This window comes from Bariatricus sp. SGI.019, assembly GCF_050315235.1.
Lineage (GTDB): Bacteria > Bacillota > Clostridia > Lachnospirales > Lachnospiraceae > JAFBIX01.
Window position 1 is genome coordinate 173,015 of the sequence record NZ_JBNPOQ010000002.1, and the last position, 40,700, is coordinate 213,714.

Consider the following 40,700-nt stretch of genomic DNA (forward strand, 5'->3'; position numbering starts at 1 on the left):
TGCCATGCGATTCTTCTGCTCAGTAATCCGTTCTTTTTGTTCTGCCATGCGGGTCTTCTGTTCTTCAGATACCGTCTCCAGCTTCTCACGCAGTTCCAAAGCTGCCGAATCCAGCTGTTTCTTGGCTTCTTCCTGGAATTCCATAGTTTCCATGACATTTTCGTATATATTTTCTCCAACCTTGTCGGAGAATTCTCTCAATTCTGCCGCAATCTTCTCCATTGCTTCCAGGCGTCTGTTCAGCTTCAACACTGCCGAAACAGTTACAACAATATCAACAACCAGAGTCATCCCAAGCAACACACTCAGAGCAATTCCAACCTTCACAGGAATCCACGCCAACACTTTGTGGATGAACGGATGAATCACCTTTACAATGATCACGCACGCAACACCCCAGGCAAGGGAGAACAACAGGCATACATATCCCCCGATATTCAATGGCTGATTCGTATAATCCCACCATTTATGGTGAAATAATTTATCCATCAGATAGCCGGTCAGTCCCTCAATCACTGTTACTACAATTATTGAGGTTATATAAAGGAGGAATAAGTTATTTTCAAATGGTGTCAGGAACTGAACGACCACTCCGACTCCGATTCCATAAACCGGACAGATCGGACCATTTAAAAATCCCCGGTTTACAAATTTTCTCTGTTGCGTAGCTGCGTAAGCAACTTCTGTACACCATCCGAAAAAGCCATATGTAAAGAAATAAAGTATAAAAAAATATGTCTGCATACGTCAACTCCCTTCAAATTCTTATCTAGAAAGTATACTTCACATTACAGTTTCCGTCAAATAGTAAATCTTTTAGTTTCCAAACACAAACAATCGGAAAGAATATCTGCACCCCAGATATCTTTCCGATGTTCAACATGCTTTATTATCTTCTATATCATAAGATATTACTCTGACAATCTGTTCTGAAAACGCAGATATGGAATCTCTATAGGATCTATAGGATCTACCGGATTCTCAATCTGCCCTTTTTCCTTCCGCTTACGCCGTCTCAGCAATTCACCGCCTTTATTGTAGAACCAGAATGAATAAGTCAGGATCTTATCTGCCTTTCCCATCTTATCCTTTGTCGTCTTTCCATACAGAGTTCCGCCAGCTTCTATCGGAACTTTTCTGCGTATCAGGGAAATCAACTCCGTCTCACAAGTTACATATTCCGGTAATTCTGTATAGGCAAGTCCCACACATTCCAGCTTATGTGAATCACTGCCTCCAATCCCCGGCTTTTTATACTTTTTAGCCAGCTTCATTGCACCCTCATTGGACTCTGCTGGTTCACAAGCATTAAAAGCCTCGATAAAATCAAACCGTTTTATGATCTCCGGTGATTTGTAGAAGCGCTTCGTATTCGTAAAGCTAAGATACTTTCCGCCACATGGATGAGCCGGTCCCAGGATTCCACCATGACGATGAACAAAATCAATCAGCATACTTACCGGCATACCTCGCAGTTCCAAAAGGCGCATCTTCACCCCTTCAGGCATAATACAGATAATGTGACCCGCATCACAGGTATCATATTCGATTCCTTTTAATACTACAAAATCCTCGTGAACCTTTCCTTTCATATCATACTTCCAGTGACGGTATCCTTTGTAAGTATCATGGTCGGTAATCAACATACCGTCAAAGCCTTGTTCTTTTAGCTTGGTGATATATTCATCCAATCCCACTTTACTGTCTATAGAACCCTCTTTTACATGACAATGCATATCGATCTTCATAACAAGGCCTCCTTCATTCATATTCTAAAACTATTATATCACATTTGCTTTAAAATACAATAAAACCGGATGGCTATGGATTAAATTACCTTTTTTTCATTTAATACATTTCTTACAATCAATGCACATACCAGCCATGCAATGATATAAACAACTCCTGATATCTGCATTGAAGAAAAACTATACGTCACCATCATTAATATCTGCAATACACATCCAAGTATTGCAATTATCATATTCTTCTTTTTACCCATAATAAAGCACCTCTCCTTCTATAGTCACTACTATATCAGGAGAGGTGTGTCATAATCGGGACTTATAATTCTTCCGTGTTAAATATTTCTATATCATCATCTTCTTCATCTTCTGTATCATTTTCTTTTGGTACTTTTTTCACTTCTTCTGGATCTTCAAAAACATCCTCTTCATCCTCTTCATCATCCAGCATCATTCTTGCCTTCTCAACTTCCGACTCTCTGGAGACTTCTTCTTTCACTTTTCTGGAGTACACTTTTTCTTTTTTTCCAACCTTCCTGGACTGCATCATGAACTGCACCCACATTCCAATCAATGCGATTAAAATACTGATTCCATAGCCAATCCACACATTCTGATTCAAACCTGCCAACGAGGCAATCGCCAGACCTGCTGATACTCCGCCCTCTAGTCCAGTTACAATAATAACAAGCGGTGTTGTCCAAAAAACAGACAAAACTGCCAATACCAAAGCAACAACAAAATAAATAATCAACAAAAATACAGGCTTAACACCCACAAGCGAAGCACAGACACCAAACACATAAAAGAGAATCAGGAAAAAAATCCCCAAACGACGCAGCCATGCAAACAACACCGCAACAATAACCGCACTCACTCCGATCACCGCCAAGAGTGCTGTATCATTAAGTCCGATCATCAGCGCCACGACGCCTCCAATCACCGCTCCCACAACTAAACCAACAATTGCCGTAAGGACTCTTACTATCTTCAATCCAAAGAAACAGATTGCCAAACCTATTACAATAGTCACAATCAAAGCAATCATTAACATCTGTCTGGTCCATGCCAGAAATACATTGCCGTTTTCTCCTAACATTCCCAGCAAGTCACTTCCCATCAGGTTCATCATTTCTTCCATGCCAATATCTCCTTTGTCCCCTATTACTTATTTTTACCGCTACCATTATAACATTATTTACCACTTTTATTCAATTGGGGACGTAGTATTTTGCAAAAATACTACGTCCCCAATTGAATTTTGCCCTGTACCTTTTTGTTCAAAAAAAGAAGTCCCTTCGAAATTCGAGGGACTTTCCAACATCACACTAAACTTGCTAGAATTCAACTGCGCCTGTCTCTGTTCCGTTAATTACATAGTAAACAGCATTTTCTTCAGGCTTAATATATAATTCCATTGTCTTAATATCGCCAACTTTTTTGCCGGATTTTGTCCATGATTTTTTTACGCTGGCAATGATTTCTTTTTCTTCTACCTGTTTTCCATAACACTGAACATAAGTACTTACTTTGATTTCTTTTTTCGCTGTTGTTTTTTTAGTTGTTGTTTTCTTGGCTGTTGTTGCTGCCTTTTTTGCAGGTGCTTTCTTCTCAGGTGTCTTTTTCTCTGTTGCTTTCTTTTCTGCGGGGGTCTTAGCCGGTTCAGCTTTTGCTTCCGGAGCTACCTTTGTCGCTGTGTTTGTTGCTGCAGTTTCTTTTACAGTTTCATTAGTTGCTGGTGTTACTTTCTTTGTGGCCATGATAATTCCTCCTCAATCTTCCTAAGCCTCATCACCTAGTTCAAGTTATTATAGCACACTTTTTCAAAAAAGCAATTTTCGCTCCTCACTATGCTATCCCCTTTTTCTTAGGCAAATATTTCCAAAATAACCCCTGCGATCACCGAAATAATATACAGAACTCCTACTATTTTTAGATTTTCTTTTTTCTCTCTGTTAATTTTAAACAATACGACCAGTCCAATTCCCGCCCCGGTACACAAACCTGCAATAACAGATGCAAAAGAGATTGCTCCGTTTAAATATAGCTGTGTCAGAATCACAGAAGCCGCACAATTAGGGATCAGTCCAATAACTGCAGCTATGAATGGCTGAAAGATTGTATCTCCAAGCAAAAATGTAGATAATTGTTCAATTCCGAAAATCTCTATGCAAAGATTCAGTACTCCAGTAAATACCAACAAATACACAAATATTTTGATTGTATGATGCCATGCCGGTTTTAAAATCGCAGACTCTTCTTCATGACATCCACATTCATCGCAGAGATTTCCACTTTCTTTTGGTATGGATATCTTCTTTTGAAAGAAAATGTCTATCACATATCCTGCAACAATAGCGATCACCACTTTTGCCACAAGCAATATCCCAACTTCTTGTACAGCATCAGGATTCCCCAGCATAATTAAGATTGCCTCATCTGAAGTTGCAATAAATACAGACAGAAGTGTCCCCACGGAAATAATTCCTCCTGCGTAAAGATTCGCTGCCATAACGGAGAATCCACACTGAGGGATGCATCCTGCGACCGCTCCAAAGATCGGACCTGCCTTTCCTACTTTTGCCAGAACCTTTTCTGTAAATTCACCAGAATAATGCTCCAGTGCTTCTATCAATATAAAGGCTACAAATAAATATGGCAGCATTTTCAAGCAATCCAGACCGGTATCCAGTATCACGTCCTTTATCATTTCCATATATATTGTCCTTTCTGTTTTTGACCTAATAGGACTATTTTAGATGTTGTTTTGTGAATTTACAAGGAGAAAATGAAAAAATGAGAAAATCTATCCTTTTTTGAAAAAAATCTTGTATACTAACATTAAGTTAAACTTTCGTAGGAGGGATTATTTTGAGTACATTTGAACGAATTTCATCTGGGCTTTCCGGCCTGGATTCCATCCTTGATAATATTCGTCTGGGCGACAATGTCGTATGATATCTTTGACTGTCTGTCGGACTTGCAGGCTGCATGGGCCACCGACCTGATGATGGGAAATTTTTTCCAGGTAACCTGTCCTTATCTGTTTGAACAAAATACTGTCGCTTATTTTCCAATTCTTCGCGGGCTCCACTCTTTCGATGCAATTGCCCGTATTCAGGAGACGACTCAGCTTCTTCTGGACGTCTATAGCGATGCCAACAGCTTGTATATCAATCCGCTCAAAGTATGGAATCGTTATTCACCAAATATGTTCCTTCCACACCAATACATTACAAAGGATGGTTCTTTTCTACCTCTGCGCGGAGGATATGAAGTCAGCCGATTTTACACCCTGGTGGACAACATGACTCGCATCTATGAAAATCAGAACCTGGACAGTTGGGAACGTTTCGTATCTGACGCCAGCCGCATTTACCATAAAGACCGTACTTTTTCCGCAGAGACAGAAGATACCTTCTGCCAGAATATGATGTCACGTGATCCAAAGATTCTGGAATTGTTGAAGACATATTTTGAACCAGAGGATTATTTTCATATCTATAATCGTATGATCGGAACCGGAAGTATTGGTGGAAAAGCCTGTGGCATGCTTCTCGCGAGAAAAATCGTTGCCAAAGATGCGCCAGAAGTATTTCAACACATGGAACCACATGACTCCTATTATCTTGGTTCAGATGTCTTCTATACTTATATTGTACATAATAAGTTCTGGCGTCTTCATATCAGTCAAAAGACAAAAGAAGGATACTTCCGTCTGGCCCCTCAGATCGAAGAAGCATTCAAAAACGGAGTCTTTCCAGAAGCAACAAGGCAACAGTTTATTCGTATGTTAGAATATTTTGGGCAGCGCCCGATCATTGTCCGCTCCAGCAGTCTTCAGGAAGACGGTTTTGGAAATGCATTTGCCGGAAAATATGAATCTGTCTTCTGCATTAACACCGGTGATATCACCGAGCGTCTGACGGAACTGGAAAATGCTGTCCGCACCGTATATGCCAGTACCATGAATCTGTCTGCACTGGAATACCGGAAACAGCGCGGGCTTGGTTATAAGGATGAACAGATGGCTCTTTTGATTCAGCGTGTATCCGGTTCCATGTACGAAGATTTTCTGATGCCCAATGCTGCCGGCGTCGGATATTCCTACAGTTCCTATCGCTGGAGCGATTCTCTGGATGCTTCCTGCGGAATGCTGCGACTTGTCATGGGGCTCGGAACCCGTGCGGTCGACCGTACCGAAGGAGATTATCCACGAATTGTCAATCTGGCTCAGCCAGAAAGTTCTACCCTGACCGACAGTTGGGCAAAGCATCAATACTCCCAGCGTTATGTAGATCTGATTGACTACCGGAATAAGGCACTTGCCACCCGTTCGGTCAAAGAGGTTACTCCTTATATGGATCCATGGTATAAACGAATGGTTCTGGAACATGATTTTGATGCAGAACGAACCTTCCGGGAACGAGGACAGCATCGTGAGATCCTCTTCGCAAGTTGTGAAGGTCTTGTTCGGAATAAAGCATTTACCGAATGTATGAAGTCTCTTCTTCGCACATTGCAAAACGCATATAATTATCCGGTGGATATTGAATTTACGATCAACAGCAATGCTTCCGGTGAATTCGTCTTCAACCTGCTTCAATGCCGTCCGCTTCAGATCGGTACATCACGGGACGCAGTCACCGTTCCAGATTTTCCAAAGGAACAGACCGTCTTCTCTGTGACCAATTCCTCCATGGGAGGATCCCAGTCTGAACGGATTGACTACATTGTATGGGTAGACTCCAAGGGCTACTATCAATGTCCATATAAGCAAAAACCGGACATTGCTCGTATTATCGGTGACATCAATCATTATTTCCGAAAAAGCAACGAGAAACTTATGCTCTTCGTTCCGGGAAGAATCGGCACATCCTCACCAGAACTTGGCGTTCCGGTAACATTCGCGGAGATTCATCATTTCCATGCCATCTGCGAGATGTCTGACAGTGAAGTCGGTTACATGCCAGAACTTTCTTACGGGAGCCACATGTTCCAAGATCTGGTAGAAGCAGAGATTTTTTATACAGCCATCTTTGACAATAACAGAACAATCTATTTCAATAAGGACTTCTTCAAAGATGAACCAAATGTATTGACCAATATTCTTCCCGACTGCGGAGAATATACAGATATCATCCAGGTCTACAACCTGCATGGAAAAGGAATACGTCTATACTCTGATGTAAGAAACGAAAAGACAGTGCTGGGATAAAGCACTGTCTTACGTTTTTATTAAAAACTTTTTCTCTTTTAAGGTATTCTCTATCATATCTAGAGTATCTTCGCTGTCTGCAGTAACCTTATGATAATGATAGTTAGATGTTATATTCTTCAACGGACTGGACTTGCCACTTCGGATATCTTCCATAAATTCTCCCACTTTTCTTCTCGAATTAATATGAAGTTCCGCCTCGATATGACCATATACCCGGTGATTGACCATAACATTTTCTACACAGCCCCCCAGATCAACGATGGCGCACAATTCTTCTTCCAACTGATCATCGGTATGCTGTACTTTAAATACTCTGCTGACCGTCTTCGGAGTATTCAAGATATATCCCCGGTTTGTGGAGATGATATCGTAACCCGCCGCACGAATCAATGCAATGTCCTGCACAATGACCTGGCGGCTTACTTCATATGTGGAAGCCAGCCTGCTTCCTGACACCGGCACTGCACTTTCTTGTATCTGCCGGATAATCTCTGTTCTTCTTTCAGAACCAGTCATAAATGCTTCTCACCTCCCTAATCATATACGAACTCTTTTGCTGGTTTTCCTTGCAGCACTCATTGTCTGCACAGCTATTATACCACATGAAGATTCTTTAGGGAAATATCTAATATTGGTGCAGAATGAGTCAAAGCTCCGCTGGAAATATAATCCACGCCCAAGGATGTCAGACGTCCGATATTCTCTCTGGTAACATTTCCTGAACACTCTGTCTTGGCGCGTCCATCTATAATACGGATTGCCTCTTGCATCTCTTCTGTAGACATATTATCAAGCATGATGATATCTGCGCCTGCTTCAACCGCTTCTCTCACCATATCCAGATTCTCCACTTCTACCTCAATCTTTCTCACAAAAGGAGCATATTCCTTTGCCATCTGAACCGCTTTCGTCACACTGCCGGCTGCACCAATATGATTATCCTTCAGCAATACTCCATCCGACAGATTATACCGATGATTATATCCTCCGCCTACGCGAACTGCATATTTTTCAAAAATCCTCATATTCGGCGTTGTCTTACGAGTATCCAACAGTTTCGTATGACTGCCTTCTAACAGTGATGCGACCGAATGCGTATAGGTCGCAATTCCGCTCATACGCTGAAGATAATTCAAGGCAACCCGCTCACCAGATAACAGGACACGGATATCACCAAGAACCTTTCCCATCAGCTGTCCATTTTTCACTTCGTCTCCATCTTTACAATACAACTGAACCTCTGTATCTGCATCCAGCAACTGGAACACTCTGGCAAATACCTCAAGCCCGGCAATAATTCCATCCTGTTTGCAGATCAGATCCACTTCGCCTTTCACCGCTTCCTTCATCACAGAATTCGTGGTTACATCCTCACTGGAAATATCCTCTTTCAGCGCTTCCAGAATCAGATGATCCGCCTGTAAAGTCATTGTAATCTTATTCATAATCTAATGTCTCCTTCTCTTCACACTATGAGCGTCCAATCTTTTGTGCTGCCCGTTTAGCAAATACCATACTCTCCAGCAGCGAATTACTTGCCAGACGATTCGCCCCATGCACACCATTGCAGCTCGTCTCACCAACAGCATACAGATGATCCATAGAAGTCCGACTGTCAGAATCCACCCAGATTCCACCCATAAAATAATGCTGCGCCGGCACTACCGGAATACATTCCTTCGTCACATCGTACCCTTCTTCGAGACAATGCTGGTATATATTCGGAAAGTGCTTCATAATCTCCTCTTTCGGGATATGCTCCATAGAAAGCCATACATATTCGGAACCGTCTTTCTCCATCTGTTCATGAATAGCCTTTGTCACCACATCCCGCGGCAACAGCTCATCAACAAAACGCTCTTTCTTCTTATTATATAACACAGCACCCTCTCCTCGCACAGATTCCGATATTAAGAATCGTCGTCCCGGCTTTTCAGAATAAAGTGTCGTCGGGTGAATCTGCACATAGTCCAGATGTTCCAGGCGAACGCCGTGTTTTTTCGAAATATCAAGTGCATCACCTGTCAAATGTGGGAAATTCGTAGAATGCTTATATTTTCCGCCAATACCACCACTTGCCAAAATCGTATTCTCTGCATATACAGTCAGCTTACCATGTTCATTTTCTGCCAGAATACCGATACATCTTCCATCTTCTTCAATAATATCCGTCATAGCTGTATATTCATAAATAGTCACATTGTCAAGTTTCTTGACCTGTGCCAACAGCTTACTTGTAATCTCCTTTCCCGTAATATCCTCGTGAAATAAAATTCGTGGTTTTGAATGAGCACCTTCTCGTGTATACTCAAACTCTCCATCCTTTTTTTCAAATTCCACTCCATATCCAACCAACTCGTTGATAATGTCTCTGGAACTTCGAATCATAATATCTACAGATTCTCTGCGGTTCTCATAATGCCCCGCCTTCATTGTATCTTCAAAATAGCTGTCATAGTCAGATTCATCTCTCAAAACGCAGATTCCTCCCTGAGCCAGAAAAGAATCACTGCTCTCCAGATCCGATTTTGTAATCATAAGAATCTTCTTGTCCGAGGGCAGATTAAGTGCACTGAACAGACCAGCCACTCCTGTACCAACAATAACAACATCGGTATGTATCTTCATCTTTCAATCCTTCCCGGTGCCAAATGCCCCATTTATTCGCAGATACTTTTTGTTCTGCATCATCTTTACTTTGCAAGCTCCAGCATTCTCTCCAATGGTTTCACAGAAGCTTCGCGAAGCTCTTCCGTAATCTGGACTTCATTCTCTCCTGTCTCCAGAACATACAATATCTTTTCCAAAGAATTCTTCTTCATATTTGGACAGGTCGGAACTGACTTCGGAAAATAAAACTTCTTTTCCGGATTGTTCTGACAAAGCTTATAAGAAACTCCTTCTTCCGTACAGATAATAAATTCTTTTTCTTCGCTTTCAGTCGCGTATCTAATAATCCCGGAAGTGCTTCCAATATAATCAGAAATCTCCAGAATCTCTGTCCTGCATTCTGGATGAGATAATACTTTTGCCTCTGGATGTTCCTTTTTTACTTCCAGAACTTCCTCTGCCTGCATTCTTTCATGCGTCGGACAGAATCCTTCGTTATATACAAAATTCTTCTCCGGCACAAGCCCTGCAATATAATGAGCCAGATTACGGTCCGGAATAAAGAAAATATTTTTATTAGGAAGTGCTTTTACAATCTTCACTGCATTTGCTGAAGTTACACATACATCAGAATATTTCTTCAATTCTGCTGTAGAATTGATATAACACACAACCGCCAGATCTTCATATGTATGACGCATCTTCTGAATCATCTCAGGATCTGCCATATGCGCCATCGGACAATCTGCACTCAGATCCGGCATAAGTACCGTCTTCTGGGGATTCAATGCCTTGGCGCTCTCTCCCATAAATTCAACACCGCAGAATACAATGGTCTGTTCATTAAGCCCAACGGCCACCTTACTCAGATAATAGGAGTCTCCTATATAATCTGCAACTTCCTGTACTTCCGGCTTCACATAATAATGTGCCAGAATCACTGCGTTCTTCTCTTTTTTCAACTTTTCAATTTTATCTACGATAGTCATAACTTTTTCTCTCCTTTTTCAGACTCAGACCATTATACCACTGTAATTTACATGTGACAAGACAGTTGTGTTTACAAATATTAATTTTTAATATTTTCAATCACAGATATGCGAAGGTAATAAAAAAGAATGGGAAAAGATATCATAACCTTTTCCCATTCTTTTAATCTACAGATTTTAGTGATTCTGCCATGCTGATGCGTTTTAATTTGCCATTCATGACAAGATCTACGAACCAGGCAAATGCAAAAGTCAACAGTATACTATACACATAACTGATCGGTGCAATCCGGACATCAAATGCCACCTGATCTACCTTTACCTGCGACATCACAAACATGTGGAAATATTTGCCAAGAACGAGTCCTGCCATCGTTCCTATAAATGTCAGTATCATGTTTTCACGGAATACATAACTTGCAGTTTCATTCCTGTAAAAGCCCAGCACCTTAATCGTTGCGATTTCTTTTATACGTTCCGTGATATTGATATTGGTAAGGTTATACAATACAATAAATGCCAGTCCGGCCGCACATACAATAATTACCACTACTACCAGGTTCATACTGTTCATCATGCTGGCGAAGCGAGTCTTGGTATCTTCAGATACCGTTACATTCGTTACTTCATCCAGCTTCATCAGATCTGCAGAAAGCTGATGCACATCTGCTTTTTCTGAGGCGTTGATATAGACAGCATTCAGAGATGCATCCTCTCCCATATATTTCTCATAAGTCTGCGTCGTCATGTATACATAATTTCTAATGTGATTTTCAAAGATACCACTGACCTTAAGTTCCATGGTCTCATGGTTCTCATCCTGTAGTGTAATGGTATCTCCTACTTCTATCTCATAGTTCTCTGCAATCGCCTCGGAAAGAATACACTCTCCTTCTCCCGGATAAGCTATTTCCTTACCACCCGGATCTTTCAGATGTACAAATGGCGAAATATCTTCCTTCTCATCCACTGCAACCAGATTGATACCCTTCAATTGGTCTCCATGAACAAGATCCATACTCTTTTCCATCACATAGACAGACTCCGATACCTCTTTACCAAGTGACTTCTGAATCTCAGCCTTTGTACTTTCCTCTGCTTCATCTGCCAATGTTACACTCATATCATAGACCTGAATGTTATCATACTGGTCACTGGCAATATTGGTCACTGAATCCCTGACACCAAATCCGGTGACAAGTAGTGCTGTACATCCGCTGATACCGATTACCATCATCAGGAACCGTTTCTTATAGCGAAATACATTACGATAGGACACTTTATATAAGAATTTCAGGCGTTTCCAGATAAATGGCACTCGCTCAAGAAGCACTCGCTTTCCGGCCTTTGGCGCTTTTGGTCTCATCAACTCCGCTGCCACCTCACCAAGTTCCTTGCGGCAAGTCAGGAACGTAGTTCCGGCAGAACATGCTACGGACACAATCAATGAGATCAGACCAAGCTGCCAATCAAACACATATGACAGTTTTCCTACATCGTACATCATTCCATAGGCATACCAGATGACATTCGGGAACACCCAGGTTCCGCCAAAGAATCCAATCAAACAACCCAACACTGCTGCAGTGCTTGAATAGAACAGATACTTGCCCATAATCGATGACTTACTATAACCCAGTGCTTTTAACACACCGATCTGCGTTCTCTGTTCTTCAATCATCCGGCTCATCGTAGTAATACATACCAGTGCCGCTACAGCGAAGAAGAATACCGGGAATACATTGGCAATTCCATTGATGATTGCCGAATCACTCTCGAAACATGCATATCCAACATTCGTATTTCGATCCAACAGATAGCTTTCCGGTGATGCAAGATCTTCAATCTCTTCTCTTGCATCCGCAATCTTCTTCTCTGCATCTGCAATCTCATCTACAAATTCCTGATAGCCTTCCCCATACTCTGCCAGACCATCGTTATATTCCTGCCATCCATCCTGAAGCTCCGCTTCATTCTTTGCGATCTCAGCCTTTCCGCTCTCAATCTCAGCCTCTCCTGCAAAGAATGCATTCCAGCTTTCTGCTATCTGTTTCTTTCCTGACTCAAGCTGGGCTTTGCCGGAATCCAATTCCTTCTGGGCAGCCTCCAGTTGGGCTCTTACTGCTGCGAGCTGGGCATCTGCATCATCTAAGTTCTGTCTCTGGGCATCGATTGTTTCCTGCGCTGTCTGAATCTGTGCCAGATGATTCGTAATCTCTTCCTGTTTTTGAGCAATCGCAGCGGAAGCAACTACAAGTTTCCCATTCATGATGGCTATTCTTTGTGCAGCAGGCAGGATGCTTGTGTCAATTCCCTCTCCGGCATTTCCTTCCGACAATCCTGAAAGTAATTTATCCACTGCCTCTTCCAATGGCGCAAGAATCGCTTCTTTTTGTTCTTCCGGCAAGGAATCCAATGCGGCTGCATCTTGCTGCAGCTTTGAGACTTGATCTTGTGCCTCATTTAACTGATTTTGTCCAGCTTCTAATGCTGCTTTATTCTCATTCAACTGCGACTGACTGCTTTCCAGCTGTTGTCTTCCTTCTGCTGCCTGTGCTTCTTTTTCCACTAATAGCGCCCAGTTACTTTCCAGTTCTGCCGCACTACTATTTAATACAGCTTCATTCTGAGCAAGTTCTGATTCCGCATTCTGAAGCTTTGAACGGCTGGCATCCAGCTCCTTTTGACCATCTGCCAGTTCTTTTTTTGCATCGGCGATCTTACGGTCCGCATCTTCCAGCTTCGCTTTCGCCTCCTCAAGTTCTGCTCTTGCATCGGCAAGCTCTGCTTCTCCCTCAGCTCTTCCATCAGCCAGTTCCTGTTCCGCATCATTCAACTTCTCTTCTGCATCTGCCAGAATTCTTGCATAGTGATGTTCTGCTGCCTCTTTCGCCAGATCTTCCCATTCCTCTTCCTTATCATCCATATAGGCATCATATTCATCGCTGTATATCTCATAATCCTGATCAAACTTCACCAGAATCTCTGTATAATAATCTGTATCAAAGCTCTCCCATGGAAGATACATGAAGCCACTGATGCGTCCATTTCCAAGAGAAGTATTGCCTCTCTCAAACTGTATGTAATTGGAGGATTGCGCCAGTCCTACAATGGTATATTCTGTTTTTGTAAAGCATTCCAGATCATCTTCATCGTTCGTATCCGAAAGCACCAGCGTCTTCCCGATATCTTTCTCGGTAAAACAAGAAGAATCCACAAGACACTCTCCGGCATTCTTCGGCATACGGCCTTCCATAAGTTCAATTCCATTCATATCTTCCGGGAGATTATAGGCCTTTAACACCATTTCATTCTCTCCGGCAATATTGCACAGAACATCCATATTGAAGACACCTTCTGCGTACCTTACATCCTTCTGCTTAGCAAGGAATTCCACATCCTCTTGTTCAAAGCCAAGGGTAGACAATATCCGATAATCATAGAATTGCTTCTCCGTCAGATACTGGTTGACAGTCTTTACCATAGCCGGCTGTGTCACTTTCAGGCCTGAAAAAAGGCCAACTCCCAAAGCAACAATTGCAAGAATCGCAAGAAATCGGCCTATACTTTGTTTAATTTCCCGTGTAGTAGATTTCCACATATTCGACTTCATTATTCACCTGTCCAAAAATGCATAAATTGCAAATATTTTTCGATAATATAGAATTATTTTAACATCTTTTGACACAAGATTCTATTAAATATCTGTGAAAAATAAATGAATCACTTGGGCGGGGTATTCACTATGTCAGATCTTTCTCATGATAGATCTCGTATAGTCTTTCGTACAGTCCCGAAAGCTTTCCATAAATATTCTTAAACACTTCCTCATAGAGCCTCTCGTAGATCTTGTGCTGCTCAAGATTCGGTTCAAAGACATCCTTTTTATGCACCATGGATTCCACGGCTTCCTCATAACTTGAGAACACACCAAGCCCTACAAATGCTGCCATCGCACATCCGATTCCGGTCACTTCATAGCTCTGGGTCCTGATTGCAGGAATTCCGAACATATCGGCGGTAATCTGGCAGATCTCCCGGCTCTGCGAGCCTCCTCCGCCAAGATACAATTCCTGAAATTTATGGCCAGATCTTCGCTCCATCAGCTTCATTCCATCCATCAATGCAAAGTTAATACCTTCTATGATTGCCCGGTATATATGAATCCTCGTATGCTGGTCTGAGAATCCAATCACTGCCCCTCTTGCGTTCGGCATGGTAATATTCGGTGTGAAATACGGCTGGAACAAAAGCCCCTCACATCCTGCCGGAATCTCTCCTAGTCGCTGATTCAGGAGTTCTTCTGCCGACAGGCCAAGCTTCTTCGCCTGCTCAACTTCCTTTTCTGCAAACTCTTTCTTAAACCAGGAGATGAGCCAGTATCCCCGGAATATCTCGATCTCCGGAGTAAATCGCCCCTGGATGATCGAATCATATGGCGGGATAAAGCGTTCTGGCTCCAGATATTTATCAATGGTAAATGTTATCGTTGCGGTTGTTCCCAGACCAATGGCTGCTTTCTCCCTGCTGACACATCCAAGTCCCAGGATCTCACAGGCTTTATCCGAACCTGTTGCGATCAATTTCATTCCTTCTGGAAGGCCTGTCTCCTCCGAAGCCTGAGCGGTAATCGTACCAAGTACTTCTCCAGATTCTTTGATCTCACACAGCTTCTCTTCTTCTACATCGAATACCGGACGGGTCAGTGCTCCTTTTCTCTGCCAGTTTCTGGACTGACTGTCGAACGGAATATGCCCTACCTGGCTTGCTGCCGCATCCACCATCTGACCAGTCAATCTGAAAATAAGATATCCACTTAGCAGCAAGTATTTGTATGTCTTTTCCCACACTTTTGGCTCATTCTGCCTGATCCAGTTACAATGAGACTTCTGATACTGCACATTGGCAGTCTCCTCCATCCCCACTGCTTTAAAGAGCATACGAGTGACCTGAGAAAACTTCGGTTTTCCCTCGGCTTTTCGCTTATCCAGCCACAGAATCGCCGGGCGAAGCGGTTTTCCATCCCGATCAACACATACAACAGTATCACGGATCGTAGTGATAGCTGCCGCCTCAATCTTTTCAAATATCTCTGGATACCTCTTTTTTAAATCCTGCGATGCCTGACAGATATTCTGATAATAAAAATCGGCATCCTTTTCTGCCCAGTCCGGGTTCGGAGATTCATACGGTTCCTGGTGCTTCACCTGGCTTTTTGCCAGGATTTCGCCTCTCTGATTGATCAAAAGTGCTCTTGAACTCTGCGTTCCTACATCATACGCAAGCACGATTCTATCTTCCATTGCAGTCCCCCCTTTCACTGCTACTGGATATCTTCCCGTAAGAATCGTTTTTCCTCTTCTTTCAGATCCAGACCAAGCGTACCGCCTGGATTCATCATATTATCTGGATCAAAATATTCTTTTAACACTTTAAATACGCCATACTCTTTTCTTCCCAGCTGACCTTCCAGCCATGGTGCAAACATCTTTCCAATCCCATGGTGATGGCTCATGGACGCACCAGACTTCTGGATCGCATCCAGAATTGTGGCATGATATGCCTTGAATTCCTCAGCATCCGACATTCTTGTGATAAAGATAAAGTACAGATTCGCTCCCTGTGGATAACAGTGGGACATATGTGTAGTAACAATGGTATTCGGAAGTGCATGACATACCTTTCTCACTTCCTGATGCACTTTCGCCATATTCGACCAATTCACCGTACACTCTAACGTATCCGTCATAATTCCAAAGTCCAACAAGGTATCTCTCAGATATGGGTCGTTGAATCTTCCCTTTTCCCAACTCTTGGTCACGAAAGATGTCAGGCTCATTCCGCCGTATTTGTGGGCAATCCGCTTAATATTCTTCGCTACATTTTTAGAAAATCCTTTCTCTCCGTCAGTAAATCCCAGGAACAGGCATCTCTGCATATCCACATATCCACGCATATCCAGAAGATTCCAAAGAGGGGTCTCATCTACATTATAAAGGCGAAGCATCAGATTGGTCTCTTCCGGGTCAGACAGGCGGAATACGGATGCATTGCCGGCCTCGCACTGCATCATTTCCCGTGCTGCCGCCCGGGCAACCTTCCAGTTCTTAAAGATAAAGGAGAAGCGCTTTCTGTTCTCCGGCATATAGCGGAATACCTTTAATGTTACCTCCGTCAACACTCCAAATGCTCCTTCACTTCCCATCATAATCTGATTCAGATTCGGACCGGTGGCCTCTCTTGGATAATGACTGGTCTGGATTGTTCCGATTGGCGTTGCATACTTCTGTGATAATACGATATCGGTGATACATCCATAATAAGTACTGTTCTGTCCGGCACCTCTGGTCACTACCCAGCCGCCCACACTGCTGTATTCAAAGGACTGTGGGAAATGTCCACAGGTATACGCTCTTTTGGCTCCGTATAGCTGCGGTGCATTGTTCAAAGCTTCTTCCAGCTGTGGCCCTGAGATTCCACTCTGTACGGTAATCGTCTGGTCCACTTCGTTGAAACTAAGTACTTTATTGAATCTCTTTCGCATATCCAGAGAGACACCGCCCTTCGTCGGCTCCACACCTCTGGTCACACTGCTGCCGCCGCCATATACATACAATGGAATCTTCTGTTCCGTACAATATGCTACGATTTTCTCCACTTCTTCTGTTGTTCCAGGATACAGAACTGCATCCGGCAGGCTGTCAATCTGACGCTGACGCAGTCTTGCAGCATCATACCCGGTCTTTCCATAGGCAACTGCAAGTCTTGGATAATCTTTTGTTGTTACATTGTCTTTTCCCAGAATCTCCACAAATGCATCCAGATGCTTCTGCTCCAGATTGCATGGTGCATCCAGCTTGACTGGGTCCATCCCGATATCACCTGCATAAGACTTAAAATCATCGTCCGTCATCTTGAACTTTTCCTTCATCATTTTATACAAAGATTCTTTCGGATACTTTACAAACTCTGGGTCTCCCCATCGGAAAATAGACCGATAGCTGTCCTTTGGAGCAGCCTCCTTTACCCATTTTGGTTCAAATCCTTTATACGGTTTCGCACTCATTTTCATTCTCCTCTCTACTCAGTCGATTACTCGTCACAATAATATCTACACCTAATCCAAGAACATTTTCCAGCAACACATCCCCCCGTCTGACATGCCGGTCCACCAGGATATGATTGATCTCCTTCATAACATCAAAGATTCTCTCTTTTGGAATCTCGCCGGACACCCGAACCGGCAATACCGGTACTTCCGGATAGATGGTCCGGACTGTGCTGCAGATGGTTCTCATCGGATGTGTCAGCTCTGCAATGGCAAATGCTTCTCCTCTCTTACATTTATTGCCTGTAACATGGAGTGTTCCTTCTACTTCTTCAATCTGCAGCGTACATCCATTGGGGCAGGTAATACACGTCATCTCTCTCATCTCTTCCCGCCTCCTTTTGCTTCCTTTCGAACGGATATCTTCACCTTAGAAGATTCTGTCAGGCGGAATCTCTGGAAATCCAGTTCCAGATGCTCCATCTCTGGCGGTTTCAGATTCGTATACTTCTTCTCGAATACATTCTTCCCATCTATCTCAATACATAACGTACCATATGGTATCGTCTCTCTGCTTCGAAAATACATCACAACATGTTCCAGTCCCTGCTCCAGATTCAGGCTCTGTGGTACCAGATACTGTAAGGATACATCTGTTTCCAGCTGTACCTTCTTCCTGCCTGGTTTCCAGTTCTTCTGATAGCCTGCCGCCGCCTTCCCGGCAAGTTCACCACTTTCAGATACATAATCCACCAGGTCATTGACATGGAGTGCATTTCCACAGGAGAACACTCCTTCTACATTGGTCATAAACAGATTATCACAGGCAGGCCCTTTGGTATGTCCATCCAGTAAGACCCCCAGATTCTCCGCAATCTCATTTTCCGGAATCAGGCCGACCGACAGAATCAAAGCATCACACTCTACCAGCCTCTGTGTCCCCGGAATCGGCTGCATCTTCTCATCTACCTTTGATATCTCTACAGCCGTCAGTCTGTCCTCTCCAAATACTCGTGTCACCGTATGGGACAGATGTAATGGGATGTTGTAATCCTCCAGACATTGAACAATATTTCTCGTAAGCCCGGATGGTTCTGGTTTCACTTCATAGACGCCTTCAACCTCTGCACCTTCTAACGTCAGGCGACGTGCCATGATCAGGCCAATATCGCCACTTCCCAGAATGACACATTTCTTTGCAGGCATCTCTCCCATCAGATTAACAAAATGCTGTGCTGTTCCTGCGGTAAAGACTCCTGATGGTCTGGTTCCATGGATGAACACCTGCTTTGCCGTCCGTTCCCGGCATCCCGTAGCCAGAATGATCGTCCTGGTCTGATACTTCTGTACACCCTTTCGGTTGACCGCTGTTATCCGGAAGTCTTCCTCTTTCTTGCAGATATCCGTAACAAAGGTCTGTACTTCATACTCTATGTGCAGTTCGTGGAATTCATCTTCGAACCGTTCCACATATTCTGGTCCTGATAGCTTCTCTCCAAAACGAAGGAGACCAAATCCATCATGGATACACTGCTTAAGGATTCCTCCCAAATGCTCTTCCCGCTCAATCAAAAGCACTCTTGCTCCTTCTTTTCTGGCAGAGATTGCTGCGGAAAGTCCTGCGGGGCCTCCGCCAATTACAAGTACATCGCAACTTTGCATCATTGTACCCCCTTTGTCTTTCCATAGCATATTATGGAATTTTCCCCGGATTTTCTAACTTGTTCAACTGGAATATTCTGGTGTTCACTGATAATTCTGGTTACCAGAGGCATACAGAATCCACCCTGACACCTTCCCATTCCCGGGCGGACACGCTTCTTAATTCCATCTACCGTTGCTACCGGGATCGGGGAATTCAATGCATCCAGAATCTCTCCCTTACTGATCTCTTCACACCGGCAGACTATGACTCCATAATCTGGATTTTCCTGAATCAATCGGTCTCTTTCTTCCTCTGGGAGATTCTTCACCTGTGGAATTCCCTTTCTTTTTGGCTGGAATTCTCGATTCACTTCAACCTTTTGCGACTGTTTTAACTCATGAACCGCCATCTCTGCCACATCGACTGCAACCGCAGGCGCAGTTGTCAGACCTGGCGACTGTATTCCGGCACAATGAATCAGGTTCTTCGTCTTACGCCCTTTTTCTATCACAAAATCTTCTTCAAACGTTGCCGGCCGGACACCCGTAAAATATGTAATGATATCTTTCTTCGAGAGCTTCTCCGACGTCATCTTCTGCTTCTCAAACACTGCATCAATGCTGGACTGTTCCGTTGCGAAGTTCTCTTTTTCATAGGTTTCAATGGCATTCGGCCCCACCAGGAGATTGTTATGGGCGGTATGGACAATGCCACCTCCCTTGGTATGTGCTGCGTTATGGGTCAGTTTCTTTATCGAAGAGATTCCCTTCACAAGGCTTCCGGTCTTTTTGTCCAGAATCGAATTGGTTCCTTTTCTCGGATGAATCGAAAAGAATCTGTCCCCTGCCATCTCAGCCACATCCTCGGCAAATACTCCAGCCGCATTGATCACCAGCTTCGGGTATATGGTTCCGCGATTGGTCTTAACACTTTGAATCCTGCCTTTTGATACTTTCATTCCAAGCACGACCGTATTCAGACTTACTTTTGCCCCATTACTCACTGCATTTTCCCCATATGCAATCGTCAATCCATAAGGACAGACACATCCGGCACTTGGATTGTAAAGTGCAAACTGAAACTTCGGATTCAGATTCGGTTCTCTTCGGTGAAGCTCCTTTCCCGACAGAATCTGTGTGTCCGTCACCTTGCAGATGTGCTTACGCTGCCACGCATACAGCCAGATAAATGGATACACGATCTTATCTGTAAAGCCAACGTACTGTCCACATCTCTGAAATGGCACATCCAGATCTTCGCAGATCTGATCAAACATACGATTGCCTCGCACCACGTACTTCTGCTTCAGTGTTCCACGTCCCAGATCCACTCCGGGATGCACTTCTCCATCATTCCTGCCCGATGCCTGCACAGCAAGATCTGCCTCTTTATCCACCAGCAGGACATCCAGCTTCCACTTCATTAATTCTCTCGCAATACTACATCCGGATATTCCTCCGCCGATAATCAGGACATCCGGCTTCGCCCCTTCCAGCTCTTCATCACTGAGTGAAGGGACTCTCATCGCCGGCATCTGCACACCATCCAGCACTACATCATTGACCACATGGACTCCCGGCTGCTTCACCACACACATACTGCAGGCTTCCACAATATCCTCCCACCTGGACATATGACCAGATACTCGAATGATTCTTCCTTCCACCGACACCCTGACACTGTCTCCAAACCGCTTTCGCAATTTATGATTCAGTTTTTCTTCCAATGCTTCTTTTTTCATCCACTCACTTCTTTCTATAAGTCGTCCATGCGACCGACTCTAAGTTTATATTAGCAAATCTGTACATCAAAGTCAACATTTCGCTCTATTTTCTCGACATTTCACACAAAAGAAGCTATACTGTATACATACAAAATGCGTGAGCATCTTTCATTAAGATCATCAAAAGGGGACACTATGGCTGCACCAAGAAAAGATAATGTAAAAGAATTAATTCTAAACGCTACAGAAGAATTATTAGAACATAAAAAATTATCCGACATCTCCCTGGCTGAGATTGCCAGAGAGGCCGGAATATCAAAAGGAACACTTTATTATCATTATAAGAATAAGAACGATATCTTATTCGACATCACAGACAAGTATCTGGATCAGCAATATCAGGACCTGATCACATGGACGGAAGACGAGACGAAGGACACGTCTCTTCACCGGCTGGTCAAGTATGTGTTGGAACGAGATGTTTCAACTGCAGATATGCGGCTTCATCTTTTCTATGATGCGATGATGGGAAATGAACAGATCCGTCAGAAGCTTCTGAGCCGGTACTGTGAATTTGCTGAGATCATCTCAAAAAAAATCGGAGAACGAACGGATTCCGTGTCCTCCGATTATCTTGCATGGCTGCTTCTGCTCCTTTCCGATGGTCTGTTCATCCATAAGACTTTGGATAATCCCAAGCTGGACATTGCAGACTTTATCAAACAGTCGGAAGGGTATCTGAGCAGATAAATAGAAATCCATATTCCTCAGATATCTGACTGTTGCTTCTGAAAGTGCCCGGCAACGGAAGCTCCTTCCTCATCACACTTCCGAAGCATTTTCCGTTGCCGAAAAACATATGATTACTTCAACATATCCAATATCGGCTCAATATACTTTTGATCTGTCCAGTCACAGCTGTCATCTCCAGCAGCAACCAACGCCTTCTCCCAGACCTCATATTCGGCTGGCTGCTTTTTTGCGACTGCTTTTCTTAACATTTTGCACAAATTTCTATCCACAACATTCATTGCTTCCATATCCCATGCTCCTCTGCAATAGAAGCAAGGAATGTCCGTTAGTCTATCTTTCATATTATGTTGTACAATCTCTTGAAATGCAGTTTCATCATAAGGAGATGCGCCAACACAAAATACTATGATTTTCTTTTCCTGCAGTATATCAATATTCTTTTTCAAAAAGGAGATACCTGCAATTCCAGATGCATAAATGCCTCCTCCAAGGATTATAATATCATACTTTTTAATATCTCCTATCTTTGCTTTCTTCGTCTCAATCACAGGAAATCCTGTTTTCTCCGAAATCCACTCTGCATATTTCTTCGTTGCCCCATATTTTGATTGATACAATACTACACCATTCATAAAGCTTCTCCTTAAATTTTGATTCATCTCATTCTAACATGCTTCTTTGCAAAATGCTATGGATTACAGACTCTTCGGAGTTTATTTTTTATTATTGGATATCTATACTACAAATGAATCCTTCTTGTATAAAAGAGGTCAAAAACTGGATTAATACTGTACAATAGCACAAGAGATGCCGAACAGTTAACAGCTGACAGACACCCGTTTTTAATAGATTATAGCACGAAGAAAAACAGCAGGAAAGGAGCCAGCCCACGCCTTTCGGATTTTCTTTACTGTCCATCCACTCTACATAAGATGAAGAACCGCGCGTTACATACTTGAAGCGCAGATCAATGCAGATATTTGCCAGCGCATCCGTGGAAGTATAGGCTTTCAGATGTTGGATTTGAGCCCGAATACCGAGCAATGCCGCCACGGAAGGATTAACACCTAAACTGGTCAGAATCTTGTGCCACTGTTATAGAGATTGTCTTCTACCGTTATCTTATAATCCTGAAGTGTTCTACCCCCACAGAGACTTTCGCTGCATATCATCCCGTAATTATAAGGGCATCTATCCTCTCTCAATCCGCTTTATCCCCAATAATCAACTAACATGGATCTATATGTTGTGATTTTAGATAAAGAATCAGTAAAATTACCGCCAGCAGAAATAGATGCCCCTTCATAAGAGAAACTTATCGATGAAATTCCCGGCATATTTTCATGTACATACTCTAACCTCAAATCCGTTACCACATTATCATTTACATGAAACATATAACTTGGTTCAAAAGATACAAAAGCCCATCCACCTGGATTTATTTGAATCTTAGGCGAAATGTTAGGGCTTTGCAACTGAGCATACCTTTTTCACACAAATATTCCTTTTTTTCTTCAATTGTTATACATTCTTTTTGAGTTTCCGCCTTTACGCCATTGCTGCAAAACAGAAAAAGCGTCAGTGTAGCTGCTATTATTTTGATAACATTTTTCTTCATCAACTTCCCCCTTGTATAATTAATGCTTTTTAACATGTACTTTATGAATGAAATTAATTTGTAATATACAGACAATAATATTTGTCGTTTCCCAACGTGACCCGAAAGATTCCCCAATTTCCTTCTGGAATATTCCAACGATATAGAAACGGAGCAACTTTTCGCACATTAACATCGATAAGACTGTCCACAGTTTCATCTTGTACCTCCACGGCTTCATTTCCAATATAAAACATATAGACGTTCTTTATGCTCTTATCATTCGCATCAAACTTTCTCGCAGCACCCAGATCATACTGCTTTTCATACTGATCCACCTTCTCTTTTGTCAGAATTCCAGTTTTTATAAATGCAATTGGATGCACCCACAACAATAAAGCAATAAGTGCTGCAACCCCGACCAAAATATATACATATCGTCTGGATATCTTTTTCTTCATTCATCTACCTCGCAGTTATCTGAAAGAGCCATGTGTTGATATGGCAGTCCGCACATGGCTCTTTCAGATGAACTCTACTTTTTTACTTTTCTAACCCTTACTTCTTTTTTTGACTATAAGATAAACACAATTATATACGACAACCTGGTCCTATGTCAAGATTTAGTACAAGTTAAAATGAGGTTTTCCTCATCTTAACTTGCCATCAGCAATTCGTCTTTCTGGATTCTACGATACAGTTCTTCATAATCATTTGGAGACATATAGTCACAATGGCTATGAATACGTTTTGTATTGTAGAATGCTTCCAGATATTCGAAGACCAATCGGTACGCATGATCATAATCGCGGATTTTGAAGCGGTTCAGCCATTCACGTTTGATCAATGAATGGAATGATTCAATACATGCGTTGTCCCAAGGATAAGCTTTTTTCGAATAGCTACACTGTATACCGGCAGTTATCCTCTTGTATTCTTTGGATACATACTGGCTGCCACGATCGGAATGCAGAATCAATGGTTCTTCGATTTTACGTCTTGCTTTAGCTTTATTTATTGTTTCAATCACGCAGGATACTTCCAGTGTTTTAGAAAGTGTCCAGGCAATGATTTTTCTGGAATATAAATCCATAATACTGGTTAGATAAACAAATCCGTCTATCGTCCAGATATATGTGATATCAGAACACCAGACAGCATTTGGGCGTTCCGGATTAAACTGTTCATCAAGGATATTTTGCAATTCGCTACTGAAGTCAGAATCTTTTGTGGTAATAGTCCATGGTTTTACCCATTGTGCTTTGATTCCCATTTGCCTCATGTATTTACCAACTGTACGTTCAGAGATTATTTCCCCTGATTTTCGCAGTTCTTTGGTAATCTTTGGGGCACCGTAATTCTGTTTTGATTCATCATAAATATCCTTGATTTTGGCTTTTACCGTTTCACGACGCTGTTCAGCGTTTGAAGGAACATGTTTTAGCCATGCACGGTAACCAGAACGGGAAACGCCGAGATATTTCAACATTCCGGAGACAGAAACCCGGCGTCCAGCCTTATGGGCAGTTTCTGACTTCTCAGCAACTTCGAGATAAATGGCTTCCGTCATTTTCCCAGAATGTTGATTGCTTTTTTTAGTACATCAAGAGCGTCCTGTGCATCACGAAGTTCACGTTTTAATCGTGCGATTTCTTTTGCTTCATCAGAAGCATAATTACCGGAACCACGGCATTCAATATCACCTGTCTCACGTAGCTCCTTTTGCCAACGTGATAATGTTTGTTGACTGATTCCTAAATTTGATGCACAGCCCTGCAGTCCTAAGTCTCTGTGATCATGATAATACTGGACTGCATCCAGTTTAAACTGTTTGTCATAGTGCTTTGCCATAATGAGATCCTCCTTCAGTGCGGTACCTACATTGTACCATGAAATATTAGATTAGGAATTCTCATTTTGACTTGTACTATTTATATTCTAGCACCAAATTTTTAAACATACGTCCTTTTATTTTTGGAAATGGGTACATATAACACTCATCTATGCCTTTGACTGGAACATACTGATGTCCCCACTCAGCGAAATCTTCCTCATAATATCCGCTCACTGATACATTTTTCGCACCTTCTATTTTCATATCCAAGAAATCATCACTAAACCAATCAATCTGAACAGCTCTGTCCATGTTTTCAAATGTCGTAAAATGAATTACCTGATCTACAGACCTTATGTTTGCCAAACAAAATGCCGGCAATAAAAGACCTAAATAGAAAGAAATAATATACATAACATATTCTTTCTTTCGATATGTAATTTTAAATAATATTTGTCGAAGCTGATAATTGATTCTATTCATATTTTGTTCATACTCCTACTTATAGCAACGATAAATTTTTTTAGCATTTGGCATTACAATATAAACGCTTTCTTGATCATCAACTGCCATTTGCGTCGCCTCTTCATCCTGAAGTCCCGGCAAACACGCAATAGTCTCTTCATATACGCCATCCTTATTCAAACGATATACTGCACCACCTGATACGGAAACACATAGAATGCCTTTTTCATCTACACAAAAAGAAGTAATATTGAATCCATATGGCAATTCACATATTTTTTCCATTTTTTTATCTTTGGCAACCAGAAGCCATTCTGGCGCTATACTCACTGCTCCAAAACTATCGTTTTCTTTATCATAATATCGAACCATAGAATTTATAAAATACATCTGATTATCATATGTACTCATACTTCCAATAAAATTGGAACCAATTTCATCTACTTCTTCTGTATATCGATCTACCACAGGATTTTCTAATGACACCCCGGTAACAAATACTCCCTCCTGATTCACAGCTATATTTTGAGGAATATAATTCGGGTCTTCTGTTTTTGTATCTTTCAATTTTATTTCTCTATCATAAACTAGATCCTCATCCAATATCTGTATTCTATTATTACCTTGATCCAGCACATAAATTTCATGATTATAAACTGCAAGTGCAGACGGTTTTAAGAACTCACCATTCCCGCTTCCTGTTTGCCCGATTTCATCAATTATATTTCCATTATTATCCACTTTGAAAATACAATCATTTTCTCTATCTGATACAAGAAAGGCTTCCTCTAATGCAAGGATACCTCCGGGTTCTTCTACACCTTCTATTAGCCATTCCTCAAATTTGTATCCTGATTTATATACATCTTGTAATATTTGAAGTTCAGATACTCCTTGTAACTCTTCAGCATTTTGTTCATAAATGGGAAGCACATCATTTTTTGACGCCTTTGTCATTTTATAGTTTTCACTTTTTTGACACCCGGTCACAGATATTAAAATCATACAAAAAATAGTCAAAACAAATTTTTTCTTTTTCATCCTTCCCACCTCATATCATTAAATTATTAATTTCTGCACGTTATTTACTGTTTGTTTTATATAATTTATAATATGTCTTTTCAGTCATCAACACTCTGACCATGACTTAATATTATTCAGGACACCAGTTTTTATAAATAAATAGTTATTGGTTGAATCGGTTAATTGGTTTTGAATAAAAAGAAATGTGCCCCTTCACTAATCACATGTTAGAAGGGGCAAAAATTAACCTGTTTTCAATTTTTTTCAGACTGTGTATACATCATTTATGACTATAAAAATAATATTGATGATTATCAAAAAAATATATATGAACTAATGGGAATTGCTTGTTATAACACGGAGAAAGTCTTATATAAATTTGGGAATCGATATAGAATAGGGTTTACCACCTACAAGCTTCTTCTTATCTTAATTGTGTGTACTCTTCCTCTGATACTGCCTCACACCACTCATTGGAGCCATCCACTCCCGGCACCTCAATAGCCAGGTGTGAAAACCACTCATCAAGTGCTGCCCCATGCCAGTGCTTCACTTCCGTCGGAATATTGATACAATCACCTGGTTTCATCTCTACTGCTTCCTTGCCTTCTTCCTGACAAAATCCACGTCCGGCTACGCATACCAGAATCTGTCCACCGCCACTTTTTGCATGATGAATATGCCAGTTATTTCTGCATCCGGGTTCAAATGTGACGTTGAAAATACCAACCTTCTCTTTCTTAATATTATCTTGAGTAAGAAATCTCTTCATCTATTACAGCCCTTTTCCAAGCTCATAGGCTTTTTGCATAGTGTCTTTATGATTACTTGCATCATTAGAATCAGTTATTCCACTATCGGTCACAAGACTTGTTGAAACAATCAATACTTTCTTTGCCATAATTAACACACTCCGTTCTCTTCAAAAAATTTCTGCATCTTATCGAAAGGAATTACATCCAGGTTGTCATAGAGATCTGTATGGACTGCATCAGGAATAGTAAGAAGCTCCTTATTTGCAGCATACTTACTGTTCTTAACCATAGCCTCATATGCATCTTTTCCGAAATAATAGCTGTGTGCTTTCTCTCCATGTATGATAAGAACAGCACTTCTGATCTCATTACTATATTTCAGAATCGGCTGGTTCATAAACGACTGACAACCGATGCTATTCCATCCTTCATTGGAATTAAGGCTTCTTTTATGATAACATCTTCCCTTATAATACTCGCTGTAATCCTTTACAAAAAATGGTGCGTCATCAGGGACCGGGAGTGGCATACATCCACCTGCTCGTGAATACTCACCCTTTTTATATTCCTCAGTTCTAAGAGCATTCATAGCCTGTTTCTTTGCAAATCGGGCTTCTTCACTGTCCTCTGAATCAAAATATCCGTTAGCATTCACTCTTGTCATATCATACATAGTGGAAGCAACCGTTGCCTTGATTCGTGTATCAAGTATAGCTGCATTAATTGCCATACCTCCCCAGCCACAAATACCAATAATACCAATCTTGTCGGCATCTACGTTATCCTGTACGGAAAGGAAGTCAACGGCAGCCATAAAATCCTCCGTATTAATATCAGGCGATGCCATATATCTTGGCAATCCACCACTCTCTCCGGTAAAAGATGGATCAAATGCGATTGTAAGAAATCCTCTCTCTGCCATTGTCTGTGCGTACAATCCAGCACACTGCTCCTTTACCGCACCGAATGGACCACTTACTGCAATTGCCGGAAGCTTACCCTCTGCATTCTTTGGAATATACATGTCTGCTACAAGAGTAATTCCATATCGATTCATGAATGTAATCTTCTTGTGATCCACCTTTTCGCTCTTAGGAAAAGTCTTATCCCACGCTGTAACCATCTTAAGCTCTTCTGTCTTCATAATATCAAATACCTCCGTATAAAAAATTCTATTGAAATGAAAGCCTTTTTGCTTTATGATATTATCATAAGACCTAAACTTAACTTTAGGTCAAGTATTATTTTCAAATTTTGAAAGAAGGTATTTTTATGTACACAATTGGTCAGGTATCCGAGATGTTTCATCTCCCTATTTCTACCTTGAGATATTACGATAAAGAAGGATTTTTTCCTAATCTTGAGCGCAAAGGCAATATCCGATACTTTAGCGAGAACGAACTTGAAGCAATCCGAGTAATCGAATGCTTAAAACGATCAGATCTTGAAATAAAAGATATAAAACAATTCTTTGAATGGGTTACAGAAGGCGCCTCCAGCTATACAAAACGAAGAGAATTATTTGAGCATCGAAAAGCTGCCGTCAAAGAGGAAATAAAGCAGCTTGAAAAAACTCTCGCTATGTTGGAATTCAAATGTTGGTATTATGACACCGCTATAGCCGATGGCAACGAAGATAAGATTAATGCCATGCTCCCCGATAATCTCCCAAAGGACATTCAAAAACTTTATAACAAAGCCCACAAATAAAATTTGCCAGGCGTAATTGCCTGGCATTTACATTCTGCCGCCATCTTCAAAATATTTGTATAGTATTACATAACCAAAGCAATTCTGAGCAATCCAGTAGGGGAGATTTCCTCTCCCCTCTCACACCACCGTACATCAGACTGTCTAACGATTTCCGTACGTTAGTCTGATGTACGGTATTTTTTGTTACCGTTGATATTTTTGATATTTAATGTGAGTTTAAATTGAAACGATTTGTTTTTTATTAGATACTTATCCAAATTTCTCTATTAATTCCAGTGTTGAAAACATGCTTAATAATCGCTTAAAATTATAAGCGATAAACATAGAAGAGGCTTCTGCATCGACATTATCTATTTTACGGCGTAAAAAAACTGTACCCTAGTGTCCTTTTGATTGTGCCAAATGGATGCTCTACAATAGATCTGCGTTGTTTGTATATGTCATTATTATCCAAAGTATCATGACGAACATAGTCTAAAACATCCTCATGTTGAAGACCTTATTTCGTTCAAGGATTTCTATTAAAACATTATCTGATAAACGTAAAAACGAATGTCAGCAATGCCAGAATGAACATTCCAAAGGCCATCAAATAGGTCAGCCACCCTATAACACGGTTGTTCTACTGGTAGTGTAACATAATCATCTTTACTATTCAACGTCTTGCCGCCAGGACTTTGAAGATTCTTATAAAGTGTTCACTGTCACTGACACTTTCTCACTTCTTTGTTGGCTCACATTTATTCTTTCCAAACATAATTACTCCTTTTTGGTCATAAAAAAAGCCGCCAGACCTTCAAATTGAAAGCCTGGCAGCCATATAATGACTTATTTAGTTGTTCTTTTTCTTCTGGAGTAAACAGTTACGCCGGTTATGCCCATAGCGCTGAGAAGCATAAGTACAATCCACAGGACCAGATTGGTGTTGTCGCCGGTATTTACAGAATCTTTAACATCTGTGACATCTCCATTAACTTCCGTATCTGTCTTTGAATCATTGTCTTTGTTGCTGTTATCCGAAGTTGCCGGTGCTGCCTTGATTGTGATGGTAATGGTTGTTATTGCAGGTCCATCCGGATTATGTTCAAAGGCATCGGGCAGTTGCAAGGAACCGTATAATGTCACCGTCTGCTCTGTCTTAATGTCTGGGTCATAGCTGCCCTCTTTTGGTGTAGCTGTATCCCATACAACCGGCAGTTTTGTTAGTGAATTTTCTGCCGTCACAACTTGAACCGTTTCAGGCAGATTCATGTTTTCATAAGCAGTTCCATTGTCTACTGTTATAGGAGCTGGAGGCGTGATGCTTATAAGATTATCACTTGTGATTGGATCAACTGCATAAATCATTCCATCTGCAGCATCTGTAGTTTCCAGCCAGATTTTGGCAGTTAATAAATCTATATCTGCTGACAAACCAAGTTCTGACTTGATATCTGATACATTCACAATCTCTGTTTCAGTTCCTGTAATCTGCTTGCTGTAATACCAGTCCTTGTTTCCCTCTTTGCCCTGCACCACAAGTGCTACATCACCTGTAGTACTTCCTTTCGTTGCAAAAATATCACCTGTTGCAGTTCTATATGCCACTGCACCGATATTCTTACTGCTTCCGTCCAGCCTCAGGGTCATCGCCGTACCATCTGCTATCGTTCCTGATACTGTATCAGATGATGATGCTGTTGCAGCAGATGCAAAGAGCACATTTGACAGATTTAAATTGGAAGCGGGACGCACCCCGAAACTACTGCTGACACTGGAGTGGTTAACTTTTTTGCCCGGTTCCGCCTGTAGTGCATCACCACTAACACTAGTACTACTATTATCGTAAGGCAAACGCAGCCAGAACGATCTATTACCGCTGTTCCAATAACTATTTGCTGCAAGTGCTATTTGATTATTGCTTCCTGCTTTTATGGTTGATTCATCAGACCCGTCTGCCGCCAGTGCATACAGTTTGTCTGTTGTGGTATAGGTTTTATCATTCCTTGTATCATTCGTTGTCACTGTGGTAGTATTCATCAAGCCCTTCTCGGCTGCGGTAAAATAGGTTGTATTCGAACTATCCACCATATTATTCAGTGCCGCACGAAGTTGACTTACCCCGTAGTGGTTTCTATATACTTCTATACTGCCACTATAATCCCCATAGCCTGTTCCTGCCATATAATTATATGTATATTGACGAGACGGATCGCTTGAATTAAACTGTTGATTTATTTTTATCGGGTTTGCAGCAAAGATTATGGTATTATCGACTAATACTTTGTTATCTTCTCCCAAGATATACCATTCCGCTGGTGAATAGATTTCTGGATTACCCTCTTCATCCAAAGTTTCTTCTTTCTTACCAAATACCAGTTTGCCGATATTCGTTGCATTTCCGTTTGAATCCGGAGCAAATGTAACACCCTTTAACTGATCCTTTGTGGCATAGGCTGATACGCTTGGTGTGCTGCCTGTTCCTTCATCTGCAAATGCCGTTGTCGGTACTAATGTCAGCACCATGCATAGCGTAAGCAACGTGCTTAATATTTTTCTTTTCATTAAATCTGCCTCCTCGATTATATTTTTCAATTTTACTAATCCTGTCCTTTGTTTGCTTCTATCCCTGTGGAAGAAGTCCGTCCAGGGAAAATTCATATTGCATCGCAAGCCGGCGGAACAATTCTTCCATGACCGACTGGGCAATGCCTCGCATATCCAGCCCCGCGAGGAATGTAAGCACCTTCTGCAGTTCTTCCTCCGGCACCTTATAGCCACGAAGCGCCAGCGTCACGAATTTGTTCAGTTTCCGCTCCAGAGTGAAATCTTCTGTGCAGGGATTTGCCATATAGCCGCGCATCAGTCCTGCCGAGCCAAATTCCAGCTCGTAGAAATCCTGCTCCGTAAGTTCCGGCTGATAAGGACCAAAGATACGGTACAGCTCCTTTGCCGTGGCCCGCTGGATGTAGTCCAGTACGCGTTCCTGCGTATAGGCTTCCAGATAGATCTCCCGCAGATTTTCATTGAGCTCCGTCAGCGTGATCTGGAGCGCGGTTTCTGCCGCGTAGACATACACCGGCGGGAGCGCCTCGCCCGCAACACTTCTGGCCATGCCGAACTGATTTTCATACATGAATCCCACCAGCTCCATCAGAACGCCGTCCTTGCTGTGAAAAAGATTCTGAAAACTGCTGGAGGAGACTTTCGCTTCCCTGAGAATCTGCAGCATGGTCGTCTGATGGTATCCGTTTTCCAGGAACAGCCTGACACATGCCTGCAGGATCCGCTTTTTCGTCTGTAGCCCGTCACTTCGTACTGCCACTCGATCACCCCCTGCCATACATCTTGGCTTGCAAGCCAATTTTAACAGATGTGCGTCCGTTTTTCAAGAGACAAATAACACTTTAGTATATTATCAAGAAGTCTTGCGGATTCCCTCTTGTCTTTTCTTGTGGAGTAGGCATAGACATTCATGGTGGAAATGAAATTCCTCGAAGGCATCCAGATGATAATCGTGTGACTCCTTTCGCTATCAGCCATTTCACCTCTAACACAATACTATCCCACCACGTCCAGCATGTTCTCAATAAAAATTCCATACCCCTTCGTTGGGTCATTCACCAGCACATGGGTCACCGCGCCCACCAGCTTGCCGTCCTGGATAATCGGGCTCCCGCTCACGAGTGATTGTCATTAGGGACAACACTTATGATTGTTAAATGAGTTGGTGGTACTATAATGATTGCAAAACAACAAAGGACAGGTTATCATCTTGATTTATTCAAACAAACCGGATACTTCACACTTTGCATAGAGCCTTTGCAAGTCGCATAATAATAATTTGATATAACTCATTTAGAAAACAGAACTTATTTGCTGGTAATCTATACTCATTTCACATTTATACGCAAAGTTTTTAACTTTCTTCTTTATTATGATTTCCATACTGCTCTAATGCTGTTTCTAATTTCTTGAAATCACAGCATGTCTTTTTCAAAAAAACAAAATTGTGAGATTTTGTATCATATCTCTGATTGAAAACATTTGTCGCTTTTTCCTCTATACTCTCCCAATTTTTTTCTTAAATATCGTATCTCATTAGATTCATATGTATCAACTTTTGGATCAATTTCTAATGCGGTTATAATTTCTTCGTTAACAGGAATCATATTATTATAAAGAAGATTTGCTATTTCTTTCCCTGAAGTTTCTGTAACAAATGTAGTAATAAGAGCACTTCTCTTATTCTTTCCTTCTTTCTTGCGCTCCTCTGTTGTCTGTGATGTTAGCGGAATCATATACTTCTTATCACCTACTGATGTAACAATTCCAGCAAACGGTCTATTATTAAATTTAACACTTACTCTATAATCCTCTTTATGCAGATATTTTAGGTATTCCTTATCCACATAGTAAAGAACGGGCCTTTCTTTCTCCATCTTTCTCCTTTAAAAAAAGCTGTTTGTCATAAAACAAACAGCTTTCTTGTCCACTATAGCAGGACCTCTCTCATTTTGAATCGTCCACTGAAGCAGGACCTCTCTCATTTTGAATCGTCCACTATAGCAGGACCTCTCTCAAAACAAGTTGCCTTGTTTATTTACATTATATGCCGTATTATTAAAACATATACAGATTTTAACAGTATACCAAAGGTATTATGCTGTGTCAATCTTTTCTTTTTGTACTTTAATATTACTCTAGTCTCACAGCAATGTCAACCATATTTCTGTGAACTATCCATTAACTTCAGTTCAATTTTAACTGTGATTATCCTTGAAATCCCTTACTTTTCTGCTCTCCGATTCATTACTCGTAAAGCCAAGACTCAATGCTCCAGCATATATATATACAAGGAACCATATCCTCTTGACAATATCACAATATCACGATATCGTGATACCGTATTCACAGAAGAGGGAGGCTGAGATACTATGCCGGTGTTGTCAAGATTTTATGGAATCGTTATCAGAATGTACTTTTTGCAAAGTGAACACAACCCGCCGCACATCCACGCAATTTATAATGATGACGTTGCTGCAATCGACTTTATGACAGGGGATGTGCTAGAGGGGCATCTTCCCCCGAAAGCGTTAACGATGGTGCGGGAATGGCTGTCTATTCACAAAGATTCTTTACAAGACGCAAGAGTTTCGGAAGCTCCCTCCGTTGGAATAAGGAGGTGTATGTATGTTCCACAAGGTCAAAAATGTTTTTCCCATTTCCGACTTCAAACTGAATGTCCAGTTCAGCGAAGGCGTCACCAAGGTGTATGATATGAAACCGCTGTTTGAGAAACTTCCGGTTTTCAGGCGGCTTCAACAGGATCCGGCTTTGTTCGCCTGCGCAAGTGTGGATACAGGCGGCTATGGGATCCTTTGGGACGATGAACTGGATTTGTCCTGTGACGAGCTGTGGGAAAACGGTACCGTTGTCAAAACACCTTTTGACGGGTTGATGGCATTCAGCGATGCGACAGAGCTGTGGGGGCTGAACGAAAGCACCCTGAGAAAAGCGATTTCCTACGGAAAACTGGTCAATGGTATAGATGTTTGTAAATTTGGCAAGCAATGGGTGGTTTCCATTGATGCCATGGAGCGAGAATATGGAGTGGCTTCAAAAAGATAAGCTGTAAATATGCCGGAGGCTCCGCCTCCGGCATCGCATTTACCCCGCTGCATCCAGCATATTTTCGATAAATATCCCATATCCCCGTGTCGGGTCATTGACCAGCACATGGGTAACCGCCCCCACTAGCTTTCCATCCTGGATGATCGGACTTCCCGACATTTCTTTTTCTTCAGGACTTGATTCAGCAATCATGATCGTAAGGGCAACCAATGTTGAATCCTCCATTTTCTTTTTCCCGTCTACAAACAACGCATTATTCTTATCCAGAAAATACAAAAATATGGTTGCTGCAATTCTTTTATTTCCATCAAAAAAACTATGATTCTTCGTTACAAAGTATAAAAGATTGGCTGCCTTTTCTTCCAGTGATTCATAAATATCTACTCCACCAAAAGACTGATAAATATTGCCGATACTTCCTTTGAAGGAATCGTCCTTTTCTTTGCCGAACAGATCTGATTCATCACCAAAGCGCATGCTCTGAATCACCTCCATGCATTCTTCATATTAAAGAACATATGTTGCTTCACTCCCTTTCGGGCGAGTCATATTCTGATGATCGTAGGAATCCAGCAAATCAAGTGCATTGCTGTACTTTTCTATTACGGAAAGCACCTGTTTGCTGTCCAGTTCATTCTCCGTCCTTTTCATAATCCGTATCACTTCTCCCAGTTGTTTGATACGACTATCATTCACCGCATAACCTTTCAATATGTATTGTTTTAATACGGAATTTGCCCAGCGGCGAAATTCCACACCACGTTCTGATTTCACACGATAACCAACGGAGATGATTACATCGAGGCTATAAAAGGCTACCGGTTTATCTGAATTTGGAATTTGCAAAAATGCAAATTGCTTTTTTCTTCTACTTCATCTTCATTATTTTTCTGCATTCTGCTCCTCCCTTTGCACCTTCCTGATCAATTCTTCATACTTCAGCTGATACTCGATCAGCCGTGGTATATACTCCGGCGGTTTCCTGCGTCCTGCCTCCCAATCCTCTATCGTTCGCAGAGGGATTCCAATATGTATTGAAAAATCTTTCCTGGTCATTCCTGTTTGTTCCCTGAGTTTCCGTATTTTATCTGCAGATTCCATTATTTCTGAACACCTCCATGTAGTATTTCATTTATCATATCACATTACTTGGAATTACGCAATGCGTGGTTTATGTAAAATAATTCTTTCTTTTTTATACATAAAAAACAGGCAATACAATGAGATACTCATTGCATTACCTGCCCAGGATTATTCTGCTGCATCTAACATATTCTCAATAAAGATGCCGTACCCTCTCGTGGGATCATTTACCAGCACATGGGTCACTGCTCCCACCAGCTTTCCATCCTGGATGATCGGACTTCCTGACACGAGTGATTGTCATTAGGGACAACATTTTTATTGCATACAATTCATTACCACACTGATCATCATTTCTTTTTCTTCCGGCCTTGATTCAGCAATCATGATTGTAAGGGCAACCAATGTTGAATCCTCCATTTTCTTTTTCCCGTCTACAAACAACGCATTATTCTTATCCAGAAAATACAAAAACATGGTTGCTGCGATTCTTTTGTTTCCATCAAAAAAGCTATGATTCTTCGTTACAAAGTATAAAAGATTGGCTGCTTTTTCTTCCAGAGATTCGTAAATATCCACTCCTCCGAAAGACTGATAAATATTTCCGATACTGCCTTTGAAGGAATCATCCTTCTCTTTGCCGAACAGATCTGATTCATCCCCAAATCGCATACTCTGAATCACGTCCATACATTCTTCATATTGAAGAACATATGTTGCTTCATTTCCTTTTGGACGAGTCATGTTCTGGTGATCGTAGGAATCCAGCAAATCGAGTGCATTGCTGTACTTTTCGATTACAGAAAGTACCTGTTTGCTGTCCAGTTCATTCTCCGTTCTTTTCATAATCCGTATCACTTCTCCCAGTTGTTTGATACGACTATCATTCACCGCATAACCTTCCAATATGTACTGTTTTAATACGGAATTGGCCCAACGGCGAAATTCCACACCACGTTTTGATTTCACACGATAACCAACGGAGATGATGACATCTAATGTATAAAATGGAACTAATTGCTTTACACCTTCAACACGCATTTTTTGCGTGTTGTTAATTTTATCCACTTCTGATTCCGAAAAAACATTATTTATATGTTTTCGAATTGTTTTTTCATCTCGCTCAAATAGTAACGCCATTTGATTAGCGCTCAGCCACACCGTTTCACTTTCTACATTAACCTCTAACTTTATCTGATGATCTTCTGTTTCAAAAATTATGATTTCATTCCTGTTCATTAAATACCTTCCTTTCCATTTCTTCTTTCAGCCCATTTTTCTCCAGATATTGATTCATTTTTACATAATATATCAACATCCTAAGCAAATACTCAGGCATTTTCCTTCTGCCTGCTTCCCATTCTTCCAAATTGCGAAGTGGGATACCTATATACTCTGAAAATGCTTTTCTGCTCAAGCCTAAACCGGCTCTGATTCTCTTTAACTTATCTGCCTGTTCTTGTAATTCTTCTCTTTTTTCCATGATAAAACCTCATTTTGCGCAAAATAAAACCACCTTTTCGGTGGTTTCATTCTAAAATATCTGAACCATTTTGTCAATGCTCCAGCAAATGCCTCTCATTTTAGTGGAAAACAAATGTCGATTTCCATATATCCATCATCACCTACGTTTCGATATATATCAAGTATCGGTCTTTCATCAAGCTGATTTCCGGTCTTTGAAAGCCATCTGCAGAACATCTCCTGATATACCATAAAAAGAAATTGTGGAAATCCCTTAAAATGATAAACTGCATATTTGCCGCCATCAAAGGTATGAGTCAAGATACTGGTATCCTCTTTCAGCACCGGGTTCCCCGGTGAAATTGTCTGGCACAGTTCATACATGCATCTGTCTTCATCCGTAATTGACGGATCATCAATGGTACATTCAATATAAAGCGTATCTTCTGAAGACAAATGTTCATACTTTTTAATAAACTTACACCATTCTTCCGGCAGATTATGATAATTGCCTTTCTTACGCTCATACACAACCATAAAGCTGTTAAGATACTCGACCGTAATCAGTTTTTCCGACTCTTCTAATTCGTCAAGTGATATCCCATGTGCAAAAGAACTCCGTTCCACCATTTGTTCACTGAGCTTCCTGAAATCAGCCGGAGTTACATTCAGATGTTTCTTAAATGCCGTTGCAAAATTAGAAGACGAATATCCATAATCTACGCCAATTTCTGTAATGCTTTTATCCTTCTCCACTTTAAGTCTCCAGGCACTTCTTTCAAGCCGGACACGTTTGATAAACTGATACAGTGCTTCATCGGTATCTTCTTTAAACATTCGCATAAGATGATATTTTGAATAAGAACAATGTCTGGCCACATCATCCACCGTAATTTCTTCATCTATATTTTCAAATATATAACTAATCGCTTTGTTGATCACTGCACTTCGAATCGTAGTGCTGTCTTTCTCATCCACTGCAGATCACCTGCTTTCCATCATCTTCTTTTGTTTCGTGATCAGCCATGCCGAAACGATCGCTGTCAAAGCTTCTGTAGCCGGAGCCGCCATCCATACTCCTGTCATTCCCCATATAGCCGGGAAGATAAATGTAAATGAAAGAAGAAGAATCATTCCTCTTAGAGACGATATCAGAGCAGAGCTTAACGCATCACCGCAGCTGGTAAAATACATCGAATTTATCACATCATATCCCATAATCAGAAATGTAACAGCGTAAAACCGAAATCCTGCGGATACCATATCTGCCACACTGCTACTGCATCCAAACATACCTGCGTATCTTCTTCCTAATACGAAAAAGCATACTGCAAACAAAGCGCCTATTCCAAATAATATCTTATTCGTCAGAATGCGCAGCTGCATTGCTGTTTTCTGTTCCTTCGCGCCCCAGCAAACACTTACAAGAGTCGTCAGCCCCTGTCCGAAACCAATAGCAATCATGCTGTATCCGTATACTGTAAACCCAAGAATCGTGAACGCGGCAACTCCCTCTGCTCCAACATATTTCATCAACACATAGTTAAATGCAAACATAGATATTGCACTTGCCATCTCCCCGATAAATTCAGAGGAACCATTAAAAATGGTTTCTTTATTCACTGCTCTGTCAAATCTGTAATGTCTAAAACGTATGCCTGCTGACAGTCTAATGAAATACATAAACTGAACAATGACTGCAATCACCTGCACGATAAGTGATGCTATGGCACTTCCCTGTACTCCCACCGCTAATCTGCCTACCAGAATATCATCAAGGATTGCATTTAGAATACAACTTATGATACTTACAAGCATGCACACCTGAGGTTTCCCATCCACGCGGATAAACATTCCAAATATGGTTCCAATAACCATCAGCGGATAATTGAAAAGCATGATCCTATAGTACCCGGTAAAGTATGCGGACAGATTCCCGTCTGCTCTCAATACCTTTAGGATAGGAGTGAACAGCCCTAATATTACTAGTGATGCTAATATACATATCACCGTGGCCGTTACAATCGTCTGTGAAAACACTTCGGAGGCCTTGCGTTCATCCTTTGCTCCAAGCAGTCTTCCACAGATTACCGTTCCACCAACACCGATGCATAACCCTACGCCCAGGTAAAAGTAAAGAATCGGTAATCCCAGATTAATGGCTGCCAGCGCATCTTCACCTACATAATTGCCAGTGAAATAACCGTCAGTTATTGTGATTACCGTTTCCAAAAGCATTGCTATGATACTTGGGATTGAAAACCGAAGGATAGTCTTAAGTTTATTTTCTTTGATTTGATTAATATCCATAATTACATCTCTCCTTTACAGAATTCCATTATAGAGATGTAATAATTACTATACTTCTGAATTCGTGCTATCTGCATCCATAATGTCAACATTAGCGATGGATGTATATCACTTTCTTTTCAATATATTCCTGTTTTCGTTGCTCTACTGCGTCTTTGCAGTTTTCAATCCCATGTTTATATATAATTGCAGTATCTTCTTTATTTTCAATTTCTTTTGCAAATGCATGGCAATCTAATATTTTCCGTTGTGCTAATCGCATTTTAATTTTTCCAGATGCCCAGTCTTTGACTACTCCCAATGCTTCTGTCACATCGGTGGAACCATTCGTTTCCATAGGGAAGTGTTCTGTACTCCATCATCTCCTATTATGTAAGAAACCGGTTAAACTTGGTTAAGTTCATAACGCGGTATTTATACTTTCTTCCGTGCCAAGAAGATTCCAACAATTGCCCCTATAAGAATTATCGGTGCCAATCTGACAAACAGCCATTCAAATGCATGAAAAGCCACTCCAACAACAGCAGTTTCAGGATCACTATAGTCCCAGCCTAAGTAAGGACTATTTAATACTATTAAGGCCACAGAAATTGTTACTATGACCGCACATAATGAAATAAGCAGCCAATGAAGTATTTTTCGTCTTATGGTCTTCCTTTGTGCAAGCTGTAAGTTGATAATCTCCAGTTTTTCGGAAATCGCTGTTAAGTCATCAACTTTTGACTCAATAACAGTTTCTCCAAGCAAAGTGCTTACAGGTGTTTCAAGCACTTCCGATATGGAGATTAACATGTCAGAATCAGGAACTGACAATCCTCTCTCCCATTTCGAAATTGTTTGTCGCACCACATTCAGCTTGATAGCAAGTTCTTCCTGCGAAAGTCCTTTTGATTTTCTAATTGCTCTAATATTTTCGTTTAACATTAGGGATAATCTCCTTTCTTTCATACGTTACCACTATCGTATGAGAACCTGCCCGTTGCCACAAGCAACGCATATTAACATTTATTAATATTACAAACCATTCTTTATAATTTCTTTATCATTACATCATAACACAGATAATCTCCATTACCAGTCTGCATAGTATGAAATTCTATATCCACATA

At 41.3% G+C, this 40,700-nt stretch carries 40 protein-coding genes and 6 pseudogenes (1 of these 46 cut by a window edge); 5 read left to right on the forward strand and 41 right to left on the reverse strand.

Annotated features, from left to right (window positions below; all coding sequences use genetic code 11):
- The 6 genes from ACQRD1_RS02145 to ACQRD1_RS02170 all read right to left on the reverse strand — a co-directional run.
- Positions 1–744 carry the 5' portion of a putative ABC transporter permease gene (locus ACQRD1_RS02145; protein WP_235233581.1) on the reverse strand. The gene continues 168 nt to the left of window position 1, outside the view, so only the first 744 of its 912 coding nucleotides appear in the window; the start codon lies at positions 742–744; its stop codon lies off the left edge, out of view.
- A gap of 167 nt (positions 745–911) precedes the next feature.
- The gene (locus tag ACQRD1_RS02150; RefSeq protein WP_235233580.1) at positions 912–1,748 is read right to left on the reverse strand and encodes a PHP domain-containing protein; all 837 of its coding nucleotides are present in this window, start codon (positions 1,746–1,748) and stop codon (positions 912–914) included.
- Positions 1,749–1,828: 80 nt separating this feature from the next.
- Complete coding sequence (locus ACQRD1_RS02155) at positions 1,829–2,002, reverse strand: hypothetical protein (protein WP_235233579.1); 174 nt, start codon at positions 2,000–2,002, stop codon at positions 1,829–1,831.
- A 62-nt stretch (positions 2,003–2,064) separates the two neighbouring features.
- Positions 2,065–2,886, reverse strand: a complete 822-nt coding sequence (locus tag ACQRD1_RS02160; protein WP_235233577.1) for a hypothetical protein — start codon at positions 2,884–2,886, stop codon at positions 2,065–2,067.
- 196 nt (positions 2,887–3,082) lie between these two features.
- Entirely contained in the window at positions 3,083–3,505 is a 423-nt protein-coding gene (locus ACQRD1_RS02165) for a DUF6465 family protein (protein WP_235233576.1), read from the reverse strand.
- 107 nt (positions 3,506–3,612) lie between these two features.
- Entirely contained in the window at positions 3,613–4,461 is an 849-nt protein-coding gene (locus tag ACQRD1_RS02170; protein ID WP_235233573.1) for a putative manganese transporter, read from the reverse strand.
- A 165-nt stretch (positions 4,462–4,626) separates the two neighbouring features.
- On the opposite strand from ACQRD1_RS02170, the gene ACQRD1_RS02175 reads away from it, so the two are divergent.
- Positions 4,627–6,963, forward strand: coding sequence for a PEP/pyruvate-binding domain-containing protein (locus tag ACQRD1_RS02175; protein WP_427786867.1), 2,337 nt, complete (start codon positions 4,627–4,629; stop codon positions 6,961–6,963).
- 9 nt (positions 6,964–6,972) lie between these two features.
- Here ACQRD1_RS02175 and ACQRD1_RS02180 read toward each other — a convergent pair whose 3' ends face one another.
- The 10 genes from ACQRD1_RS02180 to ACQRD1_RS02225 form a co-directional block, all read right to left on the reverse strand.
- Positions 6,973–7,482, reverse strand: a complete 510-nt coding sequence (locus ACQRD1_RS02180; protein WP_347376735.1) for a transcription repressor NadR — start codon at positions 7,480–7,482, stop codon at positions 6,973–6,975.
- Between the two features lie 77 nt (positions 7,483–7,559).
- Complete coding sequence (gene nadC / locus ACQRD1_RS02185) at positions 7,560–8,411, reverse strand: carboxylating nicotinate-nucleotide diphosphorylase (RefSeq protein WP_347376736.1); 852 nt, start codon at positions 8,409–8,411, stop codon at positions 7,560–7,562.
- A 25-nt stretch (positions 8,412–8,436) separates the two neighbouring features.
- Positions 8,437–9,594, reverse strand: a complete 1,158-nt coding sequence (locus ACQRD1_RS02190) for an L-aspartate oxidase (protein WP_427744076.1) — start codon at positions 9,592–9,594, stop codon at positions 8,437–8,439.
- A gap of 65 nt (positions 9,595–9,659) precedes the next feature.
- Complete coding sequence (gene nadA, locus ACQRD1_RS02195; protein ID WP_427744075.1) at positions 9,660–10,565, reverse strand: quinolinate synthase NadA; 906 nt, start codon at positions 10,563–10,565, stop codon at positions 9,660–9,662.
- A gap of 163 nt (positions 10,566–10,728) precedes the next feature.
- Complete coding sequence (locus ACQRD1_RS02200; RefSeq protein WP_427786868.1) at positions 10,729–14,178, reverse strand: FtsX-like permease family protein; 3,450 nt, start codon at positions 14,176–14,178, stop codon at positions 10,729–10,731.
- A 130-nt stretch (positions 14,179–14,308) separates the two neighbouring features.
- On the reverse strand, positions 14,309–15,868 hold the full coding sequence (locus ACQRD1_RS02205) for an FGGY-family carbohydrate kinase (RefSeq protein ID WP_235233564.1): 1,560 nt from the start codon (positions 15,866–15,868) through the stop codon (positions 14,309–14,311).
- A gap of 20 nt (positions 15,869–15,888) precedes the next feature.
- Positions 15,889–17,631, reverse strand: coding sequence for an FAD-binding oxidoreductase (locus ACQRD1_RS02210; protein WP_235233562.1), 1,743 nt, complete (start codon positions 17,629–17,631; stop codon positions 15,889–15,891).
- Positions 17,612–17,998 (reverse strand): DUF1667 domain-containing protein, encoded by a 387-nt coding sequence (locus ACQRD1_RS02215; RefSeq protein ID WP_235233559.1) that lies wholly within the window; start codon positions 17,996–17,998, stop codon positions 17,612–17,614. The genes ACQRD1_RS02210 and ACQRD1_RS02215 overlap by 20 nt, the downstream gene beginning before the upstream one ends.
- Complete coding sequence (locus ACQRD1_RS02220; protein WP_235233558.1) at positions 17,995–19,278, reverse strand: NAD(P)/FAD-dependent oxidoreductase; 1,284 nt, start codon at positions 19,276–19,278, stop codon at positions 17,995–17,997. Before ACQRD1_RS02220 ends, ACQRD1_RS02215 begins: the two co-directional genes overlap by 4 nt.
- Complete coding sequence (locus ACQRD1_RS02225; protein WP_427744068.1) at positions 19,275–20,999, reverse strand: NAD(P)/FAD-dependent oxidoreductase; 1,725 nt, start codon at positions 20,997–20,999, stop codon at positions 19,275–19,277. The genes ACQRD1_RS02220 and ACQRD1_RS02225 overlap by 4 nt, the downstream gene beginning before the upstream one ends.
- Positions 21,000–21,176: 177 nt before the next feature.
- Between ACQRD1_RS02225 and ACQRD1_RS02230 the strand changes: the two genes are divergently transcribed.
- Positions 21,177–21,731, forward strand: coding sequence for a TetR/AcrR family transcriptional regulator (locus ACQRD1_RS02230; protein ID WP_427744067.1), 555 nt, complete (start codon positions 21,177–21,179; stop codon positions 21,729–21,731).
- Positions 21,732–21,844: 113 nt separating this feature from the next.
- Here the strand turns inward: ACQRD1_RS02230 and ACQRD1_RS02235 are convergent, their stop codons facing one another.
- The 10 genes and pseudogenes from ACQRD1_RS02235 to ACQRD1_RS02280 form a co-directional block, all read right to left on the reverse strand.
- Positions 21,845–22,366 carry a flavodoxin domain-containing protein gene (locus ACQRD1_RS02235; RefSeq protein WP_235233553.1) on the reverse strand — a complete coding sequence of 174 codons (522 nt, stop codon included), beginning with the start codon at positions 22,364–22,366 and terminating at the stop codon, positions 21,845–21,847.
- 806 nt (positions 22,367–23,172) lie between these two features.
- Positions 23,173–23,352, reverse strand: a complete 180-nt coding sequence (locus ACQRD1_RS02240; protein WP_235233551.1) for a hypothetical protein — start codon at positions 23,350–23,352, stop codon at positions 23,173–23,175.
- 53 nt (positions 23,353–23,405) lie between these two features.
- Complete coding sequence (locus tag ACQRD1_RS02245) at positions 23,406–23,792, reverse strand: hypothetical protein (protein ID WP_235233550.1); 387 nt, start codon at positions 23,790–23,792, stop codon at positions 23,406–23,408.
- 194 nt (positions 23,793–23,986) lie between these two features.
- A complete protein-coding gene (locus ACQRD1_RS02250) occupies positions 23,987–24,901 on the reverse strand; it encodes an IS3 family transposase (RefSeq protein ID WP_235233549.1) in 915 nt (304 codons plus the stop codon).
- Positions 24,898–25,182 carry a transposase gene (locus tag ACQRD1_RS02255; protein ID WP_009245215.1) on the reverse strand — a complete coding sequence of 95 codons (285 nt, stop codon included), beginning with the start codon at positions 25,180–25,182 and terminating at the stop codon, positions 24,898–24,900. The genes ACQRD1_RS02250 and ACQRD1_RS02255 overlap by 4 nt, the downstream gene beginning before the upstream one ends.
- A gap of 76 nt (positions 25,183–25,258) precedes the next feature.
- The gene (locus ACQRD1_RS02260; protein WP_235233548.1) at positions 25,259–25,648 is read right to left on the reverse strand and encodes a hypothetical protein; all 390 of its coding nucleotides are present in this window, start codon (positions 25,646–25,648) and stop codon (positions 25,259–25,261) included.
- Between the two features lie 15 nt (positions 25,649–25,663).
- Positions 25,664–26,671, reverse strand: coding sequence for a 6-bladed beta-propeller (locus ACQRD1_RS02265; RefSeq protein ID WP_235233547.1), 1,008 nt, complete (start codon positions 26,669–26,671; stop codon positions 25,664–25,666).
- A 406-nt stretch (positions 26,672–27,077) separates the two neighbouring features.
- Positions 27,078–27,398: pseudogene (locus tag ACQRD1_RS02270) on the reverse strand (cupin domain-containing protein); the annotation flags it as partial.
- A gap of 30 nt (positions 27,399–27,428) precedes the next feature.
- A complete protein-coding gene (locus tag ACQRD1_RS02275) occupies positions 27,429–27,554 on the reverse strand; it encodes a hypothetical protein (protein ID WP_268826586.1) in 126 nt (41 codons plus the stop codon).
- A 2-nt stretch (positions 27,555–27,556) separates the two neighbouring features.
- Positions 27,557–28,552 (reverse strand): alpha/beta hydrolase, encoded by a 996-nt coding sequence (locus tag ACQRD1_RS02280; RefSeq protein ID WP_235233545.1) that lies wholly within the window; start codon positions 28,550–28,552, stop codon positions 27,557–27,559.
- 128 nt (positions 28,553–28,680) lie between these two features.
- Here ACQRD1_RS02280 and ACQRD1_RS02285 point away from each other — a divergent pair, with 128 nt between their 5' ends.
- Entirely contained in the window at positions 28,681–29,118 is a 438-nt protein-coding gene (locus tag ACQRD1_RS02285; RefSeq protein WP_427786869.1) for a MerR family transcriptional regulator, read from the forward strand.
- 831 nt (positions 29,119–29,949) lie between these two features.
- On the opposite strand, the gene ACQRD1_RS02290 is transcribed toward ACQRD1_RS02285, so the two are convergent.
- From ACQRD1_RS02290 to ACQRD1_RS02305, 4 genes and pseudogenes are all read right to left on the reverse strand, one after another.
- On the reverse strand, positions 29,950–31,665 hold the full coding sequence (locus tag ACQRD1_RS02290) for a hypothetical protein (protein WP_427786870.1): 1,716 nt from the start codon (positions 31,663–31,665) through the stop codon (positions 29,950–29,952).
- Positions 31,666–31,723: 58 nt separating this feature from the next.
- Complete coding sequence (locus ACQRD1_RS02295) at positions 31,724–32,425, reverse strand: TetR/AcrR family transcriptional regulator (RefSeq protein ID WP_235233542.1); 702 nt, start codon at positions 32,423–32,425, stop codon at positions 31,724–31,726.
- Between the two features lie 236 nt (positions 32,426–32,661).
- Positions 32,662–32,784, reverse strand: a pseudogene (locus ACQRD1_RS02300) (SpoIVB peptidase S55 domain-containing protein); the annotation flags it as partial.
- A gap of 235 nt (positions 32,785–33,019) precedes the next feature.
- Positions 33,020–33,542, reverse strand: a pseudogene (locus tag ACQRD1_RS02305) (type III toxin-antitoxin system ToxN/AbiQ family toxin).
- Positions 33,543–34,076: 534 nt separating this feature from the next.
- Between ACQRD1_RS02305 and ACQRD1_RS02310 the strand changes: the two are divergent.
- A complete protein-coding gene (locus ACQRD1_RS02310) occupies positions 34,077–34,379 on the forward strand; it encodes a DUF4160 domain-containing protein (RefSeq protein WP_235233588.1) in 303 nt (100 codons plus the stop codon).
- Positions 34,294–34,731, forward strand: coding sequence for a DUF2442 domain-containing protein (locus ACQRD1_RS02315; protein WP_235233540.1), 438 nt, complete (start codon positions 34,294–34,296; stop codon positions 34,729–34,731). Before ACQRD1_RS02310 ends, ACQRD1_RS02315 begins: the two co-directional genes overlap by 86 nt.
- Positions 34,732–34,770: 39 nt before the next feature.
- Here ACQRD1_RS02315 and ACQRD1_RS02320 read toward each other — a convergent pair.
- The 11 genes and pseudogenes from ACQRD1_RS02320 to ACQRD1_RS02370 form a co-directional block, all read right to left on the reverse strand.
- Positions 34,771–34,962, reverse strand: a pseudogene (locus ACQRD1_RS02320) (SpoIVB peptidase S55 domain-containing protein); the annotation flags it as partial.
- 48 nt (positions 34,963–35,010) lie between these two features.
- Positions 35,011–35,229, reverse strand: a pseudogene (locus ACQRD1_RS02325) (Fic family protein); the annotation flags it as partial.
- 12 nt (positions 35,230–35,241) lie between these two features.
- Positions 35,242–35,580, reverse strand: a complete 339-nt coding sequence (gene rhuM / locus ACQRD1_RS02330; RefSeq protein WP_235233538.1) for a RhuM family protein — start codon at positions 35,578–35,580, stop codon at positions 35,242–35,244.
- 36 nt (positions 35,581–35,616) lie between these two features.
- On the reverse strand, positions 35,617–35,835 hold the full coding sequence (locus ACQRD1_RS02335) for a helix-turn-helix domain-containing protein (RefSeq protein WP_235233537.1): 219 nt from the start codon (positions 35,833–35,835) through the stop codon (positions 35,617–35,619).
- A 150-nt stretch (positions 35,836–35,985) separates the two neighbouring features.
- A pseudogene (locus tag ACQRD1_RS02340) lies at positions 35,986–36,108 on the reverse strand (SpoIVB peptidase S55 domain-containing protein); the annotation flags it as partial.
- Between the two features lie 27 nt (positions 36,109–36,135).
- Positions 36,136–37,056 (reverse strand): virulence protein RhuM/Fic/DOC family protein, encoded by a 921-nt coding sequence (gene rhuM, locus ACQRD1_RS02345; protein WP_235233536.1) that lies wholly within the window; start codon positions 37,054–37,056, stop codon positions 36,136–36,138.
- Positions 37,043–37,300, reverse strand: coding sequence for a helix-turn-helix domain-containing protein (locus ACQRD1_RS02350; protein ID WP_235233535.1), 258 nt, complete (start codon positions 37,298–37,300; stop codon positions 37,043–37,045). The genes rhuM (ACQRD1_RS02345) and ACQRD1_RS02350 overlap by 14 nt, the downstream gene beginning before the upstream one ends.
- A 95-nt stretch (positions 37,301–37,395) precedes the next feature.
- Positions 37,396–38,259 (reverse strand): AraC family transcriptional regulator, encoded by an 864-nt coding sequence (locus tag ACQRD1_RS02355; protein ID WP_235233534.1) that lies wholly within the window; start codon positions 38,257–38,259, stop codon positions 37,396–37,398.
- A 6-nt stretch (positions 38,260–38,265) separates the two neighbouring features.
- On the reverse strand, positions 38,266–39,591 hold the full coding sequence (locus ACQRD1_RS02360) for an MATE family efflux transporter (protein WP_235233533.1): 1,326 nt from the start codon (positions 39,589–39,591) through the stop codon (positions 38,266–38,268).
- Between the two features lie 91 nt (positions 39,592–39,682).
- The gene (locus tag ACQRD1_RS02365) at positions 39,683–39,928 is read right to left on the reverse strand and encodes a putative immunity protein (RefSeq protein ID WP_235233532.1); all 246 of its coding nucleotides are present in this window, start codon (positions 39,926–39,928) and stop codon (positions 39,683–39,685) included.
- A 77-nt stretch (positions 39,929–40,005) separates the two neighbouring features.
- Positions 40,006–40,515 (reverse strand): helix-turn-helix domain-containing protein, encoded by a 510-nt coding sequence (locus ACQRD1_RS02370; protein ID WP_235233531.1) that lies wholly within the window; start codon positions 40,513–40,515, stop codon positions 40,006–40,008.
- Positions 40,516–40,700 lie beyond the last annotated feature (185 nt).

What these genes read in the sequence shown, in the direction of transcription:
- ACQRD1_RS02285 (WP_427786869.1), top strand. Translation starts at nt 28,681, where the DNA reads ATGTACACAATTGGTCAGGTATCCGAGATGTTTCATCTCCCTATTTCT.
- ACQRD1_RS02315 (WP_235233540.1), top strand. Translation starts at nt 34,294, where the DNA reads ATGTTCCACAAGGTCAAAAATGTTTTTCCCATTTCCGACTTCAAACTG.
- ACQRD1_RS02150 (WP_235233580.1), bottom strand. Translation starts at nt 1,748, where the DNA reads ATGAAGATCGATATGCATTGTCATGTAAAAGAGGGTTCTATAGACAGT.
- ACQRD1_RS02205 (WP_235233564.1), bottom strand. Translation starts at nt 15,868, where the DNA reads ATGGAAGATAGAATCGTGCTTGCGTATGATGTAGGAACGCAGAGTTCA.
- ACQRD1_RS02160 (WP_235233577.1), bottom strand. Translation starts at nt 2,886, where the DNA reads ATGGAAGAAATGATGAACCTGATGGGAAGTGACTTGCTGGGAATGTTA.
- ACQRD1_RS02350 (WP_235233535.1), bottom strand. Translation starts at nt 37,300, where the DNA reads ATGGAAAAAAGAGAAGAATTACAAGAACAGGCAGATAAGTTAAAGAGA.
- ACQRD1_RS02365 (WP_235233532.1), bottom strand. Translation starts at nt 39,928, where the DNA reads ATGGAAACGAATGGTTCCACCGATGTGACAGAAGCATTGGGAGTAGTC.
- ACQRD1_RS02265 (WP_235233547.1), bottom strand. Translation starts at nt 26,671, where the DNA reads ATGAAAAAGAAAAAATTTGTTTTGACTATTTTTTGTATGATTTTAATA.
- ACQRD1_RS02220 (WP_235233558.1), bottom strand. Translation starts at nt 19,278, where the DNA reads ATGATGCAAAGTTGCGATGTACTTGTAATTGGCGGAGGCCCCGCAGGA.
- ACQRD1_RS02230 (WP_427744067.1), top strand. Translation starts at nt 21,177, where the DNA reads ATGGCTGCACCAAGAAAAGATAATGTAAAAGAATTAATTCTAAACGCT.
- ACQRD1_RS02280 (WP_235233545.1), bottom strand. Translation starts at nt 28,552, where the DNA reads ATGAAGACAGAAGAGCTTAAGATGGTTACAGCGTGGGATAAGACTTTT.
- ACQRD1_RS02235 (WP_235233553.1), bottom strand. Translation starts at nt 22,366, where the DNA reads ATGAATGGTGTAGTATTGTATCAATCAAAATATGGGGCAACGAAGAAA.
- rhuM (WP_235233536.1), bottom strand. Translation starts at nt 37,056, where the DNA reads ATGAACAGGAATGAAATCATAATTTTTGAAACAGAAGATCATCAGATA.
- ACQRD1_RS02180 (WP_347376735.1), bottom strand. Translation starts at nt 7,482, where the DNA reads ATGACTGGTTCTGAAAGAAGAACAGAGATTATCCGGCAGATACAAGAA.
- nadA (WP_427744075.1), bottom strand. Translation starts at nt 10,565, where the DNA reads ATGACTATCGTAGATAAAATTGAAAAGTTGAAAAAAGAGAAGAACGCA.
- ACQRD1_RS02190 (WP_427744076.1), bottom strand. Translation starts at nt 9,594, where the DNA reads ATGAAGATACATACCGATGTTGTTATTGTTGGTACAGGAGTGGCTGGT.
- ACQRD1_RS02155 (WP_235233579.1), bottom strand. Translation starts at nt 2,002, where the DNA reads ATGGGTAAAAAGAAGAATATGATAATTGCAATACTTGGATGTGTATTG.
- ACQRD1_RS02290 (WP_427786870.1), bottom strand. Translation starts at nt 31,665, where the DNA reads ATGAAAAGAAAAATATTAAGCACGTTGCTTACGCTATGCATGGTGCTG.
- ACQRD1_RS02360 (WP_235233533.1), bottom strand. Translation starts at nt 39,591, where the DNA reads ATGGATATTAATCAAATCAAAGAAAATAAACTTAAGACTATCCTTCGG.
- ACQRD1_RS02170 (WP_235233573.1), bottom strand. Translation starts at nt 4,461, where the DNA reads ATGGAAATGATAAAGGACGTGATACTGGATACCGGTCTGGATTGCTTG.
- ACQRD1_RS02370 (WP_235233531.1), bottom strand. Translation starts at nt 40,515, where the DNA reads ATGTTAAACGAAAATATTAGAGCAATTAGAAAATCAAAAGGACTTTCG.
- ACQRD1_RS02250 (WP_235233549.1), bottom strand. Translation starts at nt 24,901, where the DNA reads ATGACGGAAGCCATTTATCTCGAAGTTGCTGAGAAGTCAGAAACTGCC.
- ACQRD1_RS02275 (WP_268826586.1), bottom strand. Translation starts at nt 27,554, where the DNA reads ATGGCAAAGAAAGTATTGATTGTTTCAACAAGTCTTGTGACCGATAGT.
- ACQRD1_RS02260 (WP_235233548.1), bottom strand. Translation starts at nt 25,648, where the DNA reads ATGAATAGAATCAATTATCAGCTTCGACAAATATTATTTAAAATTACA.
- ACQRD1_RS02225 (WP_427744068.1), bottom strand. Translation starts at nt 20,999, where the DNA reads ATGAAAAAAGAAGCATTGGAAGAAAAACTGAATCATAAATTGCGAAAG.
- ACQRD1_RS02245 (WP_235233550.1), bottom strand. Translation starts at nt 23,792, where the DNA reads ATGAAGAAAAAGATATCCAGACGATATGTATATATTTTGGTCGGGGTT.
- ACQRD1_RS02215 (WP_235233559.1), bottom strand. Translation starts at nt 17,998, where the DNA reads ATGAGAGAGATGACGTGTATTACCTGCCCCAATGGATGTACGCTGCAG.
- ACQRD1_RS02335 (WP_235233537.1), bottom strand. Translation starts at nt 35,835, where the DNA reads ATGGAATCTGCAGATAAAATACGGAAACTCAGGGAACAAACAGGAATG.
- ACQRD1_RS02240 (WP_235233551.1), bottom strand. Translation starts at nt 23,352, where the DNA reads ATGAAGAAAAATGTTATCAAAATAATAGCAGCTACACTGACGCTTTTT.
- ACQRD1_RS02310 (WP_235233588.1), top strand. Translation starts at nt 34,077, where the DNA reads ATGTACTTTTTGCAAAGTGAACACAACCCGCCGCACATCCACGCAATT.
- ACQRD1_RS02255 (WP_009245215.1), bottom strand. Translation starts at nt 25,182, where the DNA reads ATGGCAAAGCACTATGACAAACAGTTTAAACTGGATGCAGTCCAGTAT.
- nadC (WP_347376736.1), bottom strand. Translation starts at nt 8,411, where the DNA reads ATGAATAAGATTACAATGACTTTACAGGCGGATCATCTGATTCTGGAA.
- ACQRD1_RS02200 (WP_427786868.1), bottom strand. Translation starts at nt 14,178, where the DNA reads ATGAAGTCGAATATGTGGAAATCTACTACACGGGAAATTAAACAAAGT.
- ACQRD1_RS02165 (WP_235233576.1), bottom strand. Translation starts at nt 3,505, where the DNA reads ATGGCCACAAAGAAAGTAACACCAGCAACTAATGAAACTGTAAAAGAA.
- ACQRD1_RS02210 (WP_235233562.1), bottom strand. Translation starts at nt 17,631, where the DNA reads ATGAGTGCGAAACCGTATAAAGGATTTGAACCAAAATGGGTAAAGGAG.